Source organism: Pseudomonas carassii (assembly GCF_036324045.1).
GTDB classification, from domain to species: Bacteria; Pseudomonadota; Gammaproteobacteria; order Pseudomonadales; family Pseudomonadaceae; genus Aquipseudomonas; species Aquipseudomonas peradeniyensis.
The window spans coordinates 1-53,612 of sequence record NZ_JAZDCT010000017.1; the positions used below are offsets into that span (position 1 = coordinate 1).

General features: G+C 63.3%; 60 protein-coding genes and 1 tRNA gene (1 of these 61 running past the window's edge). 30 read left to right on the forward strand and 31 right to left on the reverse strand.

All coding sequences use genetic code 11. The annotated features are described in order from the left end of the window. Nucleotides 1-29: 29 nt before the first annotated feature. The 4 genes from V0R62_RS14115 to V0R62_RS14130 all read right to left on the reverse strand — a co-directional run bounded on the left by V0R62_RS14115 (nt 30) and on the right by V0R62_RS14130 (nt 5,338). Nucleotides 30-1,382 carry a glutamine synthetase family protein gene (locus tag V0R62_RS14115; RefSeq protein ID WP_330104163.1) on the reverse strand — a complete coding sequence of 451 codons (1,353 nt, stop codon included), beginning with the start codon at nt 1,380-1,382 and terminating at the stop codon, nt 30-32. 10 nt (nt 1,383-1,392) lie between these two features. Continuing rightward, on the reverse strand, nt 1,393-1,953 hold the full coding sequence (locus V0R62_RS14120) for a helix-turn-helix domain-containing protein (protein ID WP_330104164.1): 561 nt from the start codon (nt 1,951-1,953) through the stop codon (nt 1,393-1,395). After that, a complete protein-coding gene (locus V0R62_RS14125) occupies nt 1,946-3,235 on the reverse strand; it encodes an NAD(P)/FAD-dependent oxidoreductase (protein ID WP_330104165.1) in 1,290 nt (429 codons plus the stop codon). The genes V0R62_RS14120 and V0R62_RS14125 overlap by 8 nt, the downstream gene beginning before the upstream one ends. 156 nt (nt 3,236-3,391) lie before the next feature. Further along, on the reverse strand, nt 3,392-5,338 hold the full coding sequence (locus V0R62_RS14130; protein ID WP_330104166.1) for a DNA topoisomerase III: 1,947 nt from the start codon (nt 5,336-5,338) through the stop codon (nt 3,392-3,394). A gap of 236 nt (nt 5,339-5,574) precedes the next feature. Here V0R62_RS14130 and V0R62_RS14135 point away from each other — a divergent pair, with 236 nt between their 5' ends. Further along, nucleotides 5,575-7,425: a polyurethane esterase gene (locus V0R62_RS14135; RefSeq protein WP_330104167.1), complete on the forward strand. Its 1,851-nt coding sequence runs from the start codon at nt 5,575-5,577 to the stop codon at nt 7,423-7,425. Between the two features lie 198 nt (nt 7,426-7,623). Here V0R62_RS14135 and V0R62_RS14140 read toward each other — a convergent pair whose 3' ends face one another. From V0R62_RS14140 to V0R62_RS14170, 7 genes are all read right to left on the reverse strand, one after another. Next, entirely contained in the window at nt 7,624-8,049 is a 426-nt protein-coding gene (locus tag V0R62_RS14140; RefSeq protein ID WP_330104168.1) for a GNAT family N-acetyltransferase, read from the reverse strand. Further along, nucleotides 8,042-9,208, reverse strand: a complete 1,167-nt coding sequence (locus tag V0R62_RS14145) for a ribosomal protein uL16 3-hydroxylase (protein WP_050706369.1) — start codon at nt 9,206-9,208, stop codon at nt 8,042-8,044. Before V0R62_RS14145 ends, V0R62_RS14140 begins: the two co-directional genes overlap by 8 nt. A gap of 81 nt (nt 9,209-9,289) precedes the next feature. After that, the gene (gene purB, locus V0R62_RS14150; RefSeq protein WP_062359667.1) at nt 9,290-10,660 is read right to left on the reverse strand and encodes an adenylosuccinate lyase; all 1,371 of its coding nucleotides are present in this window, start codon (nt 10,658-10,660) and stop codon (nt 9,290-9,292) included. Nucleotides 10,661-10,897: 237 nt separating this feature from the next. Continuing rightward, nucleotides 10,898-11,524: a high frequency lysogenization protein HflD gene (gene hflD, locus V0R62_RS14155; protein ID WP_028692396.1), complete on the reverse strand. Its 627-nt coding sequence runs from the start codon at nt 11,522-11,524 to the stop codon at nt 10,898-10,900. Further along, complete coding sequence (gene mnmA / locus V0R62_RS14160; protein WP_330104169.1) at nt 11,521-12,645, reverse strand: tRNA 2-thiouridine(34) synthase MnmA; 1,125 nt, start codon at nt 12,643-12,645, stop codon at nt 11,521-11,523. Before mnmA ends, hflD begins: the two co-directional genes overlap by 4 nt. 59 nt (nt 12,646-12,704) lie before the next feature. Next, nucleotides 12,705-13,145, reverse strand: coding sequence for an NUDIX hydrolase (locus V0R62_RS14165; protein ID WP_186735342.1), 441 nt, complete (start codon nt 13,143-13,145; stop codon nt 12,705-12,707). Nucleotides 13,146-13,366: 221 nt separating this feature from the next. Continuing rightward, on the reverse strand, nt 13,367-15,592 hold the full coding sequence (locus V0R62_RS14170; RefSeq protein WP_330104170.1) for an NADP-dependent isocitrate dehydrogenase: 2,226 nt from the start codon (nt 15,590-15,592) through the stop codon (nt 13,367-13,369). Between the two features lie 460 nt (nt 15,593-16,052). Here V0R62_RS14170 and icd point away from each other — a divergent pair, with 460 nt between their 5' ends. Continuing rightward, on the forward strand, nt 16,053-17,309 hold the full coding sequence (gene icd, locus V0R62_RS14175) for an NADP-dependent isocitrate dehydrogenase (protein WP_330104171.1): 1,257 nt from the start codon (nt 16,053-16,055) through the stop codon (nt 17,307-17,309). A 76-nt stretch (nt 17,310-17,385) separates the two neighbouring features. Here the strand turns inward: icd and cspD are convergent, their stop codons facing one another. Next, entirely contained in the window at nt 17,386-17,640 is a 255-nt protein-coding gene (gene cspD, locus V0R62_RS14180) for a cold shock domain-containing protein CspD (RefSeq protein WP_062573543.1), read from the reverse strand. A gap of 231 nt (nt 17,641-17,871) precedes the next feature. Here cspD and clpS point away from each other — a divergent pair, with 231 nt between their 5' ends. Together clpS and clpA are read left to right on the forward strand one after the other, a co-directional pair. Further along, nucleotides 17,872-18,246 carry an ATP-dependent Clp protease adapter ClpS gene (gene clpS / locus V0R62_RS14185; protein WP_023630410.1) on the forward strand — a complete coding sequence of 125 codons (375 nt, stop codon included), beginning with the start codon at nt 17,872-17,874 and terminating at the stop codon, nt 18,244-18,246. Nucleotides 18,247-18,276: 30 nt separating this feature from the next. After that, on the forward strand, nt 18,277-20,547 hold the full coding sequence (gene clpA, locus V0R62_RS14190; protein ID WP_069017326.1) for an ATP-dependent Clp protease ATP-binding subunit ClpA: 2,271 nt from the start codon (nt 18,277-18,279) through the stop codon (nt 20,545-20,547). An 83-nt stretch (nt 20,548-20,630) separates the two neighbouring features. Here clpA and infA read toward each other — a convergent pair whose 3' ends face one another. From infA to aat, 3 genes are all read right to left on the reverse strand, one after another. Then, nucleotides 20,631-20,849 carry a translation initiation factor IF-1 gene (gene infA, locus V0R62_RS14195; protein ID WP_002553999.1) on the reverse strand — a complete coding sequence of 73 codons (219 nt, stop codon included), beginning with the start codon at nt 20,847-20,849 and terminating at the stop codon, nt 20,631-20,633. 104 nt (nt 20,850-20,953) lie between these two features. Continuing rightward, entirely contained in the window at nt 20,954-21,661 is a 708-nt protein-coding gene (locus tag V0R62_RS14200; protein ID WP_028692388.1) for an arginyltransferase, read from the reverse strand. Nucleotides 21,662-21,718: 57 nt separating this feature from the next. Next, complete coding sequence (gene aat, locus V0R62_RS14205; protein ID WP_330104172.1) at nt 21,719-22,399, reverse strand: leucyl/phenylalanyl-tRNA--protein transferase; 681 nt, start codon at nt 22,397-22,399, stop codon at nt 21,719-21,721. A gap of 470 nt (nt 22,400-22,869) precedes the next feature. Here aat and V0R62_RS14210 point away from each other — a divergent pair, with 470 nt between their 5' ends. The 6 genes from V0R62_RS14210 (at nt 22,870) to cysG (ending at nt 30,412) form a co-directional block, all read left to right on the forward strand. Next, a complete protein-coding gene (locus V0R62_RS14210; RefSeq protein WP_330104173.1) occupies nt 22,870-25,314 on the forward strand; it encodes a DNA translocase FtsK in 2,445 nt (814 codons plus the stop codon). Between the two features lie 62 nt (nt 25,315-25,376). Further along, a complete protein-coding gene (gene lolA, locus V0R62_RS14215; RefSeq protein WP_028692385.1) occupies nt 25,377-26,000 on the forward strand; it encodes an outer membrane lipoprotein chaperone LolA in 624 nt (207 codons plus the stop codon). Between the two features lie 12 nt (nt 26,001-26,012). After that, entirely contained in the window at nt 26,013-27,338 is a 1,326-nt protein-coding gene (locus tag V0R62_RS14220; RefSeq protein ID WP_028692384.1) for a replication-associated recombination protein A, read from the forward strand. Beyond that, entirely contained in the window at nt 27,335-27,709 is a 375-nt protein-coding gene (crcB, locus tag V0R62_RS14225; RefSeq protein WP_028692383.1) for a fluoride efflux transporter CrcB, read from the forward strand. The genes V0R62_RS14220 and crcB overlap by 4 nt, the downstream gene beginning before the upstream one ends. A 30-nt stretch (nt 27,710-27,739) precedes the next feature. Next, nucleotides 27,740-29,020 carry a serine--tRNA ligase gene (gene serS, locus V0R62_RS14230; protein WP_330104174.1) on the forward strand — a complete coding sequence of 427 codons (1,281 nt, stop codon included), beginning with the start codon at nt 27,740-27,742 and terminating at the stop codon, nt 29,018-29,020. Continuing rightward, nucleotides 29,021-30,412 carry a siroheme synthase CysG gene (gene cysG, locus V0R62_RS14235; RefSeq protein ID WP_330104175.1) on the forward strand — a complete coding sequence of 464 codons (1,392 nt, stop codon included), beginning with the start codon at nt 29,021-29,023 and terminating at the stop codon, nt 30,410-30,412. 33 nt (nt 30,413-30,445) lie between these two features. On the opposite strand, the gene V0R62_RS14240 is transcribed toward cysG, so the two are convergent. The 8 genes from V0R62_RS14240 to V0R62_RS14275 all read right to left on the reverse strand — a co-directional run bounded on the left by V0R62_RS14240 (nt 30,446) and on the right by V0R62_RS14275 (nt 36,248). Continuing rightward, nucleotides 30,446-31,405, reverse strand: a complete 960-nt coding sequence (locus V0R62_RS14240) for a glutathione S-transferase family protein (RefSeq protein WP_330104176.1) — start codon at nt 31,403-31,405, stop codon at nt 30,446-30,448. 97 nt (nt 31,406-31,502) lie between these two features. Further along, nucleotides 31,503-32,519, reverse strand: a complete 1,017-nt coding sequence (locus V0R62_RS14245) for a glycosyl transferase family protein (protein ID WP_330104177.1) — start codon at nt 32,517-32,519, stop codon at nt 31,503-31,505. Further along, nucleotides 32,516-32,851, reverse strand: a complete 336-nt coding sequence (locus V0R62_RS14250) for a TusE/DsrC/DsvC family sulfur relay protein (RefSeq protein WP_330104178.1) — start codon at nt 32,849-32,851, stop codon at nt 32,516-32,518. Before V0R62_RS14250 ends, V0R62_RS14245 begins: the two co-directional genes overlap by 4 nt. After that, nucleotides 32,848-33,144 (reverse strand): sulfurtransferase complex subunit TusB, encoded by a 297-nt coding sequence (gene tusB / locus V0R62_RS14255; RefSeq protein WP_330104179.1) that lies wholly within the window; start codon nt 33,142-33,144, stop codon nt 32,848-32,850. The genes V0R62_RS14250 and tusB overlap by 4 nt, the downstream gene beginning before the upstream one ends. Then, the gene (gene tusC, locus V0R62_RS14260) at nt 33,144-33,503 is read right to left on the reverse strand and encodes a sulfurtransferase complex subunit TusC (protein WP_330104180.1); all 360 of its coding nucleotides are present in this window, start codon (nt 33,501-33,503) and stop codon (nt 33,144-33,146) included. The genes tusB and tusC overlap by 1 nt, the downstream gene beginning before the upstream one ends. 1 nt (nt 33,504) lies before the next feature. After that, nucleotides 33,505-33,897, reverse strand: coding sequence for a sulfurtransferase complex subunit TusD (gene tusD / locus V0R62_RS14265; RefSeq protein WP_330104181.1), 393 nt, complete (start codon nt 33,895-33,897; stop codon nt 33,505-33,507). Nucleotides 33,898-33,983: 86 nt separating this feature from the next. Continuing rightward, nucleotides 33,984-35,363, reverse strand: a complete 1,380-nt coding sequence (locus V0R62_RS14270) for a nucleobase:cation symporter-2 family protein (RefSeq protein ID WP_280080394.1) — start codon at nt 35,361-35,363, stop codon at nt 33,984-33,986. 213 nt (nt 35,364-35,576) lie between these two features. Beyond that, entirely contained in the window at nt 35,577-36,248 is a 672-nt protein-coding gene (locus V0R62_RS14275) for a Bax inhibitor-1/YccA family protein (protein ID WP_028692373.1), read from the reverse strand. A gap of 147 nt (nt 36,249-36,395) precedes the next feature. Here V0R62_RS14275 and V0R62_RS14280 point away from each other — a divergent pair. Beyond that, a tRNA-Ser gene (locus tag V0R62_RS14280) sits at nt 36,396-36,483 on the forward strand. 111 nt (nt 36,484-36,594) lie between these two features. On the opposite strand, the gene V0R62_RS14285 is transcribed toward V0R62_RS14280, so the two are convergent. Then, complete coding sequence (locus V0R62_RS14285; protein ID WP_330104182.1) at nt 36,595-37,656, reverse strand: tyrosine-type recombinase/integrase; 1,062 nt, start codon at nt 37,654-37,656, stop codon at nt 36,595-36,597. Nucleotide 37,657: 1 nt separating this feature from the next. Further along, nucleotides 37,658-37,900 carry a DUF4224 domain-containing protein gene (locus V0R62_RS14290; RefSeq protein WP_186733618.1) on the reverse strand — a complete coding sequence of 81 codons (243 nt, stop codon included), beginning with the start codon at nt 37,898-37,900 and terminating at the stop codon, nt 37,658-37,660. A 107-nt stretch (nt 37,901-38,007) separates the two neighbouring features. Here V0R62_RS14290 and V0R62_RS26845 point away from each other — a divergent pair, with 107 nt between their 5' ends. The 4 genes from V0R62_RS26845 (at nt 38,008) to V0R62_RS14305 (ending at nt 39,406) form a co-directional block, all read left to right on the forward strand. Beyond that, entirely contained in the window at nt 38,008-38,172 is a 165-nt protein-coding gene (locus V0R62_RS26845; RefSeq protein ID WP_155952720.1) for a hypothetical protein, read from the forward strand. Nucleotides 38,173-38,389: 217 nt separating this feature from the next. Continuing rightward, nucleotides 38,390-38,614, forward strand: a complete 225-nt coding sequence (locus V0R62_RS14295) for a hypothetical protein (RefSeq protein WP_330104183.1) — start codon at nt 38,390-38,392, stop codon at nt 38,612-38,614. Between the two features lie 141 nt (nt 38,615-38,755). Continuing rightward, complete coding sequence (locus V0R62_RS14300) at nt 38,756-38,983, forward strand: hypothetical protein (RefSeq protein ID WP_330104184.1); 228 nt, start codon at nt 38,756-38,758, stop codon at nt 38,981-38,983. A gap of 150 nt (nt 38,984-39,133) precedes the next feature. After that, on the forward strand, nt 39,134-39,406 hold the full coding sequence (locus V0R62_RS14305) for a hypothetical protein (RefSeq protein WP_330104185.1): 273 nt from the start codon (nt 39,134-39,136) through the stop codon (nt 39,404-39,406). A 43-nt stretch (nt 39,407-39,449) separates the two neighbouring features. On the opposite strand, the gene V0R62_RS14310 is transcribed toward V0R62_RS14305, so the two are convergent. Next, nucleotides 39,450-40,229: a DUF2786 domain-containing protein gene (locus tag V0R62_RS14310; protein ID WP_330104186.1), complete on the reverse strand. Its 780-nt coding sequence runs from the start codon at nt 40,227-40,229 to the stop codon at nt 39,450-39,452. 129 nt (nt 40,230-40,358) lie between these two features. Here V0R62_RS14310 and V0R62_RS14315 point away from each other — a divergent pair, with 129 nt between their 5' ends. Continuing rightward, nucleotides 40,359-40,655, forward strand: a complete 297-nt coding sequence (locus tag V0R62_RS14315) for a hypothetical protein (protein ID WP_330104187.1) — start codon at nt 40,359-40,361, stop codon at nt 40,653-40,655. Nucleotides 40,656-41,073: 418 nt separating this feature from the next. Here V0R62_RS14315 and V0R62_RS14320 read toward each other — a convergent pair whose 3' ends face one another. From V0R62_RS14320 to V0R62_RS14335, 4 genes are all read right to left on the reverse strand, one after another. Next, nucleotides 41,074-41,331: a hypothetical protein gene (locus tag V0R62_RS14320; protein ID WP_186733626.1), complete on the reverse strand. Its 258-nt coding sequence runs from the start codon at nt 41,329-41,331 to the stop codon at nt 41,074-41,076. A 20-nt stretch (nt 41,332-41,351) separates the two neighbouring features. After that, entirely contained in the window at nt 41,352-41,735 is a 384-nt protein-coding gene (locus V0R62_RS14325; RefSeq protein ID WP_330104188.1) for a helix-turn-helix domain-containing protein, read from the reverse strand. 3 nt (nt 41,736-41,738) lie between these two features. After that, nucleotides 41,739-42,590, reverse strand: coding sequence for a ParB/RepB/Spo0J family partition protein (locus V0R62_RS14330; RefSeq protein ID WP_330104189.1), 852 nt, complete (start codon nt 42,588-42,590; stop codon nt 41,739-41,741). A gap of 460 nt (nt 42,591-43,050) precedes the next feature. Beyond that, nucleotides 43,051-43,797, reverse strand: a complete 747-nt coding sequence (locus tag V0R62_RS14335) for a S24 family peptidase (RefSeq protein ID WP_330104190.1) — start codon at nt 43,795-43,797, stop codon at nt 43,051-43,053. Between the two features lie 38 nt (nt 43,798-43,835). On the opposite strand from V0R62_RS14335, the gene V0R62_RS14340 reads away from it, so the two are divergent. Next, the gene (locus V0R62_RS14340) at nt 43,836-44,075 is read left to right on the forward strand and encodes a hypothetical protein (protein ID WP_330104191.1); all 240 of its coding nucleotides are present in this window, start codon (nt 43,836-43,838) and stop codon (nt 44,073-44,075) included. Between the two features lie 325 nt (nt 44,076-44,400). On the opposite strand, the gene V0R62_RS14345 is transcribed toward V0R62_RS14340, so the two are convergent. Further along, nucleotides 44,401-44,958: a hypothetical protein gene (locus V0R62_RS14345; protein WP_330104192.1), complete on the reverse strand. Its 558-nt coding sequence runs from the start codon at nt 44,956-44,958 to the stop codon at nt 44,401-44,403. Between the two features lie 127 nt (nt 44,959-45,085). Here V0R62_RS14345 and V0R62_RS14350 point away from each other — a divergent pair, with 127 nt between their 5' ends. The 13 genes from V0R62_RS14350 to V0R62_RS14405 form a co-directional block, all read left to right on the forward strand. After that, nucleotides 45,086-45,784 carry a DnaT-like ssDNA-binding domain-containing protein gene (locus V0R62_RS14350; RefSeq protein WP_408005685.1) on the forward strand — a complete coding sequence of 233 codons (699 nt, stop codon included), beginning with the start codon at nt 45,086-45,088 and terminating at the stop codon, nt 45,782-45,784. Then, the gene (locus V0R62_RS14355) at nt 45,781-46,464 is read left to right on the forward strand and encodes a replication protein P (protein ID WP_330104193.1); all 684 of its coding nucleotides are present in this window, start codon (nt 45,781-45,783) and stop codon (nt 46,462-46,464) included. The genes V0R62_RS14350 and V0R62_RS14355 overlap by 4 nt, the downstream gene beginning before the upstream one ends. Continuing rightward, nucleotides 46,461-46,673 carry a hypothetical protein gene (locus tag V0R62_RS14360; protein WP_082337785.1) on the forward strand — a complete coding sequence of 71 codons (213 nt, stop codon included), beginning with the start codon at nt 46,461-46,463 and terminating at the stop codon, nt 46,671-46,673. The genes V0R62_RS14355 and V0R62_RS14360 overlap by 4 nt, the downstream gene beginning before the upstream one ends. Beyond that, nucleotides 46,655-46,951, forward strand: coding sequence for a DUF1364 domain-containing protein (locus V0R62_RS14365; RefSeq protein ID WP_330104194.1), 297 nt, complete (start codon nt 46,655-46,657; stop codon nt 46,949-46,951). Before V0R62_RS14360 ends, V0R62_RS14365 begins: the two co-directional genes overlap by 19 nt. Then, nucleotides 46,948-48,237 carry a tyrosine-type recombinase/integrase gene (locus V0R62_RS14370; protein WP_330104195.1) on the forward strand — a complete coding sequence of 430 codons (1,290 nt, stop codon included), beginning with the start codon at nt 46,948-46,950 and terminating at the stop codon, nt 48,235-48,237. The genes V0R62_RS14365 and V0R62_RS14370 overlap by 4 nt, the downstream gene beginning before the upstream one ends. Next, nucleotides 48,234-48,551 (forward strand): hypothetical protein, encoded by a 318-nt coding sequence (locus V0R62_RS14375; RefSeq protein WP_330104196.1) that lies wholly within the window; start codon nt 48,234-48,236, stop codon nt 48,549-48,551. Before V0R62_RS14370 ends, V0R62_RS14375 begins: the two co-directional genes overlap by 4 nt. Nucleotides 48,552-48,561: 10 nt before the next feature. After that, on the forward strand, nt 48,562-49,248 hold the full coding sequence (locus tag V0R62_RS14380) for a hypothetical protein (protein WP_330104197.1): 687 nt from the start codon (nt 48,562-48,564) through the stop codon (nt 49,246-49,248). 836 nt (nt 49,249-50,084) lie between these two features. Beyond that, nucleotides 50,085-50,408: a phage holin, lambda family gene (locus V0R62_RS14385; RefSeq protein ID WP_330104198.1), complete on the forward strand. Its 324-nt coding sequence runs from the start codon at nt 50,085-50,087 to the stop codon at nt 50,406-50,408. Nucleotides 50,409-50,447: 39 nt separating this feature from the next. Further along, the gene (locus tag V0R62_RS26850) at nt 50,448-50,792 is read left to right on the forward strand and encodes an HNH endonuclease (RefSeq protein ID WP_408005686.1); all 345 of its coding nucleotides are present in this window, start codon (nt 50,448-50,450) and stop codon (nt 50,790-50,792) included. Continuing rightward, nucleotides 50,692-51,081: a hypothetical protein gene (locus tag V0R62_RS14390; RefSeq protein WP_330104199.1), complete on the forward strand. Its 390-nt coding sequence runs from the start codon at nt 50,692-50,694 to the stop codon at nt 51,079-51,081. The genes V0R62_RS26850 and V0R62_RS14390 overlap by 101 nt, the downstream gene beginning before the upstream one ends. Before the next feature lie 115 nt (nt 51,082-51,196). Further along, nucleotides 51,197-51,673: a phage terminase small subunit P27 family gene (locus tag V0R62_RS14395; protein WP_236180468.1), complete on the forward strand. Its 477-nt coding sequence runs from the start codon at nt 51,197-51,199 to the stop codon at nt 51,671-51,673. An 8-nt stretch (nt 51,674-51,681) separates the two neighbouring features. Then, on the forward strand, nt 51,682-53,418 hold the full coding sequence (locus V0R62_RS14400) for a terminase large subunit (RefSeq protein WP_330104200.1): 1,737 nt from the start codon (nt 51,682-51,684) through the stop codon (nt 53,416-53,418). 149 nt (nt 53,419-53,567) lie between these two features. After that, on the forward strand, nt 53,568-53,612 hold the beginning of the coding sequence (locus V0R62_RS14405) for a phage portal protein (protein WP_220689896.1). 1,182 nt of this gene lie beyond the right edge of the window; 45 of the gene's 1,227 nt are visible here — the first part of the coding sequence; the start codon lies at nt 53,568-53,570; its stop codon lies off the right edge, out of view.

The window sequence follows — 53,612 nt, forward strand, 5'->3', positions numbered from 1 at the left end:
GTGGGAGCGGGCTTGCCCCGCGATTGATGTCAAAGGAACCAGCGATATTCCCGCGCACTGACCTCCTGCAGAAACGCCAGGTGGTCCTGGCGCTTGTTCTCGCAATAGACCATCACGAATTCCGCGCCCAACCCTTCGTTGACGGCCGGATGCCCGCGCATCGCCGCCACCGCGCCGAGCATGTCCTTGGGGAAGTCGATCCCGCTTCCTCGATCCTCGTTCAGCGGCGCGATCGGCTCCTGCGCGGCATCCAGCCCATGCTCCATGCCGCAGAGTATCGCCGCCAGCACCAGGTACGGATTGGCGTCCGCCCCGGCCAGCCGATGCTCGATCCGCAGGTTGCGCGCATCCGACTCGGGGATGCGGATGCACGCGTCGCGATCCTCGAAGCCCCAGCTCGCGCGGCTGGCGGCATTGACCATGGCGCCGTAGCGGCGAAACGCGTTGTGGTTGGCGGCGAACACCGGCATGCAGTGCGGCAGCAGCGCCAGGCAGCCGGCCACGGCGTGGCGCAGCGGGCGCTGGGCGTCGGCGGCGAGCAGGTTGTTGCCGGCCGGGTCGTAGAGGCTGACGTGCACATGCATGCCGCTGCCCGGCGCATGCAGGTAGGGCTTGCTCATGAACGAAGCGCGCAGCCCATGCTTGAGCGCCACGCCCCGGGTGCTGCGACAGAACAGCGCCGCCCAGTCGGCGGCGCGCAGGCCGTCGTCGCAGTGAGCGAAATTGATCTCGAACTGGCCTGGGCCCAGCTCGGCGGTGATGACATTGGCGTCCACTCCCTGGGCGTTGGCGGTCTCGACCATCTCGCGCAGTACATCGGAAAACCGCGACAGGCGCTCGATATGCATGTTCGGCTGGTCGTCGGCGTCGCCACTGGCCGGGTCGTGGGGGAACTGCGGCAGGCCCTCTTTCAACGCCCGGTCGAACAGGTAGAACTCAAGTTCGAACGCCACCACCGGGCGGATGCCGCGACTTTCGAGGCGTTGCAGGACGCGGGCCAGCACCTCGCGGGGCTCGAACTCGATGGGCGCCGCGGTGCCGTCCGAGGTGATCAGCATCTGCCCCAGCGGTTCGCGCTCCCAGGTCACCGGCTTCAGCGTGCCGGGCACCAGGCGGCGCGGGGCGTCCGGGTCGCCGTCGTTGAAGCAATAGTCGCCGATGGGAAACAGCCCGCCCTGCACGCCGAGCAGCACGCAGTTCTGCGGCAGCTTGAGCGGGCTGCCGGCGGCCACCTTTTCCAGCATGTCGATGGGGTAGCGCTTGCCGTAGAAGTGCCCGGGGATGTCCAGGCTGATCAGGTCGACGTAGTGCACTTCTGGGTATCGGGCGCGGAAGGCGCGTACTTCGCTGAGCAGATCGGGGAAGCCTGTTGTACTTGTCATTGGCATGCTCTCAACGGAAGACCCAGAGAACCCGGGTCGTTCGGGCGGTCAGGTTGGCGTAGCGGAACTGGCTGTGGGGCGGCAGCTGGAAGCTGTCGTTGGGGTACAGGGTGACGGCACCTTCCTGGCCTTCGAGCCACAGGGTCAGCTCGCCCTCAAGGACGAAGCCACCCTGTTCCGAGCTGTCGTCCAGATGCCCTTCGCCGCTGCTGGCGCCGGGCGCCAGGTGGCTTTCGAGCATGGCGAAGCGGCCGGTGAGGGTCGGCGAGACCAGCACGTCGGTGACCCCGGCGGCGTAGTACAGGGTGCGCCGCTCGCCGGGGCGGGTGACCCAGTCGAGCGCCCGGGGCGGCACGGCCTGGTAGAAGTAGGTGGTGGGAACCTGCAGCGCCTCGCTGATGGCAGTGAGGTCGGCCACCGTGGGACGCGACAGGCCGCGCTCGACTTGCGAGAGAAAGCCCAGCGAGCGCTTGACCCGCCCGGCCAGCTCGTCCAGGGTCAGCCCGCGGTGCTTGCGCAGGTCGCGCACCAGCCGCGCCAGGCCCTGGTTGTCGTCGATCGGCTCAGACATGGTCGCGCATCCTGTACCAGGCCTTGGCGGCCGCTTCCAGCGGCGCGGCCAGGAGGTCGCCGCCGGGAAAGCGGCCATTGTCGATGCCCTGGTAAAGCGCGAGCAGGTCGTCGTCACCCAGGATCGCATCACTGACGGCGCGTGCGCCAGCCAGGGTCGGCAGCACGCCGTGGCCGGAGAACCCTTGCAGCCAGTAGCGTTGGCCCTGACGGCCGATATCCGGGGTGCGCTGGATGCTGCAATCGATATGGCCGCCCCAGGCATGCTCGATGGCCACCCCACGCAACTGCGGAAACACTCGCTCCAGATAGGGCCGTGTGGCGCTGGCGATGTCCTTGGGGATGCCGCCCAGGTAGGTGCAGCCGCCACCGAACAGCAGGCGATGGTCGGGCGTCAGGCGGAAATAGTCGGGAACGAACTGGTTGTCGATCACGCAGCTGTTGCGCGGCAGCAGCGAGGCGGCGAACTCGGCGTCCAGCGGCGCCGTGGCCACCTGGTAGGAGCCCACCGGCAGCAGGCGGCGCGAGAGCGTGCGGTCGAGGCGGTCGATATAGGCATTGCAGGCCAGCACCAATACGCGGCTGCGTACTTCGCCCTGTTGGGTGCGGGTAACGAAGCCGTCGGCGTGTTCGTGGTAGTCGAGCACCTGGCTTTGCTCGAAGATCCGCCCGCCGTTCGCCTCGATCACGCCGGCCAGGCCCTGGGCCAGCTTCAGTGGGTTGAGGTGGGCGCCATTGGGGTCGTACAGCGCGGCCTGGTAGCGGGGGCTGTCGATCCACTCGGGCAGTTCGTCGCGGCCGATCAGGCGCAGGCAGTCGTAGTCGAACTTCTCCTGTGCTTCGCGTCGGGCCTCCTCCAGCAGTTTTACCCGGCGTGGCAGTACGGCGGTCCACAGGCTGCCCAGGCGATAGTCGACGTCGAAGCCATGGCGCTGGGGCAGTTCGCGCAGCTCGCGGGCGGCCCAGCACATGCTGTCCCACAGGCGTCGGCTGCGCTCCAGGCCCAGGGCCCGCTCCAGCGGGGGCATGTCGCACGACCAGCCCAGCAGTGCCTGGCCACCGTTGCGGCCCGAGGCGGCCCAGGCCACCCGGCTGGCTTCCAGCAGGGTCACGCGCTGGCCGGCCAGTGTCAGGCGCAGGGCGGTGTGCAGACCGCTGAAGCCGGCACCGACGATCAGGATGTCGGTGTCGTGGGTGCCCTGCAGCGTGGGGCGCAGGGGGATGGTGGCGGGGTAGGTGCGGGCGTAGTAGCTGGCGACGTGCTGGGCGGATTGCTTGAACATGCCGGGGCCTCGTGAAATTTCTTCTGATTATTTTCATGAAAAAATAGCAGAGGATTTTCATTACGCCAGTAGATGGCACCATCGCGGGGCAAGCCCGCTCCCACGCGTCGAATACGAACAGGCGTGGGAGCGGGCTTGCCCCGCGATCGGAGCGCGCTAGGTCGCTGCCTTGCGCCGCGGCTGCCGGGGCTTGCCGGCTGCTGTCTTGCCCTTGGCGGCACCCTTGCGCTTCTTCTTCCACGGCGCCGCCGACTTGCCCGCTGCCGGCCCGCTGATGGTCAGGCGCAGGCCGCTGCAGCGTTGCACCAGCTTGCCCATCCAGGCCGACTGGCGGGTGACGAACTCGTCCAGGCTCATTTCGCCGCTCTGCACCATGTCCAGCGCCTGTTCCCAGATCGCCGTGGTACCGGGGTCGGCAATGGCCCGGGGCACGGCGTCGATCAGACTGAAGGCGGCGGGCGTGGCCGACAGGGCCTTGCCGTTCTTGATCAGATAGCCACGATCGAGCAGGCCCTGGATGATGCTGGCGCGGGTGGCCTCGGTGCCGATGCCGGTGGTTTCCTTGAGCTTCTGTTTCAGCCGAGGGTCATCGACCAGCTTGGCGACGTTTTTCATCGCCTTGATCAGATCGCCTTCGGTGAAGGGCTTGGGTGGTTGGGTCCACAGGTCCTTCAGTTGCAGGTCCCGCACTGCGCAGTCCTGGCCTTCGCGTAGCGCCGGCAGCACCTGGGCCGGTGGCGCCTCGCGGCCCTTGGCTGGGGTCAGTGCCTCGGGCAGCGCCCGGCGCCAGCCCAGCTCGACGATCTGCTTGCCCACTGCCCGCAGCGCATGGCCGGCGCAATCGAACTCGGCCTCGGTACGATCGTACTCGTGGTTGGGCAGGAACTGCGCCAGGTAGCGGGCGCGGATCAGGGTATACACGGCCTTGTACTTGGGCGGCAGGCGCGACGGGTCGCTGGCGGCGGCGGTAGGGATGATGCCGTGGTGGGCGCTGACCTTCTGGTCGTTCCATGCGCGCGAGCGCCGGCCCGGGTCCAGGTGCGGCCGCAGCGGCGCGAGGCTGTCATCGGCGTGCTGCAGGGCGGCGAGGATACCTGCGGCCTCGCCGTGCTGGCTGAGGGGCAGGTAGCCGCTGTCGCTGCGCGGGTAGGTGATGAGTTTGTGGGTTTCGTACAGGGCCTGGGCGATGTCCAGGGTCTCCTGGGCGCCGAGGCCGAGCTTCTTCGAGCACACCTCCTGCAGGGTGCCGAGGTCGAAGGGCAGGGGCGCCGACTCGCGTACGCGTTCGGTGGCGATCTTGCGCACCCGGGCGCTGGCGGCCGCCTGCATGTCGGCGGCCGCCTGCCGGGCCAGGTCCTGCTTAAGGCAACGGCCCTGGTCGTCGCAGGCGTCCTCCGGTGCGCGCCACTGGGCGTTGAACACGCTGCTGGCGCTTTCCAGCTGCACCTCGATGGCCCAGAAGGGCACCGGCACGAAGTCGGCGATGCTGCGGTCACGGTCCACCACCAGGCGCAGCGTCGGTGTCTGCACCCGACCCACCGGCAGCACGCCCTGGTAGCCGGACTGGCGGCCGAGCAGGGTGAACAGGCGGCTCATGTTCATGCCGATCAGCCAGTCGGCGCGCGAGCGGCCAAGGGCCGAATGGTACAGGCTGAAGGTCTCCTGCCCCGGCAGCAGACGACCCAGCGCCTTGCGGATCGAGGCGTCGTCCAGTGCTGACAGCCACAGGCGCTGGATCGGCCCCCGGTAGCGGCAGTGCTCGACCAGTTCACGGGCGATCATCTCGCCCTCGCGGTCGGCGTCGGTGGCGATCACCAGTTCGCGGGCCTCGCCGAGCAGGCGCTTGACTGCCTTGTACTGGCTGGCGGTCTTGGGCTTGACGGTCATCTTCCACTTTTCCGGGATGATCGGCAGGTCCTCGAGGGTCCAGCGCTTGTAGCGCTCGTCGTAGCTGTCCGGCGGGGCGGTCTCGAGCAGGTGGCCGATGCACCAGGTCACGCAGACATCGGTTCCTTGCCAGCAGCCGTCGCCACGACGCTGGGCGCCGAGGACCTTGGCGATGTCTTTTGCCTGGGAGGGTTTTTCGCAGAGGAAGAGGCGCATGGCCGAAACGCTTGATCACGGAAGATGGGCACTAGGATGCGCAAGCCAGGGCTTGCAGGCAAGCTTTATCTGTATGCATGTACAGGTTTTTCGCCCGCATGTTTGGCAGGGTAGTCACCCCTTGGGGTTGGACGATTCGGCAAATGCGTGCCAGCTTTGCCTTTCGCCCGCCAGTCGTGTCACTGGACGATGTCGCTGGGGTGTCCTTCCTACAAGAACAACAGGGATGTAAACCAATGCCCGTTTTCGATTACCGACAGCTCGACAGCACTGCCTCCTCCTCGCTCTATAAAGATGCCATGGCCCTGGCCACCTATGCCTACCACGGCATCGACGATGGCTTCAGCGCCGGCTACCAGAAGCACGGCTTTGGCCTGGGCCTGCCGGCCACCCTGATCAAGGCGCTGATCGGCGGCACCGACAGCCAGGGCGTGATCCCCGGCATCCCCTGGAACCCCGATTCCGAAGCCCGCGCCCTGGCCCAGGTCAAGGCCGCCGGCTGGACGCCGATCAGCGCGGCGCAGCTGGGCTACCAGGGCAAGACCGACGGCCGTGGCACCTTCCACGGCGAAGCGCCGGGCTACACCTCGGCGCAGGTGGAAATCCTCGGCCGCTATGACGCCGCCGGCCAGCTCAGCGGTATCGGCATCGCCTTCCGCGGCACCAGCGGCCCGCGTGAGAACCTGCTGGGTGACACCATTGGTGATGCCATCAACGACCTGCTGGCGGCGATCGGCCCGGCCGGCTATGCCCGTGACTACGCCGGTAACGCATTCGGGCAACTGCTCGCCGATGTGGCGGCCTTCGCCAAGGCCAACGGCCTGAGCGGCGCCGATGTCACCGTCAGCGGTCACAGCCTCGGTGGCCTGGCGGTCAACAGCCTGGCCGATCTCAGCGGCTCGCGCTGGGGCGGCTTCTACCAGGATGCGCGCTACGTCGCCTTCGCCTCGCCGACCCAGGCCGCCGATGCCAGCAAGGTGCTCAATATCGGCTACGAAAACGACCCGGTGTTCCGCGTGCTCGACGGCACCTCGGCGACCTGGGGCACCCTGGGCGTGCACGACGGCGCCAAGGCCTCGGCCACCAACAACATTGTCAACTTCAACGACCACTACGCCTCCGACGCCTGGAACCTGCTGCCGTTCTCCATCGGCAACATCGCCACCTGGCTGTCGCACCTGCCGACGGCCTACGCCGATGGCCTTGGTCGGGTGCTGGGGTCGTCGTTCTATCAATGGACCAGCCGCGACTCGACCATCGTGGTCAGCAACCTGTCCGATGTCACCCGTGGCTCGACCTGGGTCGAGGACCTCAACCGCAATGCCGAGCCGCACAAGGGCAGCACCTTCATCATCGGCTCCGACCAGAATGACCTGATCCACGGCGGGCGCGGCAATGACTACCTCGAAGGCCGCGCCGGCAACGACACCTTCCGCGACGACGGCGGCTTCAACCTGATCGACGGCGGTGCCGGCCATGACAGCCTGAAGCTGCAGGACGCCCTGGCCAACCTGAGCATCGCCCGGGACGGCGAGGGCACGTTGTACGTGCGCGATGCCCAGGGCGGCATCAGCCTGGTGCGCAATGTCGAGAACCTGGTGAGCAAGGAGTCGAGCCTGCTGATCTTCAGCAAGGAGGTCAGCCACGGGGTCGCGGCGCAGGGTCTGTTCGAGAGCGGCAAGGTCACGCCCTACGCATCCTCGCTCAACGGCACCCAGGCCGGCGACCAGCTGGTGGCGGGCGACCAGGGCCAGTGGTTGTTCGGCCTGGGCGGTGATGATCGGCTGCAGGGCGGCGCTGGCAATGACGTGCTGGTTGGCGGCGCGGGCAACGATGTGCTCATTGGCGGCGGCGGGCGCGACACCTTCCTGTTCAGCGAGCATTTTGGCCAGGACCGGGTGCTGGACTTCACCGGGCAGGACCGGTTGGTGTTCATTGGCGTGGACGGCGGTACGGCGGCGCCGGACTGGCGTGCCCATGCCAGCCAGGTTGGCGACGACCTGGTACTGAAGTTCGGTGGGGACAGCGTGACGCTGGTGGGGATCTCGGCCCAGGGGGTGGGGGATGGGCAGATTGTGATTGCCTGAAGGCACTTCGCGAGCCTGTAGGAGATCGTCTAGCCTTTTGGGCTGCGCTGTCCCCCTGTGGGAGCGGCCTTGTGTCGCGAAAGGGCTGCGTAGCAGCCCCGGGATCTCAGCGTTGACGCAAAGATTGCCGGGGCCGCCTTGCGGCCCTTTCGCGACACAAGGCCGCTCCTACAAGGAGCAGGCCGCCAATCTGATGACTCAGCGCGAGTCGCGAACCATGTCCACATGCGGGATGCCGGCCTCGAGGAACTCCTCGCTGACCACGCGGAACCCCAGGCGCTCGTAGAACGGCGTGGCGTGTACCTGGGCGCTGAGCATCTGCTGCTTGAGGTCGCGGTTCTGCGCCTCGATGATCACCGCGCGCATCAGCGCGTCGCCCACGTTCAGGCCGCGCCAGTCCTTGAGCACCGAGACCCGGCCGATGGTGCCGTCGGGCAGCAGGCGGGCGGTACCGATCGGGTAGTCGCCCTCCATGGCCAGGAAGTGCACGGCGGTCGGGTCTTCTGCGTCGAATTCCAGCTCCGGCGGCACGTGCTGCTCGGCGACGAACACGGCACTGCGGATGCGGTGGATGTCGGCGTTGTCCTTGTGCCAATCGGCCAGTCGAACACTGATCTTATTCATCGGCGAATCCCAGGCTGCCTTGCATGACCAGCTGTTGTACCAGCATCAGGCCGTCTTCGTCCTCCAGCCACTGCCCAAGGTTTTCGCTGTGCAGGGCGTCGGCGGAGCAGATCAGCTTCAGCAGTTCACGCAGTTTGCCCGGCAGCGGGCAGCTGCGACCGCTGGCGAACAGCAGCAGGTCGTCGCCGAACTCCGACCAGGCCAGGCGCGCGCTCGGGTTGCGGATCAGGATGGCGCCCTGGCCGAGGTAGTCGAGCAGCTCCTGCTCGCTCAGCTCCTCGCCGACAACCTGCTCGGGATAACGCGGCTCAGTCATGAACTGGCCGAACCAGGTCAGCAGCAGGTCCTTGTCGGCCATGTGCTTGTCGATCAGCGCCTTGAGGCGGTCGAGGGCATCGTGCTGGATCTGGTGCGGGTCGCTGACCGGCTGGGCGTCGGCGTCGCTGTAGCGCTCTTCATCGGGCAGGAACTGGCCGAGGAAATCGGTGAAATGGGTCAGCACTTCGGCGGCGCTCGGGGCACGGAAGCCCACCGAGTAGGTCAGGCACTCGCTCTCGGCAACGCCGTAGTGGGCTAGGCGCGGCGGCAGGTAGAGCATGTCGCCCGGCTCCAGGGTCCATTCCTCGCTCTGCTCGAAGTCGGCCAGGATGCGCAGGTCGGCGTGGTCGATCAGTGCGCTGTCGCTGTTGCACATCTGCCCGACTTTCCAGTTGCGCGTGCCGTCGCCCTGCAGCAGGAACACGTCGTAGTTGTCGAAGTGCGGGCCGACGCTGCCGCCGGGCGCCGCATAGCTGATCATCACATCGTCGATGCGCCAGCTCGGCAGGAAGCGGAACTCTTCGAGCAGCTCGGCGACTTCCGGCACGAACTGGTCAACCGCCTGCACCAGCAGGGTCCAGTCGCGCTCGGGCAGGTCGGCGAAAGCGTCCTCGGCAAACGGGCCGCGGCGCAGCTCCCACGGGCGCTCGCCGTGCTCGAGCACCAGGCGCGACTCGACTTCTTCTTCCAGGGCCAGGCCGGCCAGCTCGTCGGCGTCGATGGGGCTGACGAAGTCGGGGAAGGCCTGGCGCACCAGCAGCGGCTTCTTCTGCCAGTAGTCGCGCAGGAATTCACGGGCCGTGAGGCCGCCCAACAGTTGCAGTGGAGTATCAGAATTCATGTTCAACCTATTGAAAAAACTTAGTTTTCGTACGGGAATAAAAACGCCCGGCTAGGCCGGGCGTTAAGCGCGGAGCGCAGGTCAGATGCGTTTGGCCTGGGCTACCGCGTTGCCGATGTAGGTGGCAGGAGTCAGTTGCTTGAGCTCGGCCTTGGCTTCGGCCGGCATGTCCAGGCCGTCGATGAAGGTCAGCAGCGCTTCAGGGGTGATGCCCTTGCCACGGGTCAGCTCCTTGAGCTTCTCGTAGGGGTTCTCGATGTTGAAGCGGCGCATCACGGTCTGGATCGGCTCGGCCAGGACTTCCCAGCAAGCGTCCAGGTCGGCGGCGATGCGGGCGGCGTTGACTTCCAGCTTGCCGATGCCTTTGAGGCTGGCTTCGTAGGCGATGACGCTGTGGGCGAAGCCCACGCCCAGGTTGCGCAGCACGGTGGAGTCGGTCAGGTCGCGCTGCCAGCGCGAGATCGGCAGCTTGCTGGCCAGGTGCTGGAACAGCGCGTTGGCGATCCCCAGGTTGCCTTCGGAGTTCTCGAAGTCGATCGGGTTGACCTTGTGCGGCATGGTCGAGGAGCCGATTTCGCCGGCGACGGTCTTCTGCTTGAAGTAGCCCAGCGAGATGTAGCCCCAGACGTCACGGTCGAAGTCGATGAGGATGGTGTTGAAGCGGGCGATGGCGTCGAACAGCTCGGCGATGTAGTCGTGCGGCTCGATCTGGGTGGTGTAGGGGTTGAACACCAGGCCCAGCTCGTCCTCGATAAAGGCGCGGGCGTTGGCTTCCCAGTCGATCTGCGAGTAGGCCGACAGGTGGGCGTTGTAGTTGCCCACGGCGCCGTTGATCTTGCCCAGCAGCGGCACGGCGGCCACCTGGGCGATCTGGCGCTCCAGGCGGTAGACGACGTTGGCCAGCTCTTTGCCCAGGGTGGTCGGCGAGGCCGGCTGACCGTGGGTGCGCGACAGCATCGGCACGTCGGCGTGGGCGTGGGCCAGGGCGCGGATGGATTCGGCGATCTGGCGCATCAGCGGCAGCAGCACGTCGTCACGGCCGGCGCGCAGCATCAGGGCGTGGGACAGGTTGTTGATGTCCTCGCTGGTGCAGGCGAAGTGGATGAACTCGCTGACCTTGGCCAGCTCAGGCAGTTGAGCCGCTTGCTCTTTGAGCAGGTACTCGATGGCCTTGACGTCGTGGTTGGTGGTGCGCTCGATTTCCTTGACGCGTTCGGCGTGCTCGAGCTTGAAATCGGTGGCCAGGCTGTCCAGCACGGCGTTGGCTTCGGCGGAGAACGCCGGCACTTCGCCGATCTGCGGGTGGGCGGCCAGGCGCTGCAGCCAGCGTACTTCGACCAGGGCGCGGAAACGGATCAGGCCGAATTCGCTGAAGATGGGGCGCAGGGCCTGGGTTTTGCCGGCATAACGGCCGTCTACAGGGGAAACCGCAGTGAGCGAGGAGAGCTGCATGGGGTGTTCTCGGACAGTCAGGCTTTTGGAAGGGCGCATATCATACATGAAAATCGCGCCCGAGTCGGGTGGCTGACCAAAGGTCGGGCCTATCAAAAATGTTGCGATCCCCTGTAGGAGCGGCCTTGTGTCGCGAAAGGGCTGCGCAGCAGTCCCGGCAATCTTGAGTCAGGCTCGAGATCCTGGGGCCGCGCTGCGGCCCTTTCGTGACACAAGGCCGCTCCTACAGGTACTGCGTCAATCGTTGGTACGCATCATCCCGTACAGTTCATTGAGCAACTTGCGGCGGCTGAACACCAGCTGCCAGCGGTGTCCGCCCAGCTGGCGCCACAGGCGCGCGGCGCGGATGCCGGCCAGCAGCAGGGCGCGGATCTTCGAGGCGTTGCTGGCCTGCTGCAGGAAACGCATGTCGCCGTGCACCTGGATGCGCTGGCGCAGGGTGCTCAGGGTGTCCTGGTACAAGGCTCCGCTGGAAGCGATGACGTTTTCGTGAACCAGGCCGAAATGCTCGGCCTGGGACTGGATCTGCGGCAGGCGGTTGCCGATGGTGTCGAGCATGTCGCCACGCTTGTTCAGCTGGCGCTCCAGGCCCAGCATCGACAGGGCGTAGCGCAGCGGTTCGCGCTGCAGGCTGCTGGGGTCGCGCTCCAGGGCGCCGACCAGCGCGCGGTAGCCGTCGCGCAGGTTGAGGTCGTCGCCGCCGAACACCTCCAGGGTGTCCTTCGGGTCGCGCACCAGCAGACTGCCGAGCATGCAACCGATGTTGGCTTCGCTGGCCTGGCCGGTACGGGCAATGCGGTCGACCAGCACCGCGGCCTGGAACACGCCGCCCAGGGCGACCAACTGCTCCTGAAGGTTGTTCATCGACGCGGGCTCCACGGCTCGGCGATCTCGATCACGCCGCCGCCCAGGCATACCTCGCCGTCATAGAACACCACCGACTGGCCCGGGGTGACGGCGCGCTGCGGCTCGTCGAACACGGCGCGGTAGCCGCTCTCGGTGCGTTCCAGGGTGCACTGCTGGTCGCCCTGGCGGTAGCGCACCTTGGCGGTCAGGCGGCGTGGGCTGGACAGGTCGACCGGGTTGACCCAGAAGATCTCCGAAGCCAGCAGGGCGCGGGAGAACAGCCACGGGTGCTCGTTGCCCTGGCCGACCACCAGTACGTTGCGTGCGAGGTCTTTTTCCAGCACGTACCACGGCTCGTCGCCGGCGTCCTTCAGGCCGCCGATGCCCAGGCCCTGGCGCTGGCCGATGGTGTGGTACATCAGACCATGGTGCTGGCCGATCACTTCACCCTCGGTGGTCTGGATCTCGCCGGGCTGGGCCGGCAGGTACTGCTTGAGAAAATCGCTGAAGCGGCGCTCACCGATGAAGCAGATGCCGGTGGAGTCCTTCTTCTTGGCGGTGGCCAGGCCGTGTTTTTCGGCGATGGCCCGTACCTCGGGCTTTTCCAGTTCGCCGACCGGGAACAGGGTACGGGCGATTTCCTTGCCGCCCACGGCGTGCAGGAAGTAGCTCTGGTCCTTGTTCGGGTCCAGGCCCTTGAGCAGCTCGGTCAGCTCGCCTGTGTCGCGGCGGCGCACGTAGTGGCCGGTGGCGATCAGGTCGGCGCCCAGGGACAGGGCGTAGTCGAGGAACGCCTTGAACTTGATCTCGCGGTTGCAGAGGATGTCCGGGTTGGGCGTGCGGCCTGCCTTGTACTCTTCGAGGAAGTGCTCGAACACGTTGTCCCAGTATTCGGCGGCGAAGTTGGCGGTGTGCAGCTTGATGCCGATGCGGTCGCACACGGCCTGGGCGTCGGCCAGGTCTTCGCGGGCGGTGCAGTATTCGGTGCCGTCGTCCTCTTCCCAGTTCTTCATGAACAGACCTTCCACCTGGTAGCCCTGCTCGATGAGCAGAAGGGCGGAGACGGAAGAGTCCACGCCGCCGGACATGCCGACGATGACGCGGGTCTTGGCGGGGTCTTTGAGTGCTGGGCTGGTCATGGCTACCGGTGTGTATCAGAGGGGAAAAACGCCGATTCTATCAAACCCGCGGGCTGGCGTCAGTCGCGCAGCAGCTCGAGGCTGTGCAGTGGGCCTGCCAGGTAATCGTCGAGGCAGCGCGGTACCAGCTCGCTGCGCCAGCGCGACGGCTCGGCCAGCAGCTCGTCGCGGGTCAGCCACACGGCGCGGACGATGTCGCTGTCCAGCGCCAGGTCCTGGTGATGGCGCAGCGGGCGGGCGGCGAAGCAGATGCGCTGGTAGGTGACGCCGTTGCTCGGGGCGGTATAGAGGTAGATGCCGACCACACCGGTGAGTTCGACTTCCCAGGCGGTTTCCTCGAGGGTTTCGCGCAGGGCGGCCTGGGCGATGGTTTCGTTGGCTTCGAGGTGGCCGGCGGGCTGGTTGAATACGTGCTGGCCGGCCTTGAACTCCTCGACGAAGAGGAATTTGCCGTCGTGTTCGACGATGGTGGCGACGGTGATGTGGGGTTGCCAGGTCATGTGCGATTCCTATGGTAGGCGCGGGCCTTGTAGGAGCGGCCTTGTGCCGCGAATGGGCTGCGAAGCGGCCCCGGATTTTCAGCTTCGCAACAAACATTGCCGGGGCCGCCTTGCGGCCCATTCGCGGCACAAGGCCGCTCCTACAAGGGACCGTTTCTGCGCTGCAGAAAGCACAAACCCCGGTGCGTGGCCGGGGTTTGTGCTGTTACGTCAAGCGAACCTTACAGTGCGGCGATGGCGCTGTTCAGGGTCTGGCTCGGGCGCATCACCTTGGCGGTCAGCTCGGCATCCGGGGCGTAGTAGCCACCGATGTCGGCCGGCTTGCCCTGGACGGCGTTGAGCTCGGCGACGATGGTCGCTTCGTTCTCGCTCAGGGTCTTGGCCAGCGGGGCGAAGCGCGCCTGCAGGGCGGCGTCGTCGCTCTGGGCGGCCAGCGCTTCTGCCCAGTACAGGGTCAGGTAGAAGTGGCTGCCACGGTTGTCGATACCGCCGACCTTGCGCGAAGGCGACTTGTTGGTGTCGAGGAACTTGCCGGTGGCCTGGTCCAGGGTGTTGGCCAGGACCTTGGCGCGCGGGTTGTCGTAGGTGTTGCCCAGGTGCTCCAGGGAAGCGGCCAGGGCCAGGAACTCACCCAGCGAGTCCCAGCGCAGGAAGTTCTCTTCGACCAGTTGCTGCACGTGCTTCGGTGCCGAACCGCCGGCGCCGGTCTCGAACAGGCCACCGCCGTTCATCAGCGGCACGATCGACAGCATCTTGGCGCTGGTGCCCAGCTCCATGATCGGGAACAGGTCGGTCAGGTAGTCGCGCAGCACGTTGCCGGTCACCGAGATGGTGTCCTTGCCTTCGCGGATGCGGGCCAGGGAGAACTTGATGGCGTCGACCGGGGCCAGGATGCGGATGTCCAGGCCGGAGGTGTCGTGATCCTTCAGGTACTGTTGCACCTTCTCGATCATCACGCCGTCGTGGGCGCGGGCCGGGTCCAGCCAGAACACCGCCGGGGTGTTGCTCAGGCGGGCGCGGTTGACGGCCAGCTTGACCCAGTCCTGGATCGGCGCGTCCTTGGTCTGGCACATGCGGAAGATGTCACCAGCTTCGACGTTCTGCTCCAGCACGACCTTGCCCTTGCCATCGACCACGCGCACGATGCCGTCGGCCTTGATCTGGAAGGTCTTGTCGTGGGAGCCGTACTCTTCGGCTTTCTGCGCCATCAGGCCGACGTTTGGCACGCTGCCCATGGTGGTCGGGTCGAAGGCGCCGTTGGCCTTGCAGTCTTCGATGGTGGCCTGGTAGATGCCGGCGTAGCAGCGGTCCGGGATGATCGCCTTGGCGTCCTGCAGTTCACCGGCGGTGTTCCACATCTTGCCCGAGTCGCGGATCATCGCAGGCATCGAGGCGTCGACGATGACGTCGCTCGGTACGTGCAGGTTGGTGATGCCCTTGTCCGAGTTGACCATGGCCAGGGCCGGGCGAACGGCGTACAGGGCCTGGATGTCGGCTTCGATCTCGGCTTGCTTTTCAGCAGGCAGATCCTTGATGCGGGCGTACAGGTCGCCGATGCCGTTGTTGGCGTTGAAGCCCACCTGGCCGAGTGCTGCTGCGTGCTTGGCCAGCACGTCGTTGTAGAACTCTTCGACGATCACGCCGAACATGATCGGGTCGGAGACCTTCATCATGGTGGCTTTCAGGTGCACCGACAGCAGCACGCCGGAGGCCTTGGCATCGGCGATCTGCTCGGCGATGAAGGCTTTCAGGGCCTTGCGGCTCAGGGTGGCGCAGTCGATGACTTCGGCGGCCTTGACGGCGGTTTTTTCTTTCAGAACGGTGGTGGCGCCGTCCTTGCCGACCAGCTCGATGCGCAGGCTGTCGTCAGCCTCGATCAGCGCGGCTTTTTCGCTGCCGTAGAAGTCGCCCTGGGTCATGTGGGCAACGTGCGACTTGGAGTCGGCGGCCCAGGCGCCCATCTTGTGCGGGTGCTTGCGGGCGTAGTTCTTGACCGACAGCGGGGCGCGGCGGTCGGAGTTACCTTCGCGCAGGACCGGGTTCACGGCGCTGCCCTTGATGCGGTCGTAGCGGGCGCGGGATTCTTTTTCCTCGGCGCTGGCCGGCTCGTCGGCGTAGTCAGGGATGTTGAAGCCCTTGGCTTGCAGCTCCTTGATCGCGGCCTTCAGCTGTGGAACCGAGGCGGAGATGTTCGGCAGCTTGATGATGTTGGCTTCCGGGGTGGTAGCCAGTTGGCCCAGTTCCGCCAGGTGATCGCCTACCTGCTTCTCGGCGCCCAGTTGCTCCGGGAAGGCGGCGAGGATACGGCCGGCCAGGGAGATGTCGCGGGTTTCGACGGCGATATCGGCCGAAGCGGTGAAGGCCTCGACGATCGGCAGCAGCGAGTAGGTGGCGAGGGCGGGGGCTTCGTCGGTGAAGGTGTAGATGATCTTGGAACGGGTGGGCATGCGGGTTAACTCTCTATGTGCTGAGCGTACTCGAGTCTCGAGGTGCGCAGGGTAGGCGCTTCGCCCTGGCGACGCCATGAGCGGAAAGTCGAGAGGCTGCGAGCGGTGATGGTGGATGCATCAGTCGAGCGTCAAGTGCTGGGCCGCGGTAACAACCCAGGCTTTGCGGTCATTCATGACCAAGGGCGAGCCGCATTTTCCTAGGGTTCGCCCCGATGACCCTATGGTCGCGCCGGAGTATATCAAACCCTTTGGGCTATTCAGCAAGGCGAAGTGGTATCAGCGCGTTTATAAGACCAAAGACGTAGGAGCAATGTGGCGTGTTGCCGCAGGCTGCCAGGGGGATTTTCCAGTCCTTTTTCGGCTGTCGTGGCAGCGAGCTTGCAGGTCGGCAGATGTGGTTTAGGCTCAGTGGATCGCACGATTTCCAATCACACCAGGAAAAGCGGAGTAGTGCAGCATGGGATACCAGAAAATCAAGGTTCCGTCTGATGGTGCCAAGATCACCGTCAATGCAGACCATTCGCTCAATGTTCCCGACAACCCCATCATTCCCTACATCGAAGGCGACGGCATTGGCGTGGACGTCTCGCCGGTGATGATCAAGGTGGTCGACGCCGCCGTGCAGAAAGCCTACGGCGGCAAGCGCAAGATCGCCTGGATGGAGGTGTACGCCGGCGAGAAGGCCACCCAGGTCTACGACCAGGACACCTGGCTGCCCCAGGAAACCCTGGATGCGGTGCGCGACTATGTGGTGTCGATCAAGGGGCCGCTGACCACCCCGGTCGGCGGCGGCATTCGCTCGCTCAACGTGGCCCTGCGCCAGCAGCTCGACCTTTATGTGTGCCTGCGCCCGGTGGTCTGGTTCCAGGGCGTGCCAAGCCCGGTGAAAAAGCCGGGTGACGTTGATATGGTGATCTTCCGCGAGAACTCCGAGGACATCTATGCCGGCATCGAGTGGAAGGCCGGTTCGCCCGAGGCGAACAAGGTGATCAAGTTCCTCAAGGAGGAAATGGGCGTCACCAAGATCCGCTTCGACCAGGACTGCGGCATCGGCGTCAAGCCGGTCTCGAAGGAGGGCACCAAGCGCCTGGTGCGCAAGGCCCTGCAGTATGTGGTGGACAACGACCGCAAGTCGCTGACCCTGGTGCACAAGGGCAACATCATGAAGTTCACCGAAGGGGCCTTCAAGGACTGGGGCTACGAGGTGGCGTGCGACGAGTTCGGCGCCGAGCTGCTCGATGGCGGCCCGTGGATGAAGTTCAGGAATCCGAAGACCGGTCGCGAGGTGATCGTCAAGGATGCCATCGCCGACGCCATGCTCCAGCAGATCCTCCTGCGTCCGGCCGAGTACGATGTGATCGCCACCCTCAACCTCAACGGCGACTACCTGTCCGACGCCCTGGCGGCGGAAGTGGGCGGTATCGGCATCGCGCCGGGCGCCAACCTGTCGGACACCGTGGCCATGTTCGAGGCCACCCACGGTACCGCGCCGAAGTACGCCGGCAAGGACCAGGTCAACCCGGGCTCGGTGATCCTCTCGGCCGAGATGATGCTGCGGCACATGGGCTGGACCGAGGCGGCCGACCTGATCATCAAGGGCACCAATGGCGCCATCGCGGCCAAGACCGTGACCTACGACTTCGAGCGCCTGATGGAGGGCGCGACGCTGGTGAGTAGCTCGGGGTTCGGTGAGGCGCTGATCAAGCACATGTAAGTGGAGCAAAAAACCGGTCGCCTCTTTTATTAAAGGGGCGACCGGTTTTTTCGTTTACCGGCTGACAGGACAGGGATCAGACTTCGACGGTATTGCCCGGGTTTGTCGCGCTGGCCTGGACGTTGCTGGTGGCGCTTCTGATGTCGGTCGCGTGCAGCCCTTTGGGGCCCTGGATGATCTCGAAGTTCACGGCCTGGCCGGCTTTCAGCGTCTTGTAACCGTCCATCTGGATCGCTGAATAGTGGGCGAACAGATCATCGGTCTTGCCGTCCTCGTTGATGAATCCGTAGCCCTTGGCATTGTTGAACCACTTGACTTTACCGCTTGCCATCCCTATGTCCCTCTGCAAAGGACTCCATCACTGGAGTATCATCCACTTCATCCGCATACGAACCTTGCGAGAAAATCTGGTTGACTGCGCGGATCTTTATCGACCACGGTGGGTTCTTATTGGTTGTAACACCGTTTTGCCGATAGTCAAGGTCAGCCGGCGCCCGCGCCGGGAGTGGCCTGCGCGGTCAACCCACAACGTTAACCTGTCGATCATGATGAAATTCTTTCCATGCATGTACTCAGTGAGATTCGACTAACATTCAATCAGGATCGCCCCCAGTCGCATGAGGACGGGCATGAGGACGATGGCGCGGGCCTTGCCGTCCAGGAGGCCAAGCCAATCCTGCAGGCGCCACCGATGTACAAGGTGGTTTTGTTCAACGATGACTACACGCCAATGGATTTCGTCGTCGAAGTGCTCGAGACGTTCTTCAATCTGAACCGCGAGCTGGCAACGAAGATCATGCTGACCGTCCATACCGAAGGGCGGGCAGTATGCGGATTGTTTACCCGTGACATCGCCGAGACAAAGGCCATGCAGGTCAACCAATACGCCAGGGAAAGCCAGCATCCGCTACTCTGTGAAATCGAGAAGGACGGTTAATCGCCGACCACTTGGGTATGAGGTGAAGCTATGTTAAACCGCGAGCTCGAAGTCACCCTCAATCTGGCCTTCAAGGAGGCTCGTTCGAAGCGTCATGAGTTCATGACCGTCGAACATCTGCTGCTGGCACTCCTTGACAATGAGGCTGCCGCGACCGTTCTGCGCGCCTGTGGCGCCAATCTCGACAAACTCAAGCACGACCTGCAGGAGTTCATCGATTCGACCACCCCGCTGATCCCCGTGCATGACGAGGACCGCGAGACGCAACCGACCCTGGGCTTCCAGCGTGTGCTGCAGCGTGCCGTGTTCCACGTGCAGAGCTCCGGCAAGCGCGAAGTGACCGGCGCCAACGTGTTGGTGGCGATCTTCAGCGAACAGGAAAGCCAGGCGGTGTTTCTGCTCAAGCAGCAGAGCGTGGCGCGCATCGACGTCGTCAACTACATCGCCCATGGCATCAGCAAGGTGCCGGGCCACGGTTCGCACAACGAAAGCGAGCAGGATATGCAGGACGAGGAGGGCGGCGAAGCGTCGTCTTCCAGCAACCCGCTGGACGCCTATGCCAGCAACCTGAACGAACTGGCCCGGGCCGGGCGCATCGACCCGCTGGTCGGGCGCGAGCAGGAGGTTGAGCGCGTGGCGCAGATCCTCGCCCGTCGGCGCAAGAACAACCCGCTGCTGGTCGGCGAGGCTGGCGTGGGCAAGACTGCCATCGCCGAAGGCCTGGCCAAGCGCATCGTCGACGGCCAGGTCCCCGACCTGCTGGCGCAGAGCGTGGTCTACTCCCTCGACCTCGGCGCGCTGCTGGCCGGTACCAAGTACCGCGGCGACTTCGAGAAGCGCTTCAAGGCGCTGCTCGGCGAGCTGCGCAAGCGCCCGCAGGCGATCCTGTTCATCGACGAGATCCACACCATCATCGGTGCCGGCGCGGCCTCCGGTGGCGTGATGGATGCATCCAACCTGCTCAAGCCGCTGCTGTCGTCCGGTGAGATCCGTTGCATCGGCTCCACCACCTTCCAGGAATTTCGCGGCATCTTCGAGAAGGATCGCGCCCTGGCGCGGCGCTTCCAGAAGGTCGACGTCACCGAGCCGTCGGTGGAGGACACCGTGGGCATCCTGCGCGGGCTCAAGGGCCGTTTCGAGAGCCACCACAACATCGAGTACAGCGACGAGGCCCTGCGCGCCGCCGCCGAACTGGCCTCGCGCTACATCAATGACCGGCATATGCCGGACAAGGCCATCGACGTGATCGATGAGGCTGGCGCCTACCAGCGCCTGCAGCCGGAAGCCAGCCGGGTCAAGCGCATCGACGTGCCGCAGGTCGAGGACATCGTCGCCAAGATCGCGCGGATTCCGCCGAAGCACGTCACCAGCTCCGACAAGGAGCTGCTGCGCAACCTCGAACGTGACCTGAAACTGACCGTGTTCGGCCAGGATGCGGCGATCGACTCGCTGGCCACCGCCATCAAGCTGTCCCGTGCCGGCCTCAAGGCGCCGGACAAGCCGGTCGGCTCGTTCCTGTTCGCCGGCCCCACTGGCGTGGGTAAGACCGAGGCCGCCCGTCAGCTGGCCAAGGCCCTGGGCGTGGAGCTGGTGCGCTTCGACATGTCCGAGTACATGGAGCGGCACACCGTGTCGCGTCTGATCGGTGCGCCGCCCGGCTATGTCGGGTTCGACCAGGGCGGTCTGCTGACCGAGGCCATCACCAAGCAACCGCACTGTGTGCTGCTGCTCGACGAGATCGAGAAGGCCCACCCGGAAGTCTTCAACCTGCTGCTGCAGGTGATGGACCACGGGACCCTGACCGACAACAACGGGCGCAAGGCGGACTTCCGCAACGTGATCCTGATCATGACCACCAACGCCGGCGCCGAAACCGCCGCGCGGGCCTCGATCGGCTTCACCCACCAGGACCACTCGTCCGATGCGATGGAGGTCATCCGCAAGAGCTTCACGCCGGAGTTCCGCAACCGCCTCGACACCATCATCCAGTTCGGCCGCCTGTCCCACGAGACGATCAAGAGCATCGTCGACAAGTTCCTCATCGAACTGCAGGCGCAGCTGGAAGACAAGCGTGTGCTGCTGGAGGTCACCGACGCCGCCCGCGGCTGGCTGGCGGCCTCGGGCTATGACGTGCAGATGGGTGCGCGGCCGATGGCGCGGCTGATCCAGGACAAGATCAAGCGGCCGCTGGCCGAGGAGATCCTGTTCGGCGAGCTGGCCGAGCACGGTGGCGTGGTGCACATCGATCTGCGCGATGGCGAGCTGGTGTTCGACTACGAGACCACGGCTGAAGTCGCGTAAGGGTGGGGCCGCCCAGCGGCCCCGCTTTATGAGGACCCACAAAAAAGCCCGGCACATTGGCCGGGCTTTTTCATGGCTGGAGCTTAGCGCGCACGGTAGGTGATGCGGCCCTTGCTCAGGTCGTACGGCGTCAGTTCAACGCGGACCTTGTCGCCAGTGAGAATACGGATGTAGTTCTTGCGCATCTTGCCAGAGATATGCGCGGTAACGACGTGCCCGTTTTCCAACTCCACGCGGAACATGGTGTTGGGCAGGGTGTCGACGACAGTGCCTTCCATTTCGAAGCTGTCTTCTTTCGACATGCAGTAAAGCCCTCGGTATCCAGTGATGGCCCGACGCACGACTGCACCGGGCAAAAAAAGTGGCGTGGATTATGCCCGAAATTTGTGTTTCAAGCCAATGCCTTTCAGTTGAGGGTGACCCAGCGCTGGTTGATCAGCAGTTCGATGGGGCGATACTGGGTCTTGTAGTTCATCTTCTTGCAGTTCTTGATCCAGTAGCCGAGGTACACCGCCTCGAGGTCCTGGCGCAGGGCCTCGGTGATCTGCCAGAGGATGGCATAGCGCCCCAGGCTGCGACGCTCCTCGTCGGGCTCGTAGAAGGTGTACACCGCCGACAGGCCGTTGGGCAGCAGGTCGCACACCGCCACGGCCAGCAGCCGGCCCTCCAGGCGGAACTCGTAGAACCAGCAGAACGGCAGGTCGCGGACCAGAAAGGTGGAGAACTGGTCGCGGCTGGGCGGGTACATGTCGCCGTCGGCGTGGCGCTGCTCGATATAGCGCCGGTACAGGTCGAAGTACTCTTCCTTGAAGGACGGGCGGGCGGCAGTGACGGTCAGGTCGGCGTTGCGCTTGAGGATTCGGCGCTGCTGGCGGTTGGGAATGAAGCGCGCCGCCGGGATGCGCGCCGGCACGCAGGCGTTGCATTGCTGGCAATGCGGGCGATAGAGGTGGTCGCCGCTGCGGCGAAAGCCCATTTCCGACAGGTCGGCATAGACGTGCACATCCATCGGCTGGCTCGGGTCGAGAAACAGCGTGGTCGCCTGCTCATCCGGCAGGTAGCTGCAGGAGTGGGGTTGAGTGGCATAGAACTTCAACCGCGCCAGCTCTGTCATGATCAACCCCTTAGGTGAGACGTTGTCTCTAAGTGTAAGCCAGCTCCGGGAACTCGCCTAGGCAACCCAGCTGGCGCCGCTGGGCTGGTCCAGGTGTCGCGCCAGGTGGCTGGCGAAGTCGGCCCGGCTGATGGCGCGGGCACCCAGGCTGTGCAGGTGTTCGGTCGGCATCTGGCAGTCGATCAGCACGAAGCCGGCCTGCCTGAGGTGGTCGACCAGGGTCACGAAGCCCACCTTGGAGGCGTTGTCGGCGCGGCTGAACATCGATTCACCGAAGAACAGTCGGCCCATGGCCAGGCCGTACAGGCCGCCGACCAGCTCGCCGTCACGGCGCACCTCCACCGAATGGGCGATGCCGCGGCGGTGCAGCTCGCAGTAGGCGGCACGCATGTTGTCGGTGATCCAGGTGCCGTCGGCATAGTCCCGTGGCGCGGCGCAGGCGGCGATCACCGCCGCGAAGTCGCTGTCGAAGCTCACCTGGTAGCGGCCCTGGCGGATCAGCTTGGCCAGCGAGCGCGAAACGTGCAGTTCGTCCGGGAACAACACGGTGCGTGGGTCGGGCGACCACCAGAGGATCGGCTGGCCGTCCTGGTACCAGGGAAAACAGCCATGGCGATAGGCCGCGACCAGCCGGTCTGGGGTCAGGTCGCCGCCGGCGGCGAGCAGGCCGTTGGGGTCGTGCAGGGCCTTTTCCAGGGGCGGGAAGGTCAGCGAGTCGCGGGTAAGCCAGGTGAGCATGGGGTTCTTGAGCGGCGGGGGAGGGGAGAGGGCAGCATGGCGTGGCTTGCAAATGAGGTCAACGCCTTGCGCGATCCCTGTAGGAGCGGCCTTGCGTCGCGATGGGCTGCGCAGCAGCCCCAGGATTGCGGCATTATGCTGAATTGTTGGGGCTGCTGCGCAACCCATCGCGACACAAGGCCGCTCCCACAGGCTTTCCATACAGGTCTAGAAATTGCGTCCGGCTTCGGCGGCCCCAGGCACCATCTGGCGCTTTTGCTGTCACACCTGTGCAAAAACACAGCATAAGCCTTTGTCACAAAAGAAAATGCATGCTCAAATTGCATCTATATGAAAGTAGCCCCCGTTCACGCCCCACACGGCGTGCCGCCATGGCGGCTGGCGGGCAGTAATGTTAAAAGTAGTGGTTCATTGGCCAGTGACCGGCCAATCACTATTGGACGCGCAGCACGCGCAGGAATAGACGCGTTTTGAAGAAATCCACCGCAACTCCAGCCCCCTTGCCAGTGCCTCTGTGGCGGCAACAGCTGCACTACCGCCTGAAGGAAGGTGCGCTGATCGCCGTCGGTGCGCTGTGCCTGTACCTGTGGATGGCATTGGTCACCTACGACACCGCCGATCCGGGCTTCAGCCACACCAGCAACGCCGAGCAGGTGCAGAACGCCGCCGGCCGCGCCGGGGCCTACTTCGCCGACATCCTGTTCATGGTGCTCGGCTATTTCGCCTATATCTTCCCGCTGCTGCTGGCGATCAAGACCTGGCAGATCTTTCGCGAGCGTCACCAGCCCTGGCAGTGGAGCGGCTGGCTGTTCTCCTGGCGCCTGATCGGCCTGGTGTTCCTGGTGCTGTCGGGCGCGGCGCTGGCGCATATTCACTTCCACCCGCCGGCGAGCATGCCGTTTTCCGCCGGTGGCGCCCTGGGCGAAAGCCTCGGCGATCTGGCGCGCAACCTGCTGAACGTGCAGGGCAGCACGCTGATGTTCATCGCCCTGTTCCTGTTCGGCCTGACCGTGTTCACCGACCTGTCATGGTTCAAGGTGATGGACCTCACCGGCAAGATCACCCTCGACCTGTTCGAACTGGTGCAGGGCGCCGCCAACCGCTGGTGGGAGGCGCGCAACGAACGCAAGCGCCTGGAAGCCCAACTGCGTGAAGTCGACGACCCGGTCTTCGACCTGGGCGGCAAAGGCGACAAGCGCGAGCCTGCCAAGCCGCAGCCGCGTGAACGCGCCGAGCCAGTGGTGATGCGCGAAGAGCCGCCGGCCCGCCCGGTCGCGCCGCGTGAAACCGTGGTAGCTCGCCCGCAGCCTGCCGCCCCGGTGATCATCCCGCCAACCGCGGACAAGGCGCCGGAACCGAGCAAGCGGGTCATGAAGGAAAAACAAGCACCGCTGTTCATCGACAGCGCTGTGGAAGGCACCTTGCCGTCGATTTCCATCCTTGACCCGGCCGAGCAGAAAAAGATCGAGTACTCGCCGGAGTCCCTGGCCGGCGTCGGCCAGTTGCTGGAGATCAAGCTCAAGGAATTCGGGGTGGAAGTCTCGGTCGACTCGATCCACCCGGGCCCGGTGATCACCCGCTACGAGATCCAGCCGGCCGCGGGCGTCAAGGTCAGCCGCATTGCTAACCTGGCCAAGGACCTGGCGCGTTCGCTGGCGGTGACCAGCGTGCGCGTGGTCGAGGTCATTCCCGGCAAAACCACCGTGGGTATCGAGATCCCCAACGAGAACCGCCAGATGGTGCGCTTCTCCGAGGTGCTGTCGTCGCCGCAGTTCGACGAGAACAAGTCGCCGGTCACCCTGGCCCTGGGTCACGACATCGGCGGCAAGCCGGTGATCACCGACTTGGCCAAGATGCCGCACCTGCTGGTGGCCGGTACCACCGGTTCTGGTAAATCGGTGGGTGTGAACGCGATGATCCTGTCGATCCTGTTCAAGTCGGGCCCGGAAGACGCGCGGCTGATCATGATCGACCCGAAGATGCTCGAACTGTCGATCTACGAAGGCATCCCGCACCTGCTGTGCCCGGTGGTCACCGACATGAAGGACGCCGCCAACGCCCTGCGCTGGAGCGTCGCCGAGATGGAGCGCCGCTACAAGCTGATGGCGGCCATGGGCGTGCGCAACCTGGCGGGCTTCAACCGCAAGATCAAGGACGCCCAGGAAGCCGGCGAGATCATCCACGACCCGCTGTACCGTCGCGAGAGCATGGACGACGAGCCGCCAGCGCTGAACACCCTGCCGACCATCGTGGTGGTGGTCGACGAATTCGCCGACATGATGATGATCGTCGGCAAGAAGGTCGAAGAGCTGATCGCCCGTATCGCCCAGAAGGCCCGTGCCGCCGGTATCCACCTGATCCTGGCCACCCAGCGCCCGTCGGTGGACGTGATCACCGGCCTGATCAAGGCCAACATCCCGACCCGCATGGCGTTCCAGGTGTCGAGCAAGATCGACTCGCGGACCATCATCGACCAGGGCGGCGCCGAACAGCTGCTCGGCCACGGTGACATGCTCTACATGCCGCCGGGCACCAGCCTGCCGATCCGCGTGCATGGCGCGTTCGTTTCCGACGACGAGGTGCATCGCACGGTCGAGGCCTGGAAGCTACGCGGCGCGCCGGACTACAACGATGACATCCTCAACGGCGTCGAAGAGGCCGGCAGCGGCTTCGACGGTGGCGGTGGTGGCGGCGGCGATGGCGACGACCCGGAAGCCGACGCGCTCTACGACGAAGCCGTGCAGTTCGTGCTGGAAAGCCGCCGGGCGTCGATCTCGGCGGTGCAGCGCAAGCTCAAGATCGGCTACAACCGCGCCGCGCGGATGATCGAGTCGATGGAAATGGCCGGCGTGGTCACGCCGATGAACAGCAACGGCTCGCGGGAAGTGATTGCCCCGGGCGGCCCGCGCGACTGATGAACAATCTGCCGGGCGCCATTGACGGCGTCCGGCCCCTTCACTGTGCAATGAGGATTTCCATGCGCGCGATTCGCATGCTGTTGGTTTCTGCCCTGGCTACGGCCAGCCTGTCGGCCCAGGCCGGCGAACAGGACGTCCAGCGCCTGACGCAATTGCTGGAAAAGTCGCAGACCATCGAAGCCAATTTCTCCCAGCTGACCCTGGATGCCGGCGGCACCAGCTTGCAGGAGACCAACGGCAAGATGACCGTCAAGCGCCCGGGCCTGTTCTACTGGCACACCGATGCGCCGCAGGAGCAGGTAGTGGTGTCCGACGGCAAGAACGTCACCCTGTGGGACCCGGACCTCGAGCAGGCGACCATCAAGAAGCTCGACGTGCGCCTGAACCAGACCCCGGCGCTGCTGCTGTCCGGCGATGTGTCGAAGATCAGCCAGAGCTTCGACATCACCTCCAAGGAGCAGGGCGAAGTGATGGACTTCACCTTGAAGCCCAAGACCAAGGACACCCTGTTCGACTCGTTGCGCGTGTCGTTCCGCAGGGGCCTGATCAATGACATGCAGCTGATCGACAGCGTCGGCCAGCGCACCAACATCCTGTTCAATGGCGTCAAGGCCAACCAGGCGGTGCCGGACAGCAAGTTCCAGTTCGACATCCCCAAGGGCGCTGACGTCATCAAGGAGTAAGCGGAGCCTGTGATGGACCTGTTTCGAAGCGAACCCGTCGCCCAGCCCCTGGCCGCCCGCCTGCGTCCGTCCAACCTGGACGAGTACGTCGGCCAGGAGCACCTGCTGGCGCGTGGCAAGCCGCTGCGCGAGGCGCTGGAGCAGGGTGCGCTGCACTCGATGATCTTCTGGGGGCCGCCAGGGGTGGGCAAGACCACCCTGGCGCGGCTGCTGGCGCAGTTCTGCGACGCCCACTTCGAAACGGTGTCGGCGGTGCTGGCCGGGGTCAAGGAGATCCGCCAGGCGGTCGAGGTGGCGAAGCAGCAGGCCGGCCAGTATGGCCGGCGCACCATCCTGTTCGTCGACGAGGTGCACCGCTTCAACAAGTCGCAACAGGACGCCTTCCTGCCCTACGTGGAGGACGGCACGCTGATCTTCATCGGCGCCACCACCGAGAATCCGTCGTTCGAGCTGAACAACGCGCTGCTTTCGCGGGCGCGGGTCTACGTGCTCAAGAGCCTGGACGAGGCCGCGCTGCGCAAGCTGGTCGATCGTGCCCTGAGCGAGGAGCGCGGCCTGGGCAAGCGCAACCTGCGGGTGGGGGATGAGGCGTTCAAGATGCTCATGGCCGCCGCCGACGGCGATGGCCGGCGCATGCTCAACTTCCTCGAGAATGCCTCGGACCTGGCCGAAGACGGCGGCGAGATCGGCGTCGAGCTGCTGCAGAGCCTGCTTGGCGACAGCCGCCGGCGTTTCGACAAGGGCGGCGAGGCCTTCTACGACCAGATCTCGGCGCTGCACAAGTCGGTGCGCGGCTCCAATCCGGACGGCGCGCTGTATTGGTACGCGCGCATGCTTGACGGCGGCTGCGACCCACTTTACATCGCCCGCCGGGTGGTGCGCATGGCCAGCGAGGACATCGGCAATGCTGACCCCCGAGCCCTGAGCCTGTGCCTGGCGGCGTGGGACGTGCAGGAGCGCCTGGGCAGCCCCGAAGGCGAGCTGGCGGTGGCCCAGGCCATCACCTACATCGCCTGCGCGCCGAAGAGCAACGCGGTGTACGTGGGCTTCAAGGCGGCCATGCGCGAGGCCGCCGAGCACGGTTCGCTGGAAGTGCCGCTGCACCTGCGCAACGCGCCGACCAAACTGATGAAGCAACTGGGCTATGGCGAGGAGTACCGCTATGCCCACGACGAGCCGGACGCCTACGCCGCCGGTGAGGATTATTTCCCCGAACAGCTCGAGCCGCGCCAGTACTATCAGCCGGTGCCGAGAGGGCTCGAGCTGAAGATCGGCGAGAAGCTCAAGCACCTGGCCGAGCTGGATCGCAATAGCCCCCGTCAGCGGAGAAAACCGTGATCGCACTGATTGCCGCCGTCAGCGCTGGCGGGATTGCCGGCACGCTGCTGCGCTTCGCCACCGCCAACTGGGTCGCGGCCCACTGGCCACGACACTTCTATGCCGGTACGCTGGCGGTCAACCTGGTCGGCTGCCTGCTGATTGGCCTGCTCTACGGCTTGTTCCTGCACAAGCCGCTGGCGCCGGTCGAGCTGCGCGCCGGGCTGATCGTCGGCTTTCTCGGCGGTTTGACCACTTTTTCCTCCTTCTCGCTCGATACCGTGCGCCTGATGGAAAGCGGGCAGGTCCCGTTGGCCCTGGGCTATACCATTATCAGCGTGGTAGGCGGCCTGCTCGCGACCTGGGCCGGCCTGTCCCTGACCCGATTCTGAACCAACATCTACACATAACGAGAGAACGACATGCTCGATTCCAAACAGTTACGCACTGAACTTCAGGCAGTGGCGGACCGCCTGGCCACCCGTGGCTTCAGCCTGGATGTCGCGCGCATCGAATCGCTGGAAGAGCGCCGCAAATCGGTGCAGACCCGCACCGAGCAACTGCAGGCCGAGCGTAACGCCCGTTCCAAATCGATCGGCCAGGCCAAGGCCAAGGGCGAGGACATCGCGCCGCTGATGGCCGACGTCGAGCGCATGGCCAATGAACTGGCCGCCGGCAAGACCGAGCTGGACGGCATTCAGGCCGAGCTGGACGGCATCCTGCTGACCATCCCCAACCTGCCGGACGCCAGTGTGCCGGTCGGCGCCAGCGAAGACGACAACGTCGAAGTGCGCCGCTGGGGCACCCCGACCACCTTCGACTTCGAGATCAAGGACCACGTCGCCCTGGGCGAAGTCAGCGGTGGTCTGGACTTCGAGGCTGCGGCCAAGCTGTCCGGTGCCCGCTTTGCCGTGCTGCGCGGCCCGATCGCCCGCCTGCACCGCGCCCTGGCGCAGTTCATGATCAACCTGCACACCGGCGAGCACGGCTACGAGGAGCACTACACCCCGTACCTGGTGCAGGCCCCGGCCCTGCAGGGCACCGGCCAGCTGCCGAAGTTCGAGGAAGACCTGTTCAAGATCAGCCGCGAAGGCGAGGCCGACTTCTACCTGATCCCGACCGCCGAAGTGTCGCTGACCAACCTGGTGGCCGGTGAAATCCTCGACGCCAAGCAGCTGCCGCTCAAGCTGGTCGCCCATACCCCGTGCTTCCGCAGTGAAGCCGGCGCCTCGGGCCGCGATACCCGCGGCATGATCCGCCAGCACCAGTTCGACAAGGTCGAAATGGTACAGGTCGTCGAGCCAGCGAAATCCATGGAAGCCCTCGAAGGCCTGACCGCCAACGCCGAGCGCGTGCTGCAGCTGCTGAAGCTGCCGTACCGCGTACTGGCACTGTGCACCGGCGACATGGGCTTCGGCGCGGTGAAGACCTACGACCTGGAAGTATGGGTCCCAAGCCAGGACAAGTACCGCGAGATCAGCTCCTGCTCCAACTGCGGTGATTTCCAGGCGCGCCGCATGCAGGCCCGCTGGCGCAACCCGGAAACCGGCAAGCCGGAGCTGGTGCACACCCTCAACGGTTCGGGCCTGGCGGTCGGCCGTACCCTGGTGGCGGTGTTGGAGAACTACCAGCAGGCCGACGGTTCGATCCGTGTGCCGGAGGTGCTCAAACCGTACATGGGTGGCGTCGAGGTCATTCGCTGAATGGACTACCTGCCGCTTTTCCATAAGCTGCAGGGCGGCCGTGTGCTGGTCGTCGGCGGCGGCGAGATCGCCTTGCGCAAGGCGCGCCTGCTGGCCGATGCCGGCGCCGCGCTGCGGGTGGTGGCGCCGGAGGTCGACGGCCAACTCGCTGCGCTGGCCCGCGAGGGCGGTGGCGAAGTGCTGGTGCGTGGCTACCAGGCGAGCGACCTGGAGGGCTGCCGCCTGGTGATCGCGGCCACCGACGATTCGGTGCTCAACGCCCAGGTCTCGGCCGAGGCCCAGGCGCGCAGCCTGCCGGTCAACGTGGTGGATGCCCCGGCCCTGTGCACGGTGATCTTCCCCGCCATCGTCGACCGCTCACCCCTGGTGGTGGCGGTCTCCAGCGGTGGCGACGCCCCGGTGCTGGCGCGCTTGATCCGCGCCAAGCTGGAAGCCTGGATCCCGTCCGCCTACGGTGAACTGGCCGGGTTGGCGGCGCGTTTCCGTCACAAGGTCAAGGCCTTGTACCCGGACGTCAACCAGCGTCGTGGCTTCTGGGAGAGCGTGTTCCAGGGTCCGGTCGCCGAGCGCCAGCTGGCCGGGCAGGGCGCCGAGGCCGAGCGCCTGTTGCAGGCGCTGGTCGACGGCGCGCCGGTGCAGCAGGGCGGCGAGGTGTACCTGGTGGGCGCGGGGCCGGGCGATCCGGACCTGCTGACCTTCCGTGCCCTGCGCCTGATGCAGCAGGCCGACGTGGTGCTGTACGACCGCCTGGTGGCCCCGGCCATCATCGAGATGTGCCGGCGTGACGCCGAACGCATCTATGTCGGCAAGCGCCGCGCCGACCACGCCGTGCCACAGGACAAGATCAACCGCCTGCTGGTCGACCTGGCCCGCCAGGGCAAGCGCGTGCTGCGGCTCAAGGGGGGGGATCCGTTCATCTTCGGCCGTGGCGGCGAGGAGATCGAGGAGCTGGCTGACGAAGGTATCCCGTTCCAGGTGGTGCCGGGTATCACCGCGGCCAGTGGTTGTTCCGCCTATGGCGGGATTCCGCTGACTCATCGCGATTATGCCCAGTCGGTGCGTTTCGTCACCGGTCACCTGAAGGACGGCACCAGCAACCTGCCCTGGGATGATCTGGTGGCGCCGGCCCAGACCCTGGTGTTCTACATGGGGCTGGTCGGGTTGCCTACCATCTGTGCCGAGCTGATCCGTCATGGGCGCGCGGCGAGCACGCCGGCAGCCCTGGTGCAGCAGGGGACCACGCGCAATCAGCGGGTGTTCACCGGTACCCTGGCTGACCTGCCGGAGCTGGTGGCGCGGCATGAAGTGCATGCGCCGACCCTGGTGATCGTTGGGGAAGTGGTGCAACTGCGCGAGAAGCTGGCGTGGTTTGAAGGGGCGCAGAACGGCTGAAATCGCTGGGGCTGCAAAGCAGCCCCAGGTATCTCAAGCCCGCCAGATCCCTTTGCCCGACAACCGCTCCCGATCATGCGGCAAGCCAAAGTCCTGCAACGGCCCCTTGGGCACGATCCCATTAGGGTTGATGGTCTTGTGGCTCATGTAATAGTGCTTCTGGATATGCTCCATGTTCACCGTGCCCGCCACGCCCGGCCACTGGTACAACTCGCGCAGCCAGTTGGACAGGTTCGGGTAGTCGCTCAGGCGGCGCAGGTTGCACTTGAAGTGCCCGTGGTACACCGCGTCGAAACGCACCAGCGTGGTGAACAGGCGCACATCGGCTTCGGTCAGGTATTCGCCGGCCAGGTAGCGCTGGCGACCCAACAGCCCTTCCAGATGATCCAGCTCATTGAATACCTCGTCGAAGGCAGTCTCGTAGGCGTCCTGCGAGGTGGCGAAGCCGGCGCGGTACACACCGTTGTTCACCGCCGGGTAGATTCGTTCGTTGAGCGCATCGATGGTCGCCCGCAGCGGCTCGGGGTAGAGGTCCAGGGTATTGCCGGTCAACTCATCGAAGGCGCTGTTGAAGATACGGATGATCTCGGCCGACTCGTTGTTGACGATGCGTTTCTCCTGCTTGTCCCACAGCACCGGCACGGTCACGCGCCCGGTGTAGTGCGGGTCGTCCTGGGTGTAGCGCTGGTGCAGGTACTGCAGCGCATCCAGTTGATCGCCGCTGGAGCCTTGCTGCTGGTCGAAGGTCCAGCCATGCTCGCCCATCAGCCAACTGACCACCGAGACATCGATCAACGGCTCCAGGCCCTTGATGGCGCGGAAAATCAGGGTGCGGTGCGCCCACGGGCAGGCCAGCGACACATACAGGTGATAGCGGCCTGCCTCGGCGACGGGCAGCGGGTTGCGCCGCTGGGCGTTCTCGCGCTGGAAGGCGCCGTCCTTGCTGCTCTGGTACCACTGGTCATGCCAGCGGCCATCGATCAAAAGGCCCATCTCGGAGCTCCTCGAAACACAATCGTTTGTCGTTGGAGTTCAGTCTAGGGCAAAGCGTTCGAAGAAATAGCGCAAAGACTGCCCTATTCCTATCGGTTTATTCGATATCTTTGCGGGCGGCCCAGTAGGTGCTGGCGTTGCTGAACGCCTGCTCGCGTTCCTGGCCGAGCCCACGCAGGGCCAGAGCCATGGTCGCAACCACGGCCAGTTCGCCGTAGCTGTCCTGCGCCTCGCCGCGCCACACCGCCAGCAGGTGCTCGGGCTGCAGTGTGGCCGGCTTCACATGACGCTGGGCGCTGAGCGCCGGCCATTCCTCGTCCCAGGCTTCGCCGGCCGAGGTGCCGTACAGGTGGCTGATGACGTCCGGGTTGACCTCGATCTCGCCACCGTCGCCCTTGATGACCACGGCATGATCGCCGAGCAGGCGGCTGGCTTCGCGGTGCACCGCCTGGTAGCCGGGGTGGAAGATGCTCTGCAGGCCGCAGCGGGCGGCAAGCGGGTTGAGCACCCGGGCCAGCGAATGGATGGGCGAGCGCAGGCCCAGGGTGTTGCGCAGGTCGATCATGCGTTGCAGTTGCGGTGCCCAGTCCTGCAACGGGAAGAAGGCCAGCCGGCGGCTGTCCAGGGCCTGCTCCACAGACGTCCAGTCCCGGCAGAGCGGGATGTCCAGCAGGTCGAGCAATTGCTCGGTGTACAGTCGCCCGGCCGTATGGGCGCCACCACCGTGCATCAGGATGCGCACGCCATTGGCTGCCAGGCATTTGGCCGCCAGCAGGTACCAGGGTAGGTGGCGCTTCTTGCCGGCGTAGCTCGGCCAGTCGAGGTCGATGGCGATGCGCGGCGCCTGCAGGTGGGCGCGCAGGGCCTCGGTGAAGCCGGTCAACTCCTCGGCGCTTTCTTCCTTGTGCCGCAGCAGCATCAGGAAGGCGCCCAGCTGGGTGTCCTCGACCTTGCCTTCGAGCAGCAGGGTCATGGCGGCGCGGGCCTCCTCGCGGGTCAGGCCGCGGGCGCCGCGCTTGCCCTTACCGAGGATGCGCACGAATTCGGCGAACGGGTGTTCGGCCGGGGTTTCCAGGGTCAGCGGGCGTATGTCGTTCAGCTGTGGCTCGGTCATATGCAGTTGGTCGGCTTGGGCAGGCCCGCCAGCTTGGCGGCGAGTTTGGCGGGGGTGCCATTGAACAGGCGGTTCAGGTGTGGGCTGTTGCCTTTTTCCGCCCCGAGCTTGAGCGCGGTGTACTTGATCAGTGGGCGGGTGGCCGGCGACAGCTGGTACTCCTGGTAGAACTGACGCAGCAGTTCGAGGATTTCCCAGTGGTCCGCGGTCAGGGCGATGCTTTCGCGCGTGGCGAGGGCCTCGGCGACTTCGTGGGACCAGTCCTGCAGCTCGATCAGGAAGCCGTCCTTGTCCAGGGCGATGTGGCGATCGCCGACAGTCAGGGTACTCATAGCCAGCTGTTGACCTTGTCGTGATGCAGGGAGAGCTCGACGAAGGCGGCGTAGTCCACGGCCTTGGCCAGCGGGTTGTCGAGGGCGCGTGCCTGCAGGTCTTCGGCGAGGGCGAACAGGCGCTCGCCGAGGTTGGCGGCCTGCAGGGCGGCGAACGGCTCGCTGCCGGCCTTGAGCGCGTAGGTGGCGTCGCCGCACAGCAGCAGCGCGTCTTGCGGGCCCAGCAGGCGCAGGCAGCTGGTCAGGCGCTCGTCACCGAAGGGCGAGTGGGCGATTACATGCAGGGTCGTCATCAGAGCGTCACCACCTGGTCGAAACGGGCAATCAGCGCGGCCAGCGCACTATCGTCGAGCACCTCGACCGGCAGCGCCAGGGCATCACCGTCCAGCCCCCGGCGGGCCAGGCTGTGGCCACAGACGAACAGTTCCTCGACCCCGAACATCGGCAGGGCCTGGAGGTTGGCGGTCAGGTTCTTTTGCTGCAGGGCGTCGGGTTGCTGCGCGGCGGCGAGCTGGAAAACGCCGTCATCGAGGAACAGCATGCCCAGCGGCAGGTCGAAGGCGCCGCCGGCCAGGGCGATGTCCAGCGCTTCGCGGGCGGACGGGCCGCTCCATGGCGCCTGGCGGCTGATGATCAGCAAGGACTTGGACATCTCAGTCACCTCCGAAGCAGACCAGGCGGTCGGCCAGTTGCGCGGCTTCGTGCAGTTGACCCAGGCCGGACAGCTCCCACGGCATCGGCAGGTTCACCGCCGGGCGCTGGTAGCGGTTGGCCTCGGTGTCGTCGAGCACGCCCCGGCGCAGGGCCGCGGCGATGCACACCACGGCGTCCAGGCGATGTTCGCTGACGAAGGCGCGCCATTGCGCGGCCACGTCCAGTTCGTCCTGGGGCGTGACGATATTGGCCGAGGCGCTGTGCACCCCATCCTGGTAGAAGAACAATCGGGCTATTTCATGCCCGCCGGCCAGCACCGCCTCGGCAAAGCGCAAGGCGCGGCGCGAGGAGGGCGCATGGGCCGGGGAAAAGACCGCGATGGCGAATTTCATGGAAGGCTCGTGCAAATGAATGCGGCCATGATAAAGCAAAAAGCCCGCGCTGGTGGGCGCGGGCTTTGTGCTCTGGCTGGCGCGGCTCAGGCCTGTTCCTTGCCCTCGGGCAGGAACCAGTTGAGCAGCAGGGCACAGATGCCGCCGGTGGCGACGCCCGACTCCAGCACGTTGCGCAGCGCCGCCGGCATGTGCGCGAGGAACTCCGGCACCTGGGCCACGCCCAGGCCCAGCGACAGCGACACGGCGATGATCAGCAGGGCGCGGCGGTCGAGGCGGGTGCTGGCGAGGATATTGATGCCCGAGGCCGCCACGGCGCCGAACATGACCATGGCCGCGCCACCGAGCACCGGCTCCGGCACTGCCTGGATCACCCCGGCGACGCTGGGGAACAGGCCCAGCAGGATCAGCATGGCGGCGATCCAGATGCCGATATGGCGGCTGGCGATGCCGGTCAGCTGAATCACGCCGTTGTTCTGGGCGAAGATCGAGCTGGGGAAGGTGTTGAACAGGCCGGCCAGCAGCGAGTTGGCGCCGTTGACCAGCACCCCGCCCTTGATCCGTTGCATCCACACCGGGCCTTCCACCGGCTGGCGTGAGACCTTGCTGGTGGCGGTCACGTCACCGATGGCTTCCAGCGAGGTGACCAGGTAGATCACCAGCATCGGGATGAACAGCGACCAGGAGAAGCCCAGGCCGAAGTGCAGCGGCGTCGGCACCTGGAACAGCGCGGCCTGGTGCATGCCGGAGAAGTCCAGGCGGCCGAGGTAGCCGGCCAGGGCATAGCCCACGGCCAGGGCGATGACGATGGCGCAGCTGCGCATCCACACCACCGGAATGCGGTTGAGGATGACGATGATCGCCAGCACCACGCCCGACAGCAGCAGGTTCTCGCCATCGGCGAAGGTGCCGTTGGCCATGGCGCCGAAGCCGCCGCCCATGCTGATCAGGCCGACCTTGATCAGGGTCAGGCCGATCATCAGCACGACGATGCCGGTCACCAGCGGGGTGATCAGGCGCTTGACGAAGGGCAGGATGCGCGACACGCCCATTTCCACGAACGAGCCGGCGATGACCACACCGAAGATCGCCGCCATCACGCTCTCCACCGGCGTGCCCTGCTTGACCATCAGCGCGCCTCCAGCGATCAGCGGGCCGACGAAGTTGAAGCTGGTGCCCTGGACGATCAGCAGCCCGGCGCCGAATGGCCCGAAGCGCTTGCACTGGACGAAGGTGGCGATACCCGAGATCACCAGCGACATCGACACGATCAGGTTGGTGTCACGCGCCGACACGCCCAGCGCCTGGCAGATCAGCAGGCCCGGCGTGACGATCGGCACGATGATCGCCAGCAGGTGCTGCAGCGCCGCCAGCAGGCCGATCAGTAGGCGAGGCTTGTCCTCGAGGCCAAGGACCAGTTCATTGGCAGGCGCCGCCGCGCCTGGGCCGTGTTCGTGTGAACTCATGGAAAAATGCCGCCCCGGAAGAAAAAAGGAGCGCATTCTACGGGCAGAAAGGCCATAGGGGTAGAGGCAAGCACGATGGCCGCACAATCGCGGAGGAATGGGGTAATAAGCTGACTTTTAAGTCAATCTTGGTTTGCTTTGCTACCGCTGTTCAACAGACACTAAAAAGCCCGCCGAAGCGGGCTTTTTGTGAGGCGCTGTCGACCGATTCGATCAGTCGTCGCGGCCCATGATGCCGAACAGCTGCAGCAGGCTGACGAACAGGTTGTAGATCGACACGTACAGGCTGATGGTGGCCATGATGTAGTTGCGCTCGCCGCCATGGATGATGGCGCTGGTCTGGAACAGGATGCAGACCGACGAGAACAGTACGAAGCCAGCGCTGATCGCCAGTTGCAGGCCGCTGATCTGGAAGAAGAAGCTGGCCACCACGGCACCCAGCAGGACGAAGAAGCCGGCGGTGATGAAGCCGCTGAGGAAGCTCATGTCCTTGCGGGTGATCAGCACGTAGGCCGACAGGCCGCCGAACACCAGGGCGGTCATGGCGAAGGCCGAGCTGACTACTTCGGCGCCACCGGCCATGCCCAGGTAGCGGTTGAGGATCGGGCCGAGGATGAAGCCCATGAAGCCGGTGAGGGCGAAGGTGGACACCAGGCCCCAGGCCGAGTCACGCAGCTTGTTGGTGAGGAAGAACAGGCCGTAGAAGCCGATCAGCACCACGAAGATGTTCGGGTAGCCGACACGCATCTGCTGGGCGACGAAGGCCATGATGCCGCTGAAGGCGAGGGTAAGGGCCAGCAGGCTGTACGTGTTGCGCAGGACCTTGCTGACCTCCTGCTGCTCGACCTGCTGGCCGTGTTGGACGGCGTAATCCTGTTCGCGCATGGCGCACTCCTTTGGGGTGAGACCGCGGTTCGGGACCGACGGTAGTGGAACGTATGAGGCAGAGCATATCAGAGCTGTCGCAGGGCGCGACACAGAGAGTTTGACAGCTTGTTACATTACGGTATGATTGCCGCCGCAAAACAAGCTGGAAGCGTGGCCGAGTGGTTTAAGGCAACGGTCTTGAAAACCGTCGATGGGCAACTATCCTAGAGTTCGAATCTCTACGCTTCCGCCACATTCAAAGCCCTGATTTTTCAGGGCTTTTTGCGTTTTTTGGGCATAGTAAAACCACCCATGGGAATACTCTTGGGAATGGTTTGTTGTGGAAGCGCTTCCGAAACTTTCCCTATTTGGTGGGTTTCGCCAGGGCTCCAACTCGGCGATATACCCGCTCTGTGATGTCGCCCTTGGTATGGCCGAGCAGCAGACTAGCGTGGTCAACATCGGTGATTTCCGAGGCTGCTTTCGGGCGGATGTCACGAAACTGGAATTGGCTGATACGGCCGGCCAGCACCTGGTCACCAGCGGCAACCGCTTCCATCACGGCTTCCTCCCGGGCATCATCCCATCGGTGGCGAAGCATCGGCGCCGTAACGCGTTTCCCGTTATCAGTCAGCAGTAGGTATGGCGAGCTGTGCGGTGCGTTGCGCTCCAGGATCTTTCTAATCAGCGCGCCCAAGCTGCTCTCTACTCCGTCCACCTCAAGCATGATCCGCAGTTTCTTCTGGGTCTTCTTCTGCTTTACGCCGAGGGCCTTGTCCTCGATGTCGTCCCTCCTCATCACCAGCACGTCCGCCGGACGCTGGCCCGTCAAATACGCCAAATCCATGGCATCCTTCAGTTCGCCCACCGCTTTCGCGTAAACCGCGTTCCAGATCGCGTCGTTAGCGTAGAAGTCCCGCGGCACCTCCTTGTTCTTGCGCACTCCCTGGCACGGATTCTCGTTGGTAGTGAGCCCCCATTCCCGGGCTATGTTGAAGATGTGCGATAGGGTGGCGATCTCGCGATTCGCCCTGACTGGGGCGGTCCTGGCATCGCGATACTTCGCCACATGTGCAGGGGTGATGCCGTCGATAGGGGCCTTCTCGAAGTAGTTTCGCAACTGGCGTATTTCGGCCAGGTTGTCCTTCTGTGTGCGTGGCGCCTTCTTCGGGATGATGTCACGCTCGTAGCGCTCGAATATGGCGCCCATGGTGACCAAGTCTTTGGGTTTCTCCTTCGCCTCTAGCTCTGCCCACTTCAGTCGGGCCAGGCTCAGGTCAGTGCCCAACGTTATCTCTTTGCCCGACTTGTCCCGGTAGTAGTAGCTAATCCATTCCTTGTCGGGATTTTTCTTGCTCTTACTGATGCGCTTTCGCCGGTATACCCCCGGCGGCAAATCTCTGTTTTCTGTCTTCCTAGGACGCATTTCACCTCACCTTCGAAATGTCAGGTGTCCACGCAGGGACTACAGGTGGTGGTGACGCCGTTGGCATTACTCCAAGGCTCACGCCCAGCTTCATGCGGACGTAATGGCGACCAACCAGTGGGCGCCCGCTTCGGGTTTCAACGAATACCCAACCTCGTTCTTCTAGCCAGCGGCGCTGGTAGCCTCTGGCCTTGTAGCCGGTAAGGTCGGCCAGCTCTTCGTCCGAAAGGATCTCGGTTTCCATGATGGTCTCTTTGGATATGCAGCCCCGTTACCCGCACCAATCGGGGTAAAGGGGGGTATAGTGGGGAGCGAGTCGGCATTCGTCCGGCTCATCGAAGGGGTAAGAACATGTACGAATCCGCGACGCATCAGGCGCATTTGCACCTGAAGCAAAAGATTGAACAGTTCTTGTCCAAAGGCGGGGAAATTCAGAATGTCCCCTCAGGTGTCAGCGGCTTTAACCGAAGCTTACCTAAGGCCCACTGGGCCAAAGGGCAGTCAGTAAAATCGTGATCATGATGCTTAGAGCCGTCTTCAAAAGGCGGCTTTCTAGCGTGCAGTGAAAACTCGGGGCGAATAGCTCAACGCCGCTTCAAGGAAGGCGATGAGCCACGACCAGTAAAGGATCATGCAGCTAGAACAGGCGCCGCCTGCAACTGTCAGTGCGATTTATTCGCGTGTGGCGGCGTATTGATGGCATCCCGGCGCAAGGCCGGAGGGAGCATCACCGATGGATGGCGAGCCTACCAATCGAGAAGTTGCAGCCGAGATTGGCATTACTGAAGCAGAAGTTGAGCGCTACCGTAGTCATACGTTCCGTCTCGATGATGGTTCCTGGTTGATTCACTTCGCCTTCTTGATGCCGAAGGAGCTTCGCCAAGGCCTCACTGGGAGCTTCACCTTTATCCTGAAAGCTGATAAGAAATCGGGCGATTTGAGACGTCCCGACTGGTGAGGCTGTGTAAGAGCAGCGGGGCAGCAGCTGGGGGCAAGGGTAAGGCAGTCGACGCATGGAACAGACTCGGTAAAGGTAGAGTCCACCGTAATGAGCCGTTCAAGCTGATTGCTCATCTATCCCACCTCTGAGGTGAGCTACATGCAAAGCGCAAAGGAAGGCCGTTATCAGGCCTATAAGTTATTAAGGGAGCTTGATGCTCAAATTGCCGCCACGATGAACCAGGTGGCCTACGGTCGAATGAGCGGGGTCGACTGGGCGAAGACGTGCAAAGCCCACCGAATTGCCTTTGATGAGTGGATTAAATTCGCTGACCTGCAGACCGGCGAAGAGAATGACGCAGCTCCGAACAACCCCGACGATATGTGACTGATCGTATTGGCACCGTACCTCGATATCTCGGGGTTAGGTATCAAATCTGCCAGGAACTGCCAGTCTTTGGCCGCTGGTCGCATTTAAGCGAAACGGATATCTATCTCTCTGATTACCGCGCCTACTGAGGTATCAGAGGAGATCGATATGAGATGTCGCGGTGAGAAATTCTGGACGTGGGCAGATCCAGCGCTTCACCTCCGCCATCATGAGGAAACTCTTGATGACGGCAGGAGTATCGACGTGCAAACCCGACTCTCGCGGACAGGCGAAACGCAGCTCTTCATCGGGGTGTACGCCAAAAGCGGGGACCGAATCGTAGAGGAGGCGTACAGCTCCAGGCCGAATGAAACGATGAGTCGAGCCTTGATCTGGGGAGTACTCCGGGCGAAGACGTTCGTGGCTGGCGGGTGGAGGTAGATCTGTTCACTGCATGCGAGCTTTCTGCAGGCACGGGAATGCCTCAAACGCTTGCGAGCTGGAGTTGGGATTCGCTCCCGGTCGCCAGGCCAGGATTCAGTTCTACACGTCGGCCTGCTAGTAGACCGGCGATCTGGGCATTGAGGTCAAGTTCCACGTCTCGCGATTTGCGGGCCTTTCCAATCGCCCTACCAGTCAAAAACTGCTCGATCAAGGCTTGGTCCTGCGCTTCTACTGCCATGAGATCGCGTCCAGAGGAATGCTGCCCGATGGCGTGATCTTCTTCACCGCGCGGCACCAACTCGTGGATCTTGTCGTATACAGCCGATACCCAGGCCAGTGCAAAATGATCCCCAGCAGTCTCTGGCGAGTAATCGCTGCGTTGTTTGCCTGCTCGAACCTGAGACACGTAGTCACGCCTGGCGATCATGAGTTTGGTCAGTAGCGCCTCATAGGCATACATCGCGATTTGGGGAGCCGGATTCACACCCACATACAGCTCTCGTTCGATGACTCTACGTGTCGACGCGCACCACTGGCGTCGGGAGAATGACCTAACTCCGAAGGCGTCCCCAACAATCGAGCCTAAGTCTCGAGCCCAGGTTGGGCGGCGTTTGGCTCTTGAGCTGTCAGATTCGACCTCGCCGACGTCGCTGAGGCGAACATCTACCTCAGTGAGACGGTACTCACGCATCAGCGCCTGGGCCTGGCGCATCGCTGTGGCCGCCTCGGTTTCATTAGAGCTTTTCGAGAGAGCCAGGCAGCGTTTGATCTTGCGGATGATCCGTTCGAGTTTGCTTTCGTCGTGCTGTTGTTCGGTCATGTCGTTGTCCTTGCGTGCAGGCGCCGCCCTCACCAGGTCGGCGTTATCGTTGAATAGGGGAAGACGCTGGCGGGCAGCGCCGAGATGGGCTATTGCTTCCCTCTCGGTCAATCCACCAAGGAGTGTGAGATGAAGCGACTACTGATAAGTGCTCTGCTGGCGGCCTCAAGCGCGGCCCAGGCAGGTATCCCGCAGGTGAACGCCACATGCCCAGGAAACATCGAGGTACACGCCGACAAGGGCGGCCCGATCTACATCAATGGTAAGGAAGGGAAGCTGAAGAAGTTCAACGACAACTACTTCGAAGCCAAGGGCAGCGACGTGACTATCTCGCTGTCGATCAACCCGGATGGCTCGCCTGATGTCTCGTATACCGGTAAGAACCGAGCCAACGGGGTCTGTCAGGTAAAAGGGGCGGACTCCTAAAGCGCTGCCAACAGCGCAGTAAAGTCAGTCGTAGGCTTCTTCACTGTAGCGGATGACGCGCGCGGATCTGCTTGAGATTCTTCCAGCTGATCAGAACTTGCTGGCCGCTGGGGTCGATGTTCACCACAGCAGCGTGGTTGGCCGACACCAGGGCTCGGCATGTGCGCTCCAGACGTGCCCGCCTGCTGTGTTTTTTTCGCCTGCTCGTGGTTTGTCCAGCTGTGTGCATTAAGCCGCTGCCTCCAGAGATGTTTTGTATTGCCCACTCTGAGGACCGCAGAAGGGACGAATGTTGGCTACACTCAACGCACCGAGTGGTGTTCTGCCCCGTTCACGCGCTCGGCATTAGCCCGCTTCGGCGGGCTTTTTCTTGTTCACCTGACCGGCTGAGCTCAATTCATGGCGCAACTAATACCGATTACGTCTTACTCGCCGCCCCGACCTCCATCGCATCAACGAAGCGCAGGGCCGTGCGGTAGCTGAAGGCGAAGCCCTGAACTGCGCCGGTGGCGATCTCGACAACATCCCAGGTGCCCCCATGGCCTGAGGCCTGGTAGCGGGGACTTCCTTTTTCAGCCTTTGCGCGGGCTTCGTCCCGAACCGCCTGACTGCGTTCGAGCAGTGCCGCGAGCACGGCGAGTTTCGCCTTGAAGGCGGGATGCATTTCTGTTTGCATGGAGCGTTCCTCGTGGGGAATCAGGCGTGGTATTCGAAGACTTCGGCCTTGCGCACGATGCGAATCTGAGCAGTGCGCCGCTCTGGCGCCCTCCGGTCGCGGCGCAGTGGATCGCTATCATCAATGACCGCATGCATAGCTATCAGGCCGGCGAGGGCGATACACAGCGGGCTGATGATCTGGCGGCGCATGGCTTCTGCCACCGCTGCGGCACGACGGGCTACGCCGAGCTTGAACATGGCGTTCTCGATGCGGTTGGCGACCGTGCCTGGGGTGATCTTCATCTGCTGGGCAATCTGTTTGGCGGTCATGCCCTGGGCGACGCCAAGCAACGCCTCCAGCTCGCGGGGAGCTAGCCCTTTGCCAAGGTGGCCTGTCCATGTGCCGCAGGTGATCGTTTCCATGAGTTACCTCGGTAGAGCGCCTTCTAAGGCCTTGCGCAACTCAAGGACCAGCGCGGTCGGCAGAGTGAGGTGTCCGCTGTTTTCGTCTATGGAATCCAGCGTTGCAATCAAATTGCGTGAGGCGGTGTGCACGGCCATCAGTCTGGGCTTCGGAATCGTCGGGCCTTTCATCGTGCCGGCCGTGACCTTCTTCTTTCCTTTGGCCTGAGCTTTTTCCAGCTCGGCGCCCAGCACCTTGCCGGCACCGTCTCCGTGCTCGCGGACAACCTGGGCAGCTGTCGTCGCCGATACATGTCCCGCTGCTACGAGGTTCTGCACGTCGGTGTTTGCATTGCCTACGGTAAGCACCTGCTCGACATGCTGCCGTGTCTTGCCGACCTTCTTGGCTATCTGCTCGGGCGTCCATCCGAAAGCTCTCAATCGCTTGTAGCCCTCGGCCAGCTCGAGAGGGGAAAGCTTTTCGTTTTCCTGGCTGGTGATGATCCGCGCTACTCGATCCGCATCACTGCCTTCGAAGGCGGTGACCGCAATCCAAGCCTCTGGAGGCTGATTAGGATCCTTGCTTGGCGTGCGAGGTAACCGCCCGGCGTTGTCGAGCTTGAGGAGTGAGCGCCGGCGCCGGTGTCCATCGACTACCCAAACACCGCCTTCTGCGCGAGGTCGCACCTCAAGCGGTGGGATCTGGCCGCCCCCGGCGATGAACTCTGCAAGGGCGTCAATACTTGCTTCGAGAGCATCGCCCTCTGTGCGCAGGTTAAAGCCGGGTTCCTCATGGAGGTCTTCCAGCTTCACCTTCATGGCGTCTGCGCGGCGCACATCGCCATCCTTGATCATTTGCTTGAATGACTTTGTCATTGCAATTCACTTCCGTTGGGGCTGCATTGGAGAGCCTATCCCGCCTGTCTCCCTGAACATGTTGATGTAGGGTCGGGAAGGGCTCTCCGATGCAGCCTGGTGCTGGGGAAGACCAGGTGATCGGGCCAGTCTGTTCCTGGCAGTCAAGGGAATTTCCTGTCTTCGTTTGACTTCCCGTCTGGCCCTGCTGCCAGGGCCGGCTAGTGAAATCTTCTCTCCAGCCGCGGCACACACCCGCTGGAAAACTGCATTGGCGCTTTACGCTGCACGCCCAGGGCAGTTGCCACCCCTCTGAACAGTTGAGGCCTGTTCATCGCTGCCTTCGTTGATGGCCGGTGTCGATCCGGCATGCATCAAATATGTACCTAAGGTTCATATTGGTCAAGTACCAAAAGTACATAAATTTTTTGTGGGCGAAAAAAAGCCCGCGCGTGGCGGGCTGGTTCTGCTGGGTAAGTGCTTAAAGCACTGAGCGAGGCCACTTAGCGTCTATGACGCGACCGACCAGTTCCCAGCTCCCATTCATCTCGACGGTGGGGAAGGCTGGGTTGAGGGGCTTGAGGAAAGCTTTTCCTGAATCCCATATGAACTGCTTGAAGGTTGCCTCATTGGAATCGATCAGTTTGGCGACAACATACTGGCCATGCTGCACGTCGAACCCAGGTGCTACCAGAATCACCATTCCTTCAGAAAATGACATGCCGTTTGGAGAGGTCATCGATGGCCCCTTTACCTTGAGCCAAAATCCGTTAGGACCTGCCCAGGCGTCGGAAGGGTGTAGCTCATAGGCAGAAATGTTTGATAGTTCAATTGCTTCCATCGGCATTCCGGCCTGAACCCAGCTGATTTCAGGATATTCGTAGTAGCGGACCGGCCCTGCTGATGGCTCGACGTTGGCGTCAAACTCCGATTGAGCCTCGACCATTTCACCTTTGCCGTACTCAAGCCATTCGAGCCGGACACCTAAGGCGGTTGCGAGTGCGAGCATCTTCACGCCGCCGGGCATGGTTTCCCCGTTCAGCCACTTGCTGGCTGCTTTGGGAGTGACGCTCGCAATTGTGGCAAGACGAGCGCCCGCACCCCACGTAGGGATGTCGCTGGCTGCAAGCGCTTTCTTGAGGCGCGCCGCAAAGGCTGCCCTGATTTCTTCGATCTGAACCATGGGTTCAATATCGCATGCGCTTGCATGTACTTTCAGTTCCGACATAATATGTACTTACAGTTCACATTAAACCTGGAGGCCTAATGAAGGCGCTCAAGAAGGTGGTCGACGATGCAGGTGGGGTGTTTGCCGTATCGACTGCCTGTGAGAAGACACCGAGGGCCGTTTACAAGTGGCTGGCCACTGGCTGTCTTCCCCGAACCGAGTACACCGGAGAGACCTGCTACGCGGAAAAGATCGCTGAACTGGCGAAAGCCAACGGCAGGCCCTTCGAGGCGAAACAGTTACTGGCTGATATCGCACCAGTGAAGACGCCTGCGTGAACTATGCGTGACGTGGGTTTGCGTCAGTAGATGACTAAAACACCTGTGAATGTAACCAGTAGGAGGGTGCAAATGTCGGGGAAGGATGCGAGGAGTCAACTGACTGTACGCGAACGTGAAATCGTAATCAGCGCAATCGCTGCTCAGGTTTCTGGCTCGCCCAGTGATGCGGTAAAGCAGGTACTAACTGCAATCGCAGTGCTCGATGGCGATCGGGAGCCGCTAATCCTGTGGCCAAAAAGTATCAGCAGAGAACGGATGGCTGCTTGGCACGAGAGCGAAGCAGCCTATTGGCGCGAGTCTGTTTCTCGCTTTGCATCTGCGGTCAGTCTGGCTGCTCAAAATGTTGATAGAGATCAGATCTCCGTCCAAACCGATGAGCCCATTGTTTCGGCGGATACGCCTCTTGCTCATTCAGTTTGAGGTCGAGCAGCTCGTCATGGAGCAGGTACAGCACATCGAGCTCAGTCCCCGTGGCGGCCATTGCTTCTGCGGGAGTCCAGTGATGCTTGTTGATCAGGTACAGGCGGAGCGCCATGCCGTTCGTAAGCATCGTCCAGGTAGAGCGCGGATCGTTACGCAGCCGTATCGCGAAGCAGCGAAGCTTATAAAGGCCAAGAGCCATGCGCACCTCTTGCCGTTGAGGGTCTCTGGCGTCGCGTTGCTCCTGATTATCCTTCAGATACTTCTCACAAAAATCGAGGGCGCTAGACCATTCCCGATAATGATCGATTTCTTCGCGCATATGTCCGGTCTCCTTGGACCTTTTCGTGTGGAAGCAAAAAGCTACCACGGATGCATCGGACACCCCTAACGCCTGAATCGCAGGTACAAAAAAACCGGGTTGCAGCCCGGCTTCTTCAACAGCGTTAAACAGGAACAAGTATGCATCCTACTTTTGGTGCAGGCAACTCTGCGCCTGCCGCTCCATTTATCTCGTATCAACTACGTATTTGGAGGGTGATGTGAGCGTCCAAGCTATGGCGTGGGCTATGGAGCTACCTACGTCCGTGCTCAAAGATGCGCCGGCGAGGCATGTGCTGCTTTGTCTCGCGAACTATGCCGGTGTAAGCGGCAAGGGTGCTTTTCCGTCTGCCGCTACTCTCGCCGAACACACTGGACTGTCTGAGCGTACCGTGCGTACCAAGCTTGGCGAGCTGGCAAAAGCCGGCTTGATCGTGGAGGGCAACCAAGCTATCGCGGCCGCCCACATTGACCGACGTGACCGTCGTCCGGTTGTGTACGACCTTCAAATCAAACGGGGTGAAACTAGTGCACCTCGTTCCGAACGGGGTGCAGCTCAAGGCACGGGGTGCAGCTCACAGCAGAACGGGGTGCAGCTCACGACCGAACGGGGTGCAGGAGCTGCACCCAATCCGTCATTGAACCAATCTACTCTCTCTCAGCGCGAGCCGTTCGCAATGTCCCTTGAATGGGAACCGAATCCGGAACTGCTGAAAGCCTACGCCCGTCGCGCAGGTCTGACCTTGGATCAGTTCAACGCGGTTGCCATATCCGGCTTTGTGCTCCACCACGATGCCAAGGGTTTGGCCCAAACCGAAAAGCAGTGGCTGGCCGCCCTGGTCAGTTGGGTGAAGTCCGATCTCGCCCGTGCTGCGCGCTCGCCCGTTGTTCGCACCGGCGGATCGCAGCGCTCCAACTTCGATGACGATGACACCTCGTGGATCGGGGAAGGGGGCGGCCAATGAATCAGGTTGCAACCGTGGCCCATGGCCTGTGGGCAAAGGTCCAGGCTGGCCAATACGTGCCATCGGATTACTCGCTGCCTGCCGATGTGAAGGCCGAGCTCAATCGCAAAACTGCTGGGGTGATCAACGACCTGTTCCGTGATCTGCGGACGATCTGCAGCGCCTGGCAGCGAGCGTGGCCCGACGAAGCAACGTACAAGGCCGCAAAGCAGCAATGGCTGACTGCGTTTCTCGAGGCCGGTATCAACACCCCGGAGCAACTGCAGTTCGGTTTGATGCGCTGCCGGCAATCCGGCCGTGAGTTCATCCCGGCCCCTGGGACGTTCATCGAGTGGTGCCAGCCTTCGCCGGAAATGCTGGGTCTTCCCCCGCTGGCTGCTGCCTTCCGTGAGGCTTGCCGTAACGCGCATCCCGCCATGGCGGGGAAGGGCAAGTGGGCCCATGACGCGGTCTGGCACGCAGCCAAGGAAAGTGGTTTCGAGAACCTGAACAAGCTGGCTACCGATGTGAGCGCCAAGCTGTTCGAGCGCAACTACACGATTGCCGTTCGGCGCTTGGTCGCAGGTGAACCGCTGCAGAAGATGCCGCTGGCTCTCCCTGCGGAGGTGCCAGGCCAGCGCACGCCAAAAGTGGGGAATGAAGCCCTGGCGGCGATCCGATCCAGGATGCTCGGCCGATGATCGAGCTTCCCGCACCTGACCTCACCGAATACCGATACGCGCTCTACTGCCGCTCCGACCTGTTCGGGCTCTCCAGTACCTCGCATCCACCCATTGCGCTCTATCGCGACGAAGCTTCGGCCGTCGCGCATGGCCAACTCATGTGGCCGAGCGCTTACACCGTCATTGACCTTCATGGAGAAGACAGCCCATGCGGCAATCGAAGCTGACCAAGGCCGCACGCGGCCGGGAGTGCCAAGTGCGCATCCCCGGGGTGTGCAATGGCAACCCCGAAACCACCGTGCTTGCGCATTACCGCATGGCGGGCACTTGCGGCGTCGGTATGAAACCACACGACATGCAGGGCGCTTGGGCGTGCAGCGCCTGCCATGACGCCTGTGACAGTCGTAGTCGAATGGTCGACCGTGACATTGCGCGGCAGTACCACGCCGAGGGCGTAATGCGCACCCAGGCAGCGTTGCTCAACGAAGGGGTGCTGATTGCATGACGTCGGTTATCGCATTCTCCGACGCTGAGCTGCGCCGCCGAGGCGACGACCTGTCCGCCGTGCTGCTACGCGACCCACGCTATCCAGGCTTGCGCTTCCGCTTCACCGAGGCCCGTCCGCGTGGCACCTGGTACCTGGTGGTGCGTAAGCGCTGGCACCGAATCGGCGCCTACCCCGACCAGTCCGCCAAGGTGGTGGTGGCCGCGCTGCCGGAGATCCGCCAGCGGCTGGCCGCCGACAACGTCGCCACGGTGTCGGGCTGGGAGCAGGTGGGCGAGCTGCTGGCCTGGTTCGCTGATCGCTTGGAGCGCAATCGCAGCCTGTCGGCCAAGCGCAAGGCCACGGCCAAGTCGGCCATTGCTCGCCACCTGATCCCGCGCCTGGGCGGTATGGGCCTGGCCGATGTGAGCCGCAGCGCCCTGGACCGCGAGCTGGTGTGGCCGCTGCAGGAGCAGCTGTCGCTTGAGTACGTGCGCCTGGTGTTCGGCCTGCTGGCTGACGCGTTCAAGAAGGCCCAGGCGCTGGGGATGATCGCCACCAACCCCATGGCGGGGATGCGCTTCGGCGATTTCACCAAGGCGCGGATCAAGCCCAAGGCGGCCCGCCTGCGTGCGGAGCAGATCGAAGACCTGCTGACCCTGCTGGTCGAGGTCAACGCCCAGGCACCCACCGACGCCATGTTGGCCCTGCTGATGCTGTGTCACGGCAACCGTGTCGGCGAGACCCGCATGGCGCAGTGGCCGCACATCAGCTTGGCCACCCGCCGCTGGTACCTGCCGGCCGAGCACACCAAGACCCGGGTAGAGCACTCGCTGCCGCTGACCGACCAGGTGTGCGCGCTGCTGACCCAGTACCGCGAGTTCCAGCAGGCCCAGGGCTACACCGGGCGCTTCCTGTTCCCGGGCCGGTCAGGGCGCTGTCTGAGCGAGAAGCAGGCCGCCGAGGTTTTCACCCGCCTGGGGCAAGGCGAGTGGACCAGTCACGACCTGCGCAAGCTGGCCAGGGGCTGCTGGGCGGACCTGGGCATCGACTTCCTAATCGGTGAGCTGCTGATCAACCACGCCATGGGCCACAACGTGCAGGTGTACATCCAGACCACCGCCGAAGAGCGCAAGCGCGACGCCCTGGAGCAGTGGCATGCGTTTCTCGACAGCAAGGGTTTCGAGCGCATCCACGGGAAGAAGGAGGCTAGAAACGCAGATTCGGATAATGGCCCACAAGCCGCGCAGCGCGAGGGCTGCAACGGGATTCAGGAAACAACCATAGGCGAGGATTCGAAAGCATGAAAAAGAGCCACGGACCGGCCCTCAAGAAGCCGGTGATCGATCTGGCTCAGTGCCCTGAATGCCGTGGGAGAGCGGTCATCAAGGGCGTGTTTCACGATCTGTTCTGCGCCGGCTGCAACGCATCGGGCTGGGTAGTGGCTGCAACTGGCGAGGCCCTGGCCCTGGATGAACTGGTGACCCAGCTCAGCATGAGGCTGCAGGCCGCGACGCGGCAGATCGAGCAGTTGAGGACGGCGCGGGCCACAGGTCCGGCGGCGGCATATCAGGATGGCAACCGGCTTGGCGCCGGCGGCACCAACTACACCGGGGATTGAGGGGAAAGGAATGATCTACAACAGCGTATCGGGTGCAGTAGTTGCCGCTCTGGCGGCAGGAGAGAAGGGCGCTGCGAAGGGCCAGGCATGGCAGAAGCTCTACAAGTCGGCAGAAGAAGAGGGCGGGTGCCTCGCTTCACTTGGCGGCAGCGGCGGCGGCTTTGACCGCGCCCAGGTGGATTACTGGCTGTCAGCGCGGCTGCACCACTTGCTGATCCCGCGCCACTGGAACGCGCTCAACGCCAAGTACGCCACCAACAAGGCCAAGCGGCTTCACGGGATCTCGGCCATCGCGCCATTGATCGCCAGCCCGGCGCCGCAACTGTTCATCTACAAGGCCGTGACTGCCTGGGCCGTGCCGAAGTTCAAGGGCGCTCGCCGCCAAGGGCCGAGGTCGGTTGTGGTGGACATCCCGCTGGACGCGCCAGAGTGGAGGCGCGATCGGCTGATCAATGCGGCCCTTTCCGCTGGCCAGGTTGAGCGGGCCAAGGCCGAGGCGTTGGCCGAGGACCTGATCGTCCTACCGGCCAGCTTCTACGACATGAACACCTGGGATACCGATGCCACACCTGAGCCGACGCGGTACCGCTGGCGGGCCGGCATCAAGGACAAGCTCAACGGAATGATTGACGACGCGTTGGTTGAGGTGCGCGCCATCCTTGAGGCCGAAGGGCTGCTGATCAAGGACGCAGCGTAATTGCCTATTGACAGTAGTGAGAGAGTGAGAGAAATTATCGCCATCCTGTCATTCCTGCGCGTGTTTAGGACTGACCTACAGAAGCCCGACCATTGTGTCGGGCTTTGTCGTTTCTGGAGATGATCAAAGCCCGACACCAATGTGTAGGGGCAACAGTCGGCGTAGGGATTGAAGGGAAGCGCCATACGTCCAAATACTGGTTGCATATACAGTGTTGAGGTGAGATAATCTATTTGCTCCGTCGTCAGATCCAAATAGAGCGCGCAACGCGCTTGGTGGATTTTTCTAGAGAAGGCCTTTGAGTCTCGAGTGATAGTCGTTAGGTGCTAATCCTGCCTAATGAAGCTTTCAATCATTTTCTAAGGTTAATCTATGACAATTCGCACGCTGGGTAAGCAATTCAAGTATCAAACCGTAAGTGGCATGGCACAACAGGTGCATACCATTATTGCGCCAGAAGAAAACCTGCATGGTCTACTGATTAGGTCTTTGGTTAATACTAGCTGGGACTATATTTACGTTTATGGTCCGGTCAAGCCACTGAAACGCGATGATGTTACTTGTGTGAGGTTCCCGCGAGATTGCGTTATTTACAACGACTACTTTGTGCCTGCTGGAAATGGTGTCTATTTCCTAGCTCCGTCTGAGTACACTAATAATATTAGTATTTCGTGGGACCTCCTCAACGCAGATGGGTCGGTAGCATAAGTAGTCGTTCCGTTGCTTTAGCTCGTTTAGCACAAGCATGAGCTCGGATGTTTACACCCACTCCTTAAATAGGCTCGCCATTTGGCGGGCCTTTTTCATTTTAGCTCCCCGTGACGGGAGGAATCGAGATGGCCCGTATGCCTGAGAAAGATCCCGGCCTTTGGGCCGCAGCGCTGGCGTGGCTGGTAGCTCACCAGCCCCAGCTTTCCACTGGCGGTATTGCCGCTGCCGTGGCCATGTTCCGAGTCATCTACGGCGGCGGCCGAGGTCGCAAAGTCATACTTGAAGGGGCCATTTGCGGGCTGATTGCAGTGAGCCTGCTCCCTGTACTGGAGTACTTCGCGCTCCCTTCCAATCTATCCGTTTTCGCAGGCTGCATGGTTGGCTTCATGGGAGTGGAAAAGCTTCGTGAGTATTCCGACCGCTTCATGGGAAAGAAGGTGGAGGGCTGATCTATGCCGCCCAAGGCTAAGCGCCCTTGTCGAGTACCTATGTGTCCCAGCAAGACAAGTGACAGCCATGGTTACTGCAGCGCGCATGCCTCGCTCGCAATTGGTTGGAACAACCCTCGCCGTGGCACTGCTGAGCAGCGTGGTTATGACTGGGTTTGGCGCAAGCTAGCTAAGGCGGTGCTCAAACGTGACCGCTATCTGTGCCAGTGCCCTGACTGCAATGGTCGGCGCCTGCCAGCTACAGAGGTTGATCACCGTATACCGAAGTTTGAAGGGGGAACTAATGACCCATCCAACCTGTTTGCCATCAATGAAAGTTGCCACAAGTTCAAAACGGCGGCAGAGTCGGCACGGGCGCGATCAGGCCGTCCGCCTGGTGCGTGAGGCTATGCGTTTGCGCGAAAGAGCAATCGAGCGCAGTCGAAGTACCGAGCTAATCCGCCATGGTGACTGGCACCTGGATCGAGCGCTGTACTCCTGGAAAAACATTCATAAGCTCGGAATTCCAGAGCTGATTTCGCGTGTTCTTCATGAGTTAGTGGCAGCAATTGACGCATACATGCATGCGGCTGACGGAGTACCAGAGCGTCCGTTTGTACATCTGGCTGCGTTAATTGACGGCGAGAGTCTGCGAGAAAAATTAGCGAAAAGTGGTCAAAAATCGGCCAAGTAAGGGGGCGGGGCAAAATCTCTACAGCTTTCGTCTCTCTCCACCGATCGCCCAGCCTTTTTCACACACCCGCGAAATTAAAAAAAATCGCATTTCAGAAAATCGGGAGGCCTGAACGATGGGGCGACCCGCGAAACCTACCGCCCTCAAGCTGCTGCAGGGCAACCCCGGCAAGCGAAAACTCAAGAAGGACGGCCCCGCGCCGGCGCCGCTGGCGGAAACCCCGGACGCCCCGGAGTGGCTGGGGGAATGGGCCATTGAAATGTGGGACACCATTGCGCCCTGGTTGACCCAGACCGGGATCATGACCCGCACCGACACGCACAACCTGGCGGTCTTCTGCGCCGCCTATGAGCGGTGGCGGCTGGCTGAGGCAGAAGTGGCCAGCAATGGCATCACCGTCGTGGACGCCAAAGGCGTGCTCAAGAAGAACCCCGCCTGTACCGTGATCAATGAGGCGCTGCGTCAGCTGGCCAGCTTCGGGGCAGCCCTCGGGCTGGACCCGGCCAGCCGTGCGCGCCTGATGGGCAGCGGTGGGCCGGAGAAACCAGAAAACCCGTTCATCGTGCTCAAAGGAGGGCGGGCCTCGAAGTGAGTTAGGACATGGCCAGCTACCCGAACGTAAACGCGGCGAACAAGTACGCCCGCGACGTGGTGGCCGGCAAGATCGCAGCATGCAAGTACGTGCGCCGGGCCTGCCAGCTCCACTTGGATGACCTGGCCAAGTCGAAGAAGCGCGGCTTTCGCTGGACCTTCGACCGCGACACAGCCGAGCAGGTGGCGGTGTTCATCCAGCTGCTGCCGCACGCCAAGGGCAAATGGGCGGCGCTGCGCGAGCTGATCAAGCTTGAGCCGTGGCAGCTGTTCATCTTCTGCAGCATCTTCGGTTGGGTCGATAAGAAGACCCGCCGCCGCCGGTACCGCGAGGTTTACATCGAGGTGCCGCGCAAGAACGGCAAGAGCGTGCTGGCGGCCGGCGTCGGCCTGTACATGCTGGTCATGGACGGGGAGTTCGGCGCCGAGGTGTATTGCGGTGCGACCACTGAGCGGCAGGCCTGGGAGGTGTTCAAGCCGGCACGGCAGATGGTGCGGCGCACGCCCGAACTGGTCGAAGCCTTTGGCATCCAGGTCGCGGCAAAAAACCTGTCGGTGATCGGTGACGAAAGCAAGTTCGAACCGCTGATCGGCGACCCCGGCGACGGTCAGTCGCCGAGCTGTGCCATCGTGGACGAGTTCCACGAACACACCTCGGCCGCGCTCTACGAAACCATGCTGACCGGCATGGGCGCCCGCGATCAGCCGATGATGTTCGCCATCACCACGGCGGGCTACAACATCGCCGGGCCGTGCTACCTGCAGCGCGCTCAGGTGATCGATAAGCTGGAAGGGACGGTGCCGAACGACGAGTTGTTCGGGATCATCTACACGATTGACGAGGACGACGACTGGAAAGACCCGGCAGTCCTACGCAAGGCCAACCCCAACTATGGCGTATCGGTCGGGGCTGAGTACCTGCTGAAACGCCAGGCTGATGCGACGCGTTACCCGTCACGGCAAAACGCGTTCAAGACCAAGCACCTCAACATCTGGGTAAGCGCCAAGGAAGCCTGGTTGAATATGGCCGACTGGGAGGCGTGTGGTGACCCCACGCTGACCCTGGATCAGTTCTTGGGGCAACGCTGCTGGATTGGCATTGACCTGGCCAGCAAATCGGATATCTGCGCGGTGTCGCTGGTGTTCCTGGACAAGGTGGAGCTGGTCCCGGGGAGCGGCAAGTGGGTCAACCGCTGGACCATCTTCTGCAAGTCGTTCTTGCCCGAAGGCGCGATAGAGCGGGGCGGGCCGAACAAGGCCGCTTACGAGGCTTGGGCCAATGCCGGGCTGCTGGAAATCTGCGACGGCGAAGAAATGGACTTCGACCTGGTGCGCGACATGGTGGGCGAATTCGCTGGCATGTTCGACGTGCAGGAGGTGGCCTACGACAAATGGCGCGCCACCCAGCTGGCCCACCAGCTGCAGAAGGACGGCGCCGAGGTAGTCGAAATGGGCGGCGGCGTGGCCAGCATGAACTTGCCCATGCGCGAGCTGGAAGCGGCGCTGCTGTCCGGTCGCGTGCGCCACTGCAGCGACCCGGTATTGGCCTGGCAGGCCGGCAACGTCGTGGTGCGTCCGTTCAAAGGCTGCATCACGCCGATGAAGGCCGACGAAGGCAAGACCGACATGCGCAAAATCGACGGCATTGTCGCCGCGCTGATGGCGATGAACCGCGCCATGGTCAGCGAATTTGAGCCGGAAGGGCTGTTGGCCAGCCTTACCGAAGACGACCTATTAGCTATGTGAGCCCCTACGATGAAATGGCTTCCTGAATCTATCGGGACGGCAGGCTTTTGCCTGTTTGTCGCGGGCCTCTACGTCCAGTTCGGGGCGGGTGTGGCCCTGATGGTCGGTGGCGGCCTGCTGTTGGCCGGCGCCGCCAAGGCGGTGTGGCGATGATCCTGGGCGCGATGTTCGAGCAGCGCAGCAGCCTGGAAGTG

What these genes read in the sequence shown, in the direction of transcription:
- V0R62_RS14115 (WP_330104163.1), bottom strand. Translation starts at nt 1,382, where the DNA reads ATGACAAGTACAACAGGCTTCCCCGATCTGCTCAGCGAAGTACGCGCC.
- V0R62_RS14120 (WP_330104164.1), bottom strand. Translation starts at nt 1,953, where the DNA reads ATGTCTGAGCCGATCGACGACAACCAGGGCCTGGCGCGGCTGGTGCGC.
- V0R62_RS14125 (WP_330104165.1), bottom strand. Translation starts at nt 3,235, where the DNA reads ATGTTCAAGCAATCCGCCCAGCACGTCGCCAGCTACTACGCCCGCACC.
- V0R62_RS14130 (WP_330104166.1), bottom strand. Translation starts at nt 5,338, where the DNA reads ATGCGCCTCTTCCTCTGCGAAAAACCCTCCCAGGCAAAAGACATCGCC.
- V0R62_RS14135 (WP_330104167.1), top strand. Translation starts at nt 5,575, where the DNA reads ATGCCCGTTTTCGATTACCGACAGCTCGACAGCACTGCCTCCTCCTCG.
- V0R62_RS14140 (WP_330104168.1), bottom strand. Translation starts at nt 8,049, where the DNA reads ATGAATAAGATCAGTGTTCGACTGGCCGATTGGCACAAGGACAACGCC.
- V0R62_RS14145 (WP_050706369.1), bottom strand. Translation starts at nt 9,208, where the DNA reads ATGAATTCTGATACTCCACTGCAACTGTTGGGCGGCCTCACGGCCCGT.
- purB (WP_062359667.1), bottom strand. Translation starts at nt 10,660, where the DNA reads ATGCAGCTCTCCTCGCTCACTGCGGTTTCCCCTGTAGACGGCCGTTAT.
- hflD (WP_028692396.1), bottom strand. Translation starts at nt 11,524, where the DNA reads ATGAACAACCTTCAGGAGCAGTTGGTCGCCCTGGGCGGCGTGTTCCAG.
- mnmA (WP_330104169.1), bottom strand. Translation starts at nt 12,645, where the DNA reads ATGACCAGCCCAGCACTCAAAGACCCCGCCAAGACCCGCGTCATCGTC.
- V0R62_RS14165 (WP_186735342.1), bottom strand. Translation starts at nt 13,145, where the DNA reads ATGACCTGGCAACCCCACATCACCGTCGCCACCATCGTCGAACACGAC.
- V0R62_RS14170 (WP_330104170.1), bottom strand. Translation starts at nt 15,592, where the DNA reads ATGCCCACCCGTTCCAAGATCATCTACACCTTCACCGACGAAGCCCCC.
- icd (WP_330104171.1), top strand. Translation starts at nt 16,053, where the DNA reads ATGGGATACCAGAAAATCAAGGTTCCGTCTGATGGTGCCAAGATCACC.
- cspD (WP_062573543.1), bottom strand. Translation starts at nt 17,640, where the DNA reads ATGGCAAGCGGTAAAGTCAAGTGGTTCAACAATGCCAAGGGCTACGGA.
- clpS (WP_023630410.1), top strand. Translation starts at nt 17,872, where the DNA reads ATGCATGTACTCAGTGAGATTCGACTAACATTCAATCAGGATCGCCCC.
- clpA (WP_069017326.1), top strand. Translation starts at nt 18,277, where the DNA reads ATGTTAAACCGCGAGCTCGAAGTCACCCTCAATCTGGCCTTCAAGGAG.
- infA (WP_002553999.1), bottom strand. Translation starts at nt 20,849, where the DNA reads ATGTCGAAAGAAGACAGCTTCGAAATGGAAGGCACTGTCGTCGACACC.
- V0R62_RS14200 (WP_028692388.1), bottom strand. Translation starts at nt 21,661, where the DNA reads ATGACAGAGCTGGCGCGGTTGAAGTTCTATGCCACTCAACCCCACTCC.
- aat (WP_330104172.1), bottom strand. Translation starts at nt 22,399, where the DNA reads ATGCTCACCTGGCTTACCCGCGACTCGCTGACCTTCCCGCCCCTGGAA.
- lolA (WP_028692385.1), top strand. Translation starts at nt 25,377, where the DNA reads ATGCGCGCGATTCGCATGCTGTTGGTTTCTGCCCTGGCTACGGCCAGC.
- V0R62_RS14220 (WP_028692384.1), top strand. Translation starts at nt 26,013, where the DNA reads ATGGACCTGTTTCGAAGCGAACCCGTCGCCCAGCCCCTGGCCGCCCGC.
- serS (WP_330104174.1), top strand. Translation starts at nt 27,740, where the DNA reads ATGCTCGATTCCAAACAGTTACGCACTGAACTTCAGGCAGTGGCGGAC.
- cysG (WP_330104175.1), top strand. Translation starts at nt 29,021, where the DNA reads ATGGACTACCTGCCGCTTTTCCATAAGCTGCAGGGCGGCCGTGTGCTG.
- V0R62_RS14240 (WP_330104176.1), bottom strand. Translation starts at nt 31,405, where the DNA reads ATGGGCCTTTTGATCGATGGCCGCTGGCATGACCAGTGGTACCAGAGC.
- V0R62_RS14245 (WP_330104177.1), bottom strand. Translation starts at nt 32,519, where the DNA reads ATGACCGAGCCACAGCTGAACGACATACGCCCGCTGACCCTGGAAACC.
- V0R62_RS14250 (WP_330104178.1), bottom strand. Translation starts at nt 32,851, where the DNA reads ATGAGTACCCTGACTGTCGGCGATCGCCACATCGCCCTGGACAAGGAC.
- tusB (WP_330104179.1), bottom strand. Translation starts at nt 33,144, where the DNA reads ATGACGACCCTGCATGTAATCGCCCACTCGCCCTTCGGTGACGAGCGC.
- tusC (WP_330104180.1), bottom strand. Translation starts at nt 33,503, where the DNA reads ATGTCCAAGTCCTTGCTGATCATCAGCCGCCAGGCGCCATGGAGCGGC.
- tusD (WP_330104181.1), bottom strand. Translation starts at nt 33,897, where the DNA reads ATGAAATTCGCCATCGCGGTCTTTTCCCCGGCCCATGCGCCCTCCTCG.
- V0R62_RS14270 (WP_280080394.1), bottom strand. Translation starts at nt 35,363, where the DNA reads ATGAGTTCACACGAACACGGCCCAGGCGCGGCGGCGCCTGCCAATGAA.
- V0R62_RS14275 (WP_028692373.1), bottom strand. Translation starts at nt 36,248, where the DNA reads ATGCGCGAACAGGATTACGCCGTCCAACACGGCCAGCAGGTCGAGCAG.
- V0R62_RS14285 (WP_330104182.1), bottom strand. Translation starts at nt 37,656, where the DNA reads ATGCGTCCTAGGAAGACAGAAAACAGAGATTTGCCGCCGGGGGTATAC.
- V0R62_RS14290 (WP_186733618.1), bottom strand. Translation starts at nt 37,900, where the DNA reads ATGGAAACCGAGATCCTTTCGGACGAAGAGCTGGCCGACCTTACCGGC.
- V0R62_RS26845 (WP_155952720.1), top strand. Translation starts at nt 38,008, where the DNA reads ATGTACGAATCCGCGACGCATCAGGCGCATTTGCACCTGAAGCAAAAG.
- V0R62_RS14295 (WP_330104183.1), top strand. Translation starts at nt 38,390, where the DNA reads ATGGATGGCGAGCCTACCAATCGAGAAGTTGCAGCCGAGATTGGCATT.
- V0R62_RS14300 (WP_330104184.1), top strand. Translation starts at nt 38,756, where the DNA reads ATGCAAAGCGCAAAGGAAGGCCGTTATCAGGCCTATAAGTTATTAAGG.
- V0R62_RS14305 (WP_330104185.1), top strand. Translation starts at nt 39,134, where the DNA reads ATGAGATGTCGCGGTGAGAAATTCTGGACGTGGGCAGATCCAGCGCTT.
- V0R62_RS14310 (WP_330104186.1), bottom strand. Translation starts at nt 40,229, where the DNA reads ATGACCGAACAACAGCACGACGAAAGCAAACTCGAACGGATCATCCGC.
- V0R62_RS14315 (WP_330104187.1), top strand. Translation starts at nt 40,359, where the DNA reads ATGAAGCGACTACTGATAAGTGCTCTGCTGGCGGCCTCAAGCGCGGCC.
- V0R62_RS14320 (WP_186733626.1), bottom strand. Translation starts at nt 41,331, where the DNA reads ATGCAAACAGAAATGCATCCCGCCTTCAAGGCGAAACTCGCCGTGCTC.
- V0R62_RS14325 (WP_330104188.1), bottom strand. Translation starts at nt 41,735, where the DNA reads ATGGAAACGATCACCTGCGGCACATGGACAGGCCACCTTGGCAAAGGG.
- V0R62_RS14330 (WP_330104189.1), bottom strand. Translation starts at nt 42,590, where the DNA reads ATGACAAAGTCATTCAAGCAAATGATCAAGGATGGCGATGTGCGCCGC.
- V0R62_RS14335 (WP_330104190.1), bottom strand. Translation starts at nt 43,797, where the DNA reads ATGTCGGAACTGAAAGTACATGCAAGCGCATGCGATATTGAACCCATG.
- V0R62_RS14340 (WP_330104191.1), top strand. Translation starts at nt 43,836, where the DNA reads ATGAAGGCGCTCAAGAAGGTGGTCGACGATGCAGGTGGGGTGTTTGCC.
- V0R62_RS14355 (WP_330104193.1), top strand. Translation starts at nt 45,781, where the DNA reads ATGAATCAGGTTGCAACCGTGGCCCATGGCCTGTGGGCAAAGGTCCAG.
- V0R62_RS14360 (WP_082337785.1), top strand. Translation starts at nt 46,461, where the DNA reads ATGATCGAGCTTCCCGCACCTGACCTCACCGAATACCGATACGCGCTC.
- V0R62_RS14365 (WP_330104194.1), top strand. Translation starts at nt 46,655, where the DNA reads ATGCGGCAATCGAAGCTGACCAAGGCCGCACGCGGCCGGGAGTGCCAA.
- V0R62_RS14370 (WP_330104195.1), top strand. Translation starts at nt 46,948, where the DNA reads ATGACGTCGGTTATCGCATTCTCCGACGCTGAGCTGCGCCGCCGAGGC.
- V0R62_RS14375 (WP_330104196.1), top strand. Translation starts at nt 48,234, where the DNA reads ATGAAAAAGAGCCACGGACCGGCCCTCAAGAAGCCGGTGATCGATCTG.
- V0R62_RS14380 (WP_330104197.1), top strand. Translation starts at nt 48,562, where the DNA reads ATGATCTACAACAGCGTATCGGGTGCAGTAGTTGCCGCTCTGGCGGCA.
- V0R62_RS14385 (WP_330104198.1), top strand. Translation starts at nt 50,085, where the DNA reads ATGGCCCGTATGCCTGAGAAAGATCCCGGCCTTTGGGCCGCAGCGCTG.
- V0R62_RS26850 (WP_408005686.1), top strand. Translation starts at nt 50,448, where the DNA reads ATGTGTCCCAGCAAGACAAGTGACAGCCATGGTTACTGCAGCGCGCAT.
- V0R62_RS14390 (WP_330104199.1), top strand. Translation starts at nt 50,692, where the DNA reads ATGACCCATCCAACCTGTTTGCCATCAATGAAAGTTGCCACAAGTTCA.
- V0R62_RS14395 (WP_236180468.1), top strand. Translation starts at nt 51,197, where the DNA reads ATGGGGCGACCCGCGAAACCTACCGCCCTCAAGCTGCTGCAGGGCAAC.
- V0R62_RS14400 (WP_330104200.1), top strand. Translation starts at nt 51,682, where the DNA reads ATGGCCAGCTACCCGAACGTAAACGCGGCGAACAAGTACGCCCGCGAC.